Source organism: Streptomyces mirabilis (assembly GCF_018310535.1).
Taxonomy (GTDB): Bacteria; Actinomycetota; Actinomycetes; order Streptomycetales; family Streptomycetaceae; genus Streptomyces.
Genome location: NZ_CP074102.1, coordinates 2,695,869 through 2,753,539, shown reverse-complemented (window position 1 = coordinate 2,753,539; position 57,671 = coordinate 2,695,869). Strand labels below are relative to the sequence as shown.

45 protein-coding genes and 2 tRNA genes (2 of these 47 cut by a window edge) are annotated in these 57,671 nt (G+C 70.7%); 35 read left to right on the top strand and 12 right to left on the bottom strand.

Features of this window, described 5'->3' with window-relative positions:
* The 12 genes from SMIR_RS11925 to moeZ all read left to right on the top strand — a co-directional run.
* Nucleotides 1-430: the end of an alpha/beta fold hydrolase gene (locus tag SMIR_RS11925; protein ID WP_168495307.1), read on the top strand. 560 nt of this gene lie to the left of the window's left edge; 430 of the gene's 990 nt are visible here — the last part of the coding sequence; its start codon lies beyond the left edge, outside the window; it ends in the stop codon at nucleotides 428-430.
* Nucleotides 431-438: 8 nt separating this feature from the next.
* The gene (locus SMIR_RS11920) at nucleotides 439-2,133 is read left to right on the top strand and encodes a DUF3152 domain-containing protein (RefSeq protein ID WP_249938414.1); all 1,695 of its coding nucleotides are present in this window, start codon (nucleotides 439-441) and stop codon (nucleotides 2,131-2,133) included.
* Nucleotides 2,134-2,201: 68 nt separating this feature from the next.
* Complete coding sequence (locus SMIR_RS44580; RefSeq protein ID WP_312639156.1) at nucleotides 2,202-2,294, top strand: Ms4533A family Cys-rich leader peptide; 93 nt, start codon at nucleotides 2,202-2,204, stop codon at nucleotides 2,292-2,294.
* Nucleotides 2,295-2,473: 179 nt separating this feature from the next.
* On the top strand, nucleotides 2,474-4,192 hold the full coding sequence (locus SMIR_RS11915) for an ABC transporter substrate-binding protein (protein ID WP_212726976.1): 1,719 nt from the start codon (nucleotides 2,474-2,476) through the stop codon (nucleotides 4,190-4,192).
* 4 nt (nucleotides 4,193-4,196) lie between these two features.
* Nucleotides 4,197-5,276 carry an ABC transporter permease gene (locus tag SMIR_RS11910; protein WP_211118805.1) on the top strand — a complete coding sequence of 360 codons (1,080 nt, stop codon included), beginning with the start codon at nucleotides 4,197-4,199 and terminating at the stop codon, nucleotides 5,274-5,276.
* Nucleotides 5,273-6,271: an ABC transporter permease gene (locus SMIR_RS11905; RefSeq protein WP_168495313.1), complete on the top strand. Its 999-nt coding sequence runs from the start codon at nucleotides 5,273-5,275 to the stop codon at nucleotides 6,269-6,271. The genes SMIR_RS11910 and SMIR_RS11905 overlap by 4 nt, the downstream gene beginning before the upstream one ends.
* A complete protein-coding gene (locus tag SMIR_RS11900; protein WP_212726975.1) occupies nucleotides 6,268-7,848 on the top strand; it encodes a dipeptide ABC transporter ATP-binding protein in 1,581 nt (526 codons plus the stop codon). Before SMIR_RS11905 ends, SMIR_RS11900 begins: the two co-directional genes overlap by 4 nt.
* A 189-nt stretch (nucleotides 7,849-8,037) precedes the next feature.
* Nucleotides 8,038-9,789 carry a DUF3492 domain-containing protein gene (locus SMIR_RS11895; RefSeq protein WP_212726974.1) on the top strand — a complete coding sequence of 584 codons (1,752 nt, stop codon included), beginning with the start codon at nucleotides 8,038-8,040 and terminating at the stop codon, nucleotides 9,787-9,789.
* Nucleotides 9,790-9,935: 146 nt separating this feature from the next.
* Nucleotides 9,936-10,982: a hypothetical protein gene (locus SMIR_RS11890; RefSeq protein ID WP_168501286.1), complete on the top strand. Its 1,047-nt coding sequence runs from the start codon at nucleotides 9,936-9,938 to the stop codon at nucleotides 10,980-10,982.
* Nucleotides 10,983-11,138: 156 nt separating this feature from the next.
* Nucleotides 11,139-12,098 carry an NAD-dependent epimerase/dehydratase family protein gene (locus SMIR_RS11885; RefSeq protein ID WP_168495319.1) on the top strand — a complete coding sequence of 320 codons (960 nt, stop codon included), beginning with the start codon at nucleotides 11,139-11,141 and terminating at the stop codon, nucleotides 12,096-12,098.
* Nucleotides 12,086-12,835 carry a spherulation-specific family 4 protein gene (locus SMIR_RS11880; protein WP_168495321.1) on the top strand — a complete coding sequence of 250 codons (750 nt, stop codon included), beginning with the start codon at nucleotides 12,086-12,088 and terminating at the stop codon, nucleotides 12,833-12,835. The genes SMIR_RS11885 and SMIR_RS11880 overlap by 13 nt, the downstream gene beginning before the upstream one ends.
* 63 nt (nucleotides 12,836-12,898) lie before the next feature.
* Nucleotides 12,899-14,077, top strand: a complete 1,179-nt coding sequence (gene moeZ, locus SMIR_RS11875; RefSeq protein WP_168495323.1) for an adenylyltransferase/sulfurtransferase MoeZ — start codon at nucleotides 12,899-12,901, stop codon at nucleotides 14,075-14,077.
* A gap of 179 nt (nucleotides 14,078-14,256) precedes the next feature.
* Here the strand turns inward: moeZ and SMIR_RS11870 are convergent, their stop codons facing one another.
* The 3 genes from SMIR_RS11870 to SMIR_RS11860 form a co-directional block, all read right to left on the bottom strand.
* The gene (locus tag SMIR_RS11870) at nucleotides 14,257-15,804 is read right to left on the bottom strand and encodes an alpha/beta hydrolase (RefSeq protein ID WP_212726973.1); all 1,548 of its coding nucleotides are present in this window, start codon (nucleotides 15,802-15,804) and stop codon (nucleotides 14,257-14,259) included.
* A 137-nt stretch (nucleotides 15,805-15,941) separates the two neighbouring features.
* Nucleotides 15,942-17,486, bottom strand: coding sequence for an alpha/beta hydrolase (locus SMIR_RS11865; protein ID WP_168495327.1), 1,545 nt, complete (start codon nucleotides 17,484-17,486; stop codon nucleotides 15,942-15,944).
* A 98-nt stretch (nucleotides 17,487-17,584) separates the two neighbouring features.
* Complete coding sequence (locus tag SMIR_RS11860; protein WP_212726972.1) at nucleotides 17,585-20,383, bottom strand: lysylphosphatidylglycerol synthase domain-containing protein; 2,799 nt, start codon at nucleotides 20,381-20,383, stop codon at nucleotides 17,585-17,587.
* Nucleotides 20,384-20,569: 186 nt separating this feature from the next.
* On the opposite strand from SMIR_RS11860, the gene SMIR_RS11855 reads away from it, so the two are divergent.
* The 5 genes from SMIR_RS11855 to nudC all read left to right on the top strand — a co-directional run bounded on the left by SMIR_RS11855 (nucleotide 20,570) and on the right by nudC (nucleotide 30,825).
* Nucleotides 20,570-20,935, top strand: coding sequence for an MGMT family protein (locus tag SMIR_RS11855; RefSeq protein WP_168495331.1), 366 nt, complete (start codon nucleotides 20,570-20,572; stop codon nucleotides 20,933-20,935).
* 302 nt (nucleotides 20,936-21,237) lie between these two features.
* Nucleotides 21,238-24,633: an ATP-dependent helicase gene (locus SMIR_RS11850; protein ID WP_212726971.1), complete on the top strand. Its 3,396-nt coding sequence runs from the start codon at nucleotides 21,238-21,240 to the stop codon at nucleotides 24,631-24,633.
* 123 nt (nucleotides 24,634-24,756) lie between these two features.
* On the top strand, nucleotides 24,757-28,332 hold the full coding sequence (locus tag SMIR_RS11845) for an ATP-dependent helicase (protein WP_212726970.1): 3,576 nt from the start codon (nucleotides 24,757-24,759) through the stop codon (nucleotides 28,330-28,332).
* Nucleotides 28,333-28,342: 10 nt separating this feature from the next.
* Complete coding sequence (locus tag SMIR_RS11840) at nucleotides 28,343-29,755, top strand: dipeptidase (RefSeq protein ID WP_212726969.1); 1,413 nt, start codon at nucleotides 28,343-28,345, stop codon at nucleotides 29,753-29,755.
* A gap of 119 nt (nucleotides 29,756-29,874) precedes the next feature.
* Entirely contained in the window at nucleotides 29,875-30,825 is a 951-nt protein-coding gene (gene nudC, locus SMIR_RS11835) for an NAD(+) diphosphatase (RefSeq protein ID WP_180362056.1), read from the top strand.
* 127 nt (nucleotides 30,826-30,952) lie between these two features.
* Here the strand turns inward: nudC and SMIR_RS11830 are convergent, their stop codons facing one another.
* Nucleotides 30,953-31,195 carry a mycoredoxin gene (locus SMIR_RS11830; protein WP_054228181.1) on the bottom strand — a complete coding sequence of 81 codons (243 nt, stop codon included), beginning with the start codon at nucleotides 31,193-31,195 and terminating at the stop codon, nucleotides 30,953-30,955.
* 226 nt (nucleotides 31,196-31,421) lie between these two features.
* Here SMIR_RS11830 and SMIR_RS11825 point away from each other — a divergent pair, with 226 nt between their 5' ends.
* The 5 genes from SMIR_RS11825 to SMIR_RS11805 all read left to right on the top strand — a co-directional run bounded on the left by SMIR_RS11825 (nucleotide 31,422) and on the right by SMIR_RS11805 (nucleotide 35,312).
* The gene (locus SMIR_RS11825) at nucleotides 31,422-33,617 is read left to right on the top strand and encodes an ATP-dependent DNA helicase UvrD2 (RefSeq protein ID WP_212726968.1); all 2,196 of its coding nucleotides are present in this window, start codon (nucleotides 31,422-31,424) and stop codon (nucleotides 33,615-33,617) included.
* Nucleotides 33,618-33,781: 164 nt separating this feature from the next.
* On the top strand, nucleotides 33,782-34,105 hold the full coding sequence (locus tag SMIR_RS11820; protein ID WP_168495343.1) for a hypothetical protein: 324 nt from the start codon (nucleotides 33,782-33,784) through the stop codon (nucleotides 34,103-34,105).
* Nucleotides 34,106-34,280: 175 nt separating this feature from the next.
* A complete protein-coding gene (locus SMIR_RS11815; RefSeq protein WP_054228178.1) occupies nucleotides 34,281-34,649 on the top strand; it encodes a WhiB family transcriptional regulator in 369 nt (122 codons plus the stop codon).
* Entirely contained in the window at nucleotides 34,646-34,969 is a 324-nt protein-coding gene (locus SMIR_RS11810) for a putative WhiB-interacting protein (RefSeq protein WP_101400540.1), read from the top strand. The genes SMIR_RS11815 and SMIR_RS11810 overlap by 4 nt, the downstream gene beginning before the upstream one ends.
* A gap of 118 nt (nucleotides 34,970-35,087) precedes the next feature.
* Nucleotides 35,088-35,312: a hypothetical protein gene (locus SMIR_RS11805; protein WP_168495345.1), complete on the top strand. Its 225-nt coding sequence runs from the start codon at nucleotides 35,088-35,090 to the stop codon at nucleotides 35,310-35,312.
* A gap of 40 nt (nucleotides 35,313-35,352) precedes the next feature.
* Here the strand turns inward: SMIR_RS11805 and SMIR_RS11800 are convergent, their stop codons facing one another.
* Both SMIR_RS11800 and SMIR_RS11795 read right to left on the bottom strand, forming a co-directional pair.
* A complete protein-coding gene (locus SMIR_RS11800; RefSeq protein ID WP_212726967.1) occupies nucleotides 35,353-36,747 on the bottom strand; it encodes an ABC1 kinase family protein in 1,395 nt (464 codons plus the stop codon).
* Entirely contained in the window at nucleotides 36,740-37,921 is a 1,182-nt protein-coding gene (locus SMIR_RS11795) for a TOMM precursor leader peptide-binding protein (protein WP_212726966.1), read from the bottom strand. Before SMIR_RS11795 ends, SMIR_RS11800 begins: the two co-directional genes overlap by 8 nt.
* A 217-nt stretch (nucleotides 37,922-38,138) precedes the next feature.
* Here SMIR_RS11795 and SMIR_RS11790 point away from each other — a divergent pair, with 217 nt between their 5' ends.
* The 4 genes from SMIR_RS11790 to SMIR_RS11775 all read left to right on the top strand — a co-directional run bounded on the left by SMIR_RS11790 (nucleotide 38,139) and on the right by SMIR_RS11775 (nucleotide 42,007).
* Nucleotides 38,139-38,735 (top strand): M48 metallopeptidase family protein, encoded by a 597-nt coding sequence (locus SMIR_RS11790; RefSeq protein ID WP_101400543.1) that lies wholly within the window; start codon nucleotides 38,139-38,141, stop codon nucleotides 38,733-38,735.
* Between the two features lie 134 nt (nucleotides 38,736-38,869).
* A complete protein-coding gene (locus SMIR_RS11785; RefSeq protein WP_212726965.1) occupies nucleotides 38,870-40,543 on the top strand; it encodes a TerD family protein in 1,674 nt (557 codons plus the stop codon).
* Nucleotides 40,544-40,554: 11 nt separating this feature from the next.
* Nucleotides 40,555-41,235 (top strand): AIM24 family protein, encoded by a 681-nt coding sequence (locus SMIR_RS11780; RefSeq protein WP_168495351.1) that lies wholly within the window; start codon nucleotides 40,555-40,557, stop codon nucleotides 41,233-41,235.
* Nucleotides 41,236-41,251: 16 nt separating this feature from the next.
* Nucleotides 41,252-42,007: an AIM24 family protein gene (locus tag SMIR_RS11775; protein WP_060900241.1), complete on the top strand. Its 756-nt coding sequence runs from the start codon at nucleotides 41,252-41,254 to the stop codon at nucleotides 42,005-42,007.
* Nucleotides 42,008-42,073: 66 nt separating this feature from the next.
* Here SMIR_RS11775 and SMIR_RS11770 read toward each other — a convergent pair whose 3' ends face one another.
* Nucleotides 42,074-42,601 carry an NUDIX hydrolase gene (locus SMIR_RS11770; RefSeq protein ID WP_168495353.1) on the bottom strand — a complete coding sequence of 176 codons (528 nt, stop codon included), beginning with the start codon at nucleotides 42,599-42,601 and terminating at the stop codon, nucleotides 42,074-42,076.
* The gene (locus tag SMIR_RS11765; protein ID WP_168495355.1) at nucleotides 42,598-44,028 is read right to left on the bottom strand and encodes a zinc-dependent metalloprotease; all 1,431 of its coding nucleotides are present in this window, start codon (nucleotides 44,026-44,028) and stop codon (nucleotides 42,598-42,600) included. The genes SMIR_RS11770 and SMIR_RS11765 overlap by 4 nt, the downstream gene beginning before the upstream one ends.
* A gap of 191 nt (nucleotides 44,029-44,219) precedes the next feature.
* Between SMIR_RS11765 and SMIR_RS11760 the strand changes: the two genes are divergently transcribed.
* From SMIR_RS11760 to SMIR_RS11745, 4 genes are all read left to right on the top strand, one after another.
* On the top strand, nucleotides 44,220-45,335 hold the full coding sequence (locus SMIR_RS11760; protein WP_168495357.1) for an SDR family oxidoreductase: 1,116 nt from the start codon (nucleotides 44,220-44,222) through the stop codon (nucleotides 45,333-45,335).
* Between the two features lie 421 nt (nucleotides 45,336-45,756).
* On the top strand, nucleotides 45,757-46,218 hold the full coding sequence (locus tag SMIR_RS11755) for a molybdenum cofactor biosynthesis protein MoaE (RefSeq protein WP_168495359.1): 462 nt from the start codon (nucleotides 45,757-45,759) through the stop codon (nucleotides 46,216-46,218).
* Nucleotides 46,219-46,368: 150 nt separating this feature from the next.
* Complete coding sequence (locus SMIR_RS11750; protein ID WP_168495361.1) at nucleotides 46,369-46,575, top strand: hypothetical protein; 207 nt, start codon at nucleotides 46,369-46,371, stop codon at nucleotides 46,573-46,575.
* A gap of 84 nt (nucleotides 46,576-46,659) precedes the next feature.
* On the top strand, nucleotides 46,660-47,757 hold the full coding sequence (locus tag SMIR_RS11745) for a YlbL family protein (RefSeq protein WP_212726964.1): 1,098 nt from the start codon (nucleotides 46,660-46,662) through the stop codon (nucleotides 47,755-47,757).
* A 93-nt stretch (nucleotides 47,758-47,850) separates the two neighbouring features.
* Here the strand turns inward: SMIR_RS11745 and SMIR_RS11740 are convergent, their stop codons facing one another.
* Nucleotides 47,851-48,393, bottom strand: coding sequence for a PPA1309 family protein (locus tag SMIR_RS11740; protein ID WP_101400551.1), 543 nt, complete (start codon nucleotides 48,391-48,393; stop codon nucleotides 47,851-47,853).
* A gap of 163 nt (nucleotides 48,394-48,556) precedes the next feature.
* Between SMIR_RS11740 and SMIR_RS11735 the strand changes: the two genes are divergently transcribed.
* The 4 genes from SMIR_RS11735 (at nucleotide 48,557) to SMIR_RS11720 (ending at nucleotide 54,424) form a co-directional block, all read left to right on the top strand.
* Nucleotides 48,557-51,544: a UPF0182 family membrane protein gene (locus SMIR_RS11735; protein ID WP_168501287.1), complete on the top strand. Its 2,988-nt coding sequence runs from the start codon at nucleotides 48,557-48,559 to the stop codon at nucleotides 51,542-51,544.
* Between the two features lie 97 nt (nucleotides 51,545-51,641).
* Nucleotides 51,642-51,715, top strand: a tRNA-Met gene (locus SMIR_RS11730).
* A gap of 265 nt (nucleotides 51,716-51,980) precedes the next feature.
* Nucleotides 51,981-53,804: a tetratricopeptide repeat protein gene (locus tag SMIR_RS11725; protein ID WP_168495365.1), complete on the top strand. Its 1,824-nt coding sequence runs from the start codon at nucleotides 51,981-51,983 to the stop codon at nucleotides 53,802-53,804.
* 546 nt (nucleotides 53,805-54,350) lie between these two features.
* Nucleotides 54,351-54,424: transfer RNA gene (locus SMIR_RS11720), tRNA-Met, on the top strand.
* 111 nt (nucleotides 54,425-54,535) lie between these two features.
* Here SMIR_RS11720 and SMIR_RS11715 read toward each other — a convergent pair.
* Nucleotides 54,536-54,952 carry a Fur family transcriptional regulator gene (locus SMIR_RS11715; RefSeq protein ID WP_054228161.1) on the bottom strand — a complete coding sequence of 139 codons (417 nt, stop codon included), beginning with the start codon at nucleotides 54,950-54,952 and terminating at the stop codon, nucleotides 54,536-54,538.
* 135 nt (nucleotides 54,953-55,087) lie between these two features.
* Here SMIR_RS11715 and SMIR_RS11710 point away from each other — a divergent pair, with 135 nt between their 5' ends.
* The gene (locus SMIR_RS11710) at nucleotides 55,088-56,557 is read left to right on the top strand and encodes a catalase (RefSeq protein ID WP_168495367.1); all 1,470 of its coding nucleotides are present in this window, start codon (nucleotides 55,088-55,090) and stop codon (nucleotides 56,555-56,557) included.
* A gap of 104 nt (nucleotides 56,558-56,661) precedes the next feature.
* Here SMIR_RS11710 and SMIR_RS11705 read toward each other — a convergent pair whose 3' ends face one another.
* Both SMIR_RS11705 and hisN read right to left on the bottom strand, forming a co-directional pair.
* Nucleotides 56,662-57,054, bottom strand: a complete 393-nt coding sequence (locus SMIR_RS11705; RefSeq protein ID WP_067368643.1) for a CBS domain-containing protein — start codon at nucleotides 57,052-57,054, stop codon at nucleotides 56,662-56,664.
* Nucleotides 57,055-57,249: 195 nt separating this feature from the next.
* Nucleotides 57,250-57,671, bottom strand: the 3' portion of a protein-coding gene (gene hisN / locus SMIR_RS11700) for a histidinol-phosphatase (protein WP_054228280.1). The gene runs 379 nt beyond the window's last position; only the last 422 of its 801 coding nucleotides appear in the window; its start codon lies beyond the right edge, outside the window; it ends in the stop codon at nucleotides 57,250-57,252.

Genomic DNA, 57,671 nt, shown 5'->3' with positions numbered 1-57,671 from the left:
GCAGCGCGTCCGCGGGGTCATGGCGCTCTGTTACGGCGACCCCGGCATGGTGACGCCCGAGGGGTTCCGCGACGCGGTCGAGGAGATGGAGCGGCGGCTCGCGCTGCCCTACTTCTGGGACGCCATGGCGCGTTCGTCGCGCGGCCTCGTGAACGCGTACACGCTGGGCGGCCAGCACGGTCTGTGGCGCCAGGCCGAGCGGGTGCTCGCGCCGACGCTGCTCGTCTACGGCGGCCGTGACCAGCTCGTCGCCTACCGCATGGCCCGGCGCGCGGCGCGCGCCTTCCGCGACTCCCGGCTGCTGTCGCTGCCGGACGCGGGCCATGTCGCGATGATGGAGTACCCGGAGACGGTGGCCTCGGCGTTCCGCGAACTCCTCGCGGAATCAGGCGAGTTGACCTCCCCTGCCGGCGCGGACGCGGGGAGCTGAGGCGGGGCGTGGGACGTCACAGTCGCCGGGGGCGGGCCGCTAAGAGCGATACGGGGGAGATGCCGAGGGTTCCGGCACCCGGTGCCGCACCGGGCACGGCTCAAGGGGTGGCACCGGGTACGGGTCCGGCGGCGACCTCGCCGCAGGGGGCCACGCGCGGCCCCCTGGGCCCACAGCCACCGGGGCCTCGACGCCCCGCGCCGAGCGGCACTCCGCTGCCAGGAGCTCCCCGCCCTCAGGACGGGACTCCGGCGCGCGGTGTGCCGCGCTATCCGGACGGGACCCCCGCGCATGGTGTCCCGCGTTATCCCGATGGCACGCCGGCCCACGGCATCCCGCGGATGGCGAACGGGACGCCGTCGCAGGGCGTTCCGCGTCTCCCGGACGGGACTCCGGCGCATGGTGTGCCGCGCTACCCGGACGGGACCCCGGCCCACGGTGTCCCGCGCTTTCCGGATGGGACTCCGGCGCACGGTGTCCCGCGGTTCGCCGATGGGACGCCCGCGCACGGCATCCCCCGTATGACGGGCGGTACGCCCGCTCGTGATGTGCCCCGGTCGCCGGACGGTACCCCCGTGCGTGGTGTGCCCCAGGCGCGTGCGGGACACCCCGAACAGCGTGAACCCGGCGGTGGCTGGGGCGCGTTCAGGGGTGGCCCGCGGACGGCTGGGGCCGAGGGCGGCGGGCCTCAGGCCATGCCGCAGGGGGCGCCCCAAGGCATGCCTCAGGGGGCACCCGGACCGCGCATCCCCCGGCAGCGGCAGGAGGCCGACGCCGGGCTCGGGCCCGGCCCGGGGCTCCGGCAGGCCTACGTCGACGCCTTCGAAGAGAGCGAGAGCGAGAACGGGCGCAGGGCCGGGAGCGACGAGCCGGGGACCGAGGAGGCGGAAAAGGGCAAGGGCGTCAAGGGGCGGGCGTTCACCGGAATCGCCGCGGCCGCCGTCACCACCGTGCTCGCCGTAGTGGTGGCCGGACAGGTGGCCGCCGGGCGGCACGACGCCACCGCGCAGACGCAGTCCGCCGGCGGTGGACTGGACGCCCGCGCGTCCACCTCGCCCGGGGGTACCGGGGCGACCCCGTCCGTGACGCCGAGCGCGACACCGCTGACGTACGACCAGAAGATGGGTGTGAAGTACGCGCTCAGCGCCACCCTCAAGGGCTCGGGGAAGTTCGACGCCGTCCCCGGGTTCGACAAGGCCCCCGGAAAGGGGCAGAAGTACACGTACCGGGTGGACGTGGAGCGGGGTCTCGGCCTCGACGCCACCCTGTTCGCGCAGGCCGTCCAGAAGACGCTGAACGACAAACGGAGTTGGGCCCACAACGGCGCCCGTACCTTCGAACGGATCTACACCGGCAAGCCCGACTTCGTGATCACGCTGGCCAGCCCCGGCACCACCGCCGAGTGGTGCGCCAAGTCCGGGCTGGACACGACCGAGGACAACGTGTCGTGCGACTCGGCCTCCACCGAGCGCGTGATGATCAACGCGTACCGCTGGGCGCAGGGCTCCAAGACCTACGGTGACGCGATTCACCCGTACCGGCAGATGCTCATCAACCACGAGGTCGGCCACCGCCTCGGATACGGCCATGTCACCTGCGACAAGGACGGCGAGCTCGCGCCCGTCATGCAGCAGCAGACCAAGTTCCTCGACCATGACGGAATCCACTGTCGGGCCAACCCCTGGCCCTACCCGGGGAGTTGACGGAGGGGCCGCGGGGGGCCACTGGGGCCACGTTGACATGCTCTGAAAGTTCGTTCATATTTTTGCGCATGTGGTCTAGTCATGCCGTCCGTCGCGCCGCCATCGAGCTGGCGCTGATTGGTGTGACCGCGCTCTGCGTGGCAGACATCCACTGTCGCTGACGCCCGCCCTTGGCGTGTGCGTCGTGCTTCCGCTTCCGTCGTGACCGTAGGTGACCGTATTGGTCACTGGTTTTCCGACTTCGCGACCCTTTTTGACGACCTGACGCCGGGGCAGACGTCCGTTCACTTCCGTCTCACTCCTCGTCAATCCGTCTCATCATTCGAGAGGTCGTCTTCCGATGCGTCAACCGTCCGTCATAGCCCGCCGCGTGGCCGCGGCATCCGTCACCCTGGTCGTGGCAGCGGGCGCGGCCGCCTGCGGGCCGAAGGACAACGATGCCAAGGGCGCCGGTGGCGACTCCAAGCCCCAGAAGGGAGGCACGCTCACCGTCCTCAACGCCAACCCGCAGGAGGACTTCGACCCGGCGCGCCTCTACACCTCCGGCGGCGGCAACGTCCCCTCCCTCGTCTTCCGTACGCTGACCACGCGCAACCGTGAGAGCGGCGCCGCCGGCGCCGAGGTCGTCCCCGACCTCGCCACCGACACCGGCCGCCCGAGCGAGAACGCGACCGTGTGGACGTACACCCTGAAGAAGGGCCTCAAGTACGAGGACGGCACGCCGATCACCTCCGCCGACATCAAGTACGGCATCGAGCGCTCCTTCGCGGCCGAGCTCTCCGGCGGCGCCCCCTACCTGCGGGACTGGCTGATCGGTGGCGCCGACTACCAGGGGCCGTACAAGGACAAGAAGGGCCTCGCCTCGATCGAGACCCCGGACGACCTGACCATCGTCTTCCACCTCAACAAGCCCGAGGGCGAGTTCCCCTACCTCGCCACGCAGACCCAGTTCACGCCCGTCCCGAAGGCCAAGGACAACGGGACGAAGTACGAGCAGCACCCGATCTCCTCCGGCCCGTACAAGGTCGTCAAGAACGAGAACGACGGCGAGCGGATCACCCTGGAGCGCAACCCGTACTGGTCCGCGGCGACCGACGCCGAGCGCAAGGCCTACCCGGACAAGATCGACGTACGGTCGGGCCTGGACTCCTCCGTGATCAACCAGCGGCTGTCCGCGTCCCAGGGCGCGGATGCCGCCGCCGTCACCACGGACACCAACCTCGGTCCGGCCGAGCTGGCCAAGGTGACGGGTGACAAGGCGCTGGCGGCACGCGTCGGCACCGGGCACTTCGGCTACACCAACTACATCGCCTTCAACCCGAAGGTGAAGCCGTTCGACGACCCGAAGGTGCGGCAGGCGATCGCATACGCCGTCGACCGTTCGTCGGTGATCAACGCGGCGGGTGGTTCGTCGCTGGCCGAGGCCGCGACCACGTACCTGCCGAACCAGAAGTCCTTCGGCTACACGCCCTACGACCACTTCCCGGCGGGCGCGTCCGGCAACCCGGCCAAGGCCAAGGAGCTGCTGAAGGAGGCGGGTCACCCGAACGGGATCACCGTCACCCTCACGCACTCCAACGACAAGGACTTCGAGACCAGCCCGGAGATCGCGACCGCCCTCCAGGACGCCCTGAAGAAGGCCGGTATCACGGTCAAGCTCCAGGGACTGGAGATCAACGACTACAAGGACAAGATCCACAGCGTCAAGAGCGAGCCGGGCTTCTTCCTCGCCCACTGGGGTGCCGACTGGCCCTCCGGCGGTCCCTTCCTGGCCCCGATCTTCGACGGCCGTCAGATCGTCAAGGACGGCGCGAACTTCAACACCGGCTTCCTCAACGACAAGTCCGTCAACGACGAGATCGACGCGATCAACAAGTTGACGAATCTTGACGAGGCCGCGAAGCGCTGGGGCGCACTGGACAAGAAGATCGGCGAGCAGGCCCTGACCGTGCCGCTGTTCCACCCCGTCTACAAGCGCCTGTACGGCAACGCGGTCAAGAACATCGTGATCAGTGACTGGACCGGCGTGCTGGACATCTCCCAGGTCGCGGTGAAGTAGCGCCGTGAGCGAGGCAATCGTCGCCTCTCAGGCCCCCGGGACGGACCCCGCGTCCGTCCCGGGGGCCTCGGGGGCCCGTCAGTTCTGGCGGCGGCTGCGCACGCAGCGCGCCGCCCTCGTCGCGGCGGCCGTCGTCGCGCTGCTCGTCCTGCTCGCACTCGCCGCCCCGCTGCTCACGGCGATCGAGGGCCAGGATCCGACCACCTACCACCCGTCCCTGATCGACTCCGCGCGCGGCGGCGTTCCAGTGGGCTCGTTCGGCGGCGTCAGCGGCGACCACTGGCTCGGCGTCGAACCGCAGACCGGCCGCGACCTCTTCGCCCGGCTCGTGTACGGCGCCCGGGTCTCGCTGGGAGTCGCGCTGGGGGCGACCGTCGTACAGGTCCTCGTCGGTGTCGTGGTGGGCGTCGCGGCCGCACTCGGCAACCGATGGATCGATCAACTGTTGAGCCGGATCACCGACATCTTCGTCGCGATGCCGTTGATGATCATGTCGCTGGCCCTGCTGGCGATCGTGCCCAGCAGCTTCCCGCGGCCCTTGCTGGTCGCGCTCGTCATCGGCCTGATCGCCTGGGGCAACACCGCGAAGATCGTGCGCGCCCAGACCCTCACCCTCAAGGGGCTGGACTACGTCTCCGCCGCGCGGCTCAGCGGCTGGAACACCTGGCGCATCGCCCGCCGTGAACTCCTGCCCGGACTGGCCGCCCCCGTCATCACCTATGCCGCGCTCCTCGTACCCATGAACATCTCCGCCGAGGCCGCGCTGTCCTTCCTCGGCGTCGGAGTGAAGCCCCCGACGCCGTCCTGGGGGCAGATGCTCACGGCCGCCGACGTCTGGTACCAGGCGGCCCCGCAGTACCTGCTGCTGCCCGCCGGGGCGCTCTTGGTGACGGTGCTGGCCCTGACCGTCCTCGGCGACGGTGTCCGCACTGCCCTGGACCCGCGCGCGGCCTCGCGCCTGCGCGTCGGCACGGGCCGCAAGCGGGAGGCCAAGGCGGACGCGAACACCAGGAAGGCCAAGGCGGACGCGAGTGCCGAGAAGGCCGCGGCGGACGCGAGCGCCAAGAAGGAGGCCAAGGCATGAGCGGCTTCGGAGGATTCGTCCTGCGCCGCGTCGTCGGCACCGTGATCACCCTGCTCGCCATCTCGGTGATCGTCTACGTCGTCTTCTACGCCACCCCCGGCAACGTCGCCCAGATCACCTGCGGCCCGCGCTGCTCTCCGGAACAAGTGCACCAGGTCGCCCAGCAGTTGAGGCTCGACGACCCGCTGTACGTGCGCTACTGGCACTTCCTGCAGGGCATCCTCGTCGGACAGGACTTCTCCACTGGCACCTCGATGGAGCACTGCTCGGCACCCTGTCTCGGCCTGTCGTACCAGGGCGACACCCAGGTCACCCAGCTGATCCTGGCGAAGCTGCCGGTCAGTCTGTCCCTCGTGTTCGGCGCGATGGTGCTGTGGCTGATCCTCGGCGTCGGCACCGGCATCCTCTCCGCGTGGCGGCGCGGCCGGCTCACCGAGCGTGTACTGACCGGCATCACCCTCGCGGGCGTCGCCACGCCGGTCTTCGTGATCGGCCTGGTGCTCATGATCGTCGTCTGCGGCCAGCTGCAACTGCTGCCCTTCCCGCAGTACGTCAGCCTCACCGACGACCCCGAACAGTGGGCCTGGAACCTGCTGCTGCCCTGGCTCTCCCTCGCCCTCATCGAGGCCGCCGCGTTCGCCCGGCTGACCAGGGCCGCGATGCTGGAGACCCTCGCCGAGGATCACATCCGGACCTTCCGGGCGTACGGCGTCGGCGAGCGGTCGATCATCGGGCGGCACGCGCTGCGCGGGGCGTTCGCGCCGATCATCGCGCTGAACGCCAACAACGTCGGCTCGGCGGTCGGCGGCGCGGTGCTCACCGAGACGCTCTTCGGACTGCCCGGCATCGGACAGGAGTTGGTGCACGCGGTGAACGTCGTCGACCTGCCGGTGGTCGTCGGCATGGTCCTGGTCATCGGCTTCTTCGTGGTCATCGCCAACGCCGTCGCGGACGTGCTGTACGCGGTGGCCGACCGACGGGTGGTGCTCGTATGAGCTTGGTGGACGTCACGGATCTGACGGTCGAGTTCGGGTCCCTGCGCGCTGTGGACGGCCTCTCCTTCAGCCTGGAGCAGGGCGCCGCCCTGGCGCTGGTCGGCGAGTCCGGCTCGGGCAAGTCCACGGTCGCCTCGGCCCTCCTGGGGCTGCACCGCGGTACGGGAGCCGACGTCGGCGGCTCGGTGCGCGTGGCCGGCATCGACGTACAGGAGGCGTCCGACGCCGAACTGCGGCGGCTGCGCGGCGGGAAGGCCGCCATGGTCTTCCAGGACCCCCTGTCGTCCCTCGACCCGTACTACGCGGTCGGCGACCAGATCGCCGAGGTGTACCGGGCGCACGTGAAGGCCTCCCGGCGCGCCGCACGCGCGCGTGCCGTCGAGGTGCTCGACCGCGTCGGCATCCCGGACGCCGCGCGCCGGGCGCGCTCCCGCCCGCATGAGTTCAGCGGCGGAATGCGCCAGCGCGCGCTGATCGCGATGGCGCTGGCCTGCGAACCCGACCTGCTGATCGCCGACGAGCCGACCACGGCCCTCGACGTGACCGTCCAGGCCCAGATCCTCGACCTGCTGCACACCCTGCGCGAGGAGACCGGAATGGGCCTGCTCCTCGTCACGCACGACGTGGGCGTCGCCGCCGAGAGTGTCGACGAGATCCTGGTCATGCGGCACGGGCGGGCCGTCGAGCACGGCCTCGTCGGCGCCGTCCTGGGGGCGCCCGCGCAGGCGTACACCCAGGAGCTCCTCGGCGCGGTGCCCCGCGTGGACGCGCCGCGCACCGGCTCCGAGGCGACGGAGGAGGTCGTTCTCGAGGCGAGCGGCCTGCGGCGCGAATTCGGCCGCGGGAAGAAGGCGTTCGCGGCCGTCGACGATGTGTCGCTGACGATCCACCGGGGCGAGACCCTCGGGATCGTGGGTGAGAGCGGCAGCGGCAAGACCACCCTGGGACGGATGCTCGTAGGGCTGCTGGCGCCCACGGCGGGGGAGGTCAAGCCGGGCGGAGGCGTGCGCCCGGACGTTCAGATGGTCTTCCAGGACCCCGTCTCCTCCCTCAACCCGCGTCGCAGCGTGGGCGAGTCGATCGCCGATCCGCTGCGCGCCCGCGGGGAACACGAGGAGGGGCGCATCCGGGGGCGCGTACGGGGACTGCTGGAGCGCGTGGGGCTCGAAGCGGCGCACTACGACCGTTACCCGCACGAGTTCAGCGGCGGACAGCGCCAGCGCGTCGGCATCGCCCGGGCGCTCGCCGCCGACCCACGCGTCATCGTCTGCGACGAGCCGGTCTCCGCGCTCGACGTCACCACCCAGGCCCAGGTGGTCGCCCTGCTCGCCGAACTGCAGCGGGAACTCGGGCTCGCGCTCGTGTTCGTGGCGCACGACCTCGCGGTCGTCCGCCAGGTCAGCGACCGGGTCGCGGTGATGCGACGCGGTCGGATCGTCGAGTACGGACCCGCCGACGAGGTGTACGAGTCTCCGCGCGACCCGTACACCAAGCAGCTGCTGGCCGCCGTACCGGCACTGGATCCGGAGGTCGCGGCACAGCGACGGACGGTCCGGAGGCAGCTGACGACGGTGTGATGCAACGTGACTGCTTGATCTCGTAGCGCGACGGAACGCGACCCGCACGGGAAAGTTACGACCGTTCACCCCTTTTGGTGGCGCGATGGACAACCGTCCGTCGCGCCACCGCCATGTACGCATACGTTCTTCCCGCTGCGAGCCGCCGGGTCAACGGCGGCTCCCCATAGGGAGATCGGGGGTGCACTGGTGCGCATCGGACTGCTTACGGAGGGTGGCTATCCGTATGTGAGCGGTGACGCCAGACTCTGGTGCGACCGGCTCGTGCGCGGGCTAGAGCAGCACGAGTTCGACATCTACGCGCTCAGCCGCAGCGAGCGGCAGGAGGACGAGGGCTGGATCCAGCTGCCGCCGCAGGTCAGCCGGGTGCGGACGGCTCCGCTGTGGACGGCCGAGGACGACGGCGTGGTACACGGGCGACGGGCGCGTCGGCGGTTCGCCGAGTGCTTCGGGGAACTGGTGGCGACGGTGTGTGCCACGCCGGCGATCCTCGACGGCTCGGAGGCCCCTGGCGGTGCGGAGGCCTCCGGCGGTGTGGAGGCCCCTGGCGGTGTGGAGGCGGACCGTTTCGGCAGTGCGCTGTACGGGCTCGCGGAACTGGCCCGCGACGAGGGCGGGCTGGTCGGGGCGCTGCGCTCCGAAGGGGCCGTGCGCGCCCTGGAGCGCGCCTGTCGTGCGCCCGGCGCACTGCGTGCCGCGCGTACCGCGCGCGTGCTCGACCTGCTGTCCGTCGCCGCTCACATCGAGCGCGCCCTGCGCCCCCTCTCGCTGGACTGGTACGCGGACGACGGGCTCGGCTCGGTCGACCTCTGCCACGCGGCGGCCGGTGGCGAGGCCGCCCTGCCCGGCCTGCTCGCCCTGCACTTCGCCGGGGTGCCGCTGCTGGTCACGGAGTACGGCGTGCAGCTGCGGGCGCACTACCTCGCCTCCTCCGCCGCCGAGGAGTCCCCCGCGGTACGGGCGCTGCTCGCCGCCTTCCACGGCGCGCTGGCCGCCGAGGTCTACCGCCGGGCCGCGCTCATCACGCCCGGCAACACCCACGCGCGCCGCTGGCAGGAGCGCTGCGGCGCCGACCGCGCCAAACTGCGCACCGTCTACCCCGGCATGGAGGCCGCCCGCTTCGCGGAGGTGGGCGAACGGGCCGACGGCTCCGGATGCGAGGAGCCGGACACCCTGGTCTGGGTCGGCCGCATCGAGCCGGCCAAGGACCTGATCTCACTGCTGCACTCCTTCGCCGAGGTCCGCAAGGAGGCACCGAAGACCCGGCTGCGGATGGTCGGCGCACCCGCCGACGGGCCGGAGGGCGCGCTGTACCTGGCTCACTGCAAAGCGCTGGCCGCCCAGCTCTTCCCCGACGAGGCGGAGGGCGTGCACGCGGTCGGCGACAACCCGGTGTCCTTCGAGGAGATCGGCGATCCGGAGGTCCCGAGCCTCGCGGAGGCGTACGCGTCCGGCGCCGTGGTCGTCCTCTCGAGCGTCGTCGAAGGCTTCCCGATCAGCCTGGTCGAGGCCATGTTCTGCGGCCGCGCCACCGTGTCCACGGACGTCGGCGCGGTCGTCGAAGTCATCGGCGGTACGGGGCTGGTGGTGCCGCCGCGCAATCCGCGGGCGCTCGCCGAGGCCTGCGTGGCGCTGCTGCGCGACCCCGAACGGCGTGCACGCCTGGGCGCGGCGGCCCGCGCGCGAGCCCTCGAACTCTTCACGGTCGAGCAGAACATCGCGGCATTTCACGGCATTTACCTGGAGATCGTCTCGCGCTCCCCGGTCCGGCGGCTCGTCGTGGACGACGCGGGAGACCCCCTGCCGTTCGGCGTGACGGCCGAGGCCCACGTACCCGGCCGGTGGACCGAGGCCCGCCTCATGGCCACGGGACACCCGCGCTGGGCGGCAGGGGCACCGGTGCGCGCCACAGCTCCGCTGTCCGCGGGGGAGGGGGCGTGATGAGCGAACTCGTACGGGACGGCTCGGGCGGTGCACGCGGGGACGCCGGGGGTGACCCGGGGGGCGACTCCGTCGGCGACCCGGGAGGCGCGCGCACATCCCTCGGCGGTGGTCGCCGCGGCGCCGTGGACCCCGTGAAGGCGCTGATGCACCGGCATCGTGAACTCTGCGAGCGCGCCGTCGACCCCCTGGAGATCGCGGCGGGCCTGGAGGCGCACGGGGTGACCGACCGCACCGCCGTACGGTTCCGGCACCGGGACGTCTTCTCGCTCGCCGAGGAGATGTACGCGCGCGTCGCCCGCGACTCGGACCCGGTGCCGAGGCCCGTGGCCCCCGAACACCCCGGCGCGCGCGCCGACTGGGCCGTGCTCTCCCTGCTGCCGGGCGCCCTGTACGCGGCGACCGTGGCCGGGCTGCGGCTCACCGAGGGGCAGCCGCGCCTCGCGGTCGCCGCCGTCGGCACCCTCGCCGTGACGCTCGGCCTGCGCGCCGCGCTGCGCCGAGGTCCCCTCAGCACCACGCACCGCACGACGAGCGGCACCCGTGCCTGGACCTGCTGGCTGATCGCGTACGCCCTGCTCGGTGACGCACTGCTGAGCGTCGGCATCGAAGGCGGCCCCGACGGCCCCTGGCCCCCGGCCACCGCACCCGTGCTGGCCCTCGCCCTGGCGTGCGCCCCCGCGGCCTGGTGCGCCCACCTCTTCACCGCGGGCGCCCGCCGCAAACTGACCGCGAGCCGAGACCTGGAGGAGTTCGCCGTCTCCGTACGGCCCCTGCTCCTGGTGGTGTTCGCCCTGTTCCTCTGCGCCCTGGGCGGGCTGCTCGCACTGTGCCGGGAGGCACCGAGCGAGCCCGGTGCCTACAACGGGCCCAGCGCGTACGCCGGAGCAGGCGCCCTCGGCGCGCTGCTGCTGCTCGCGCGCCTGCTCACGACGCGCGGCTTCACCCACGCCCCGGCCGTCGTCCTCGGCGCCGCGGGCGCGGCCGAAGTGACCGCCCTCACCACGGTCTTCGCGGCCCGCCTGCCCGGCTGTTCGTTCGTCGCCACCCCCGTCGAGACCATCGCCGGCGCCTGGGGTCCGGGCGCCGTTCCGGCCCTGGCGTGCGGCGCGGCCGCGCTCGTCCTCCTGATCCACGCGACCCGCACCCTGACCCGGGCCTCGGCCCACGCCACACCGGGCGGGACGCCATGAGCCGCGACCGGCGCCCGAGGGTCCAGCCCTCGTGCCGGGCGCACCCTCCCGCGGGGCCGACACCGCGGGCGCTCCGTCCGACCCACGGCACCACCCCGAAGGAGAACGCCAGATGATCACCTCCCGAACCGGAGAATCCGCCCCGGGAGCCGCCCGATGAGAGTCCTGCTGATCGGAGCCAACGGATACCTCGGCCGTTTCGTCGCCGACAGACTGCTCGCCGATCCGGCCGTGCAGCTCACCGCGCTCGGTCGGGGCGACGACGCCGACGTACGGTTCGACCTCGCCTCGGGCAGCCCCGGCGCCCTCACCCGCTTCCTGGACGCGGTGCACCCCGGGGTCGTCATCAACTGCGCGGGCGCCACCCGCGGCGGAGCCCGCGAACTGACCCGGCACAACACCGTCGCCGTCGCCACCGTCTGCGAGGCCCTGCGCCGCAGCGGCTGCGGCGCCCGCCTGGTGCAGATCGGCTGCGGCGCCGAGTACGGGCCCAGCCAGCCCGGCTCCTCCACGGCCGAGGACGCCGTACCGCGCCCCGGCGGCCCGTACGGCGTCAGCAAGCTCGCCGCCACCGAACTGGTCCTCGGCTCCGGACTCGACGCCGTCGTCCTGCGCGTCTTCTCGCCCGCGGGCCCCGGCACCCCCGCCGGATCCCCGCTCGGCCGCCTCGCCGAGGCCCTGCGCCGCGCCATGCAGTCCGGCGACGGCGAACTCAAACTCGGCGGACTCGGCGTCCAGCGCGACTTCATCGATGTCCGTGATGTCGCCCGCGCCGTGCACGCCGCCTCGCTCTCCGCCGCGCAGGGCGTCATCAACATCGGCTCGGGCCGCGCTGTCCGTCTGCGCGACGCCGCCGCCGTCCTCGCCCGTGTGGCCGGCTACGGGGGCACGCTGCACGAACTCGACGGCCCGCCCGGACCCATGAGGTCGTCCATCGGCCACCCCCGCACCGAACCGGATCACGGGGCGCCGGTCGCGTACCCCTACCCGGACGGCTGCGGCAGCTGGCAGCAGGCCGATGTGCGCACCGCACGAGACCGGCTCGGCTGGCGGCCCCGGATCAACCTCGAGGAATCCCTCGCCGATATCTGGATGGAGGCTGCATGTCGTATCTGACCAGCGCCGCGACGGGCATAGCGAGCACGGACTTACGGGTCGGCCTCGGCGTCCCCGGCTATGCGCACCCCCTCGTCGCTCCGGCCGAGTGGGGCGAACTCACCCGCCCCGGCACCCCCGTGCACTGGGCCGTCCTGAACGTGGCCAACGGTCCCGGCACCCGCCCCGACCCGCACTGCCTGGAGGCCGCCGGCCGACTCCGCAACGCGGGCGTGCGCGTCCTGGGACACCTGGACGTGACGTACGGCGCACGCGCCTTCGCCGAGGTGATATCCGACGCACGCCGGTATCTCGACTGGTACCGGGTCGGCGGGTTCCTCCTGCACCGCTGCCCCACCGAGCGCGCCGCGCTCCCCGAGGTCCGCCGGGCGGCCACCACGCTGCGCACGCTCCTCGACGACGCGCACCTCGTCCTCGGCCACGGCACCCACCCTTACCCCGGCTATGCCGAAAGCGCCGACCAGCTGGTGACCTTCTCCGGCACCTGGAGCGACTACCGCTGGTCGCAGGTGGCCGAGTGGACCGCCGACTATCCGCCCGAGCGCTTCTGCCACTTCGTGCACGGGATACCGCGCGGGCATCTCGACGAGGCGCTGCGCATCGCGCGCTGGCAGGGCGCCGCCACGATCTACTTCACCGACCGCACGGATCACGGTGGACGGGCCGACCCGTGGGAGACGATGCCCGGCTACTGGGACGAAATCGTCTCGCGGATCGGAACGGGTGTCTCGGAATGAAGAAGGGCGTGGCAGTGTTACGGGGAGAACAACCGTAGTGATTGACCGACCAACGGAGTCCCCGTGTCGCTGCCACCCCTGGTTGAGCCAGCTGCTGAGCTCACCGTAGACGAGGTCCGCAGGTACTCCCGCCACCTGATCATCCCCGACGTGGGCATGGACGGGCAGAAGCGGCTGAAGAACGCCAAGGTGCTGTGTGTGGGCGCCGGCGGCCTCGGATCGCCGGCGCTGATGTACCTGGCCGCCGCGGGCGTGGGCACGCTCGGCATCGTGGAGTTCGACGAGGTCGACGAGTCGAACCTGCAGCGCCAGATCATCCACAGTCAGGCAGACATCGGCCGCTCCAAGGCCGAGTCGGCCCGTGACTCCGTGCTGGGCATCAACCCGTACGTGAATGTGGTCCTTCACGAAGAGCGGCTCGAGGCCGAGAACGTGATGGACATCTTCAGCCAGTACGACCTGATCGTCGACGGCACGGACAACTTCGCGACCCGCTACCTGGTCAACGACGCGTGCGTCCTGCTCAACAAGCCGTACGTGTGGGGCTCCATCTACCGCTTCGACGGCCAGGCCTCCGTCTTCTGGTCCGAGCACGGTCCCTGCTACCGCTGCCTCTACCCGGAGCCCCCGCCGCCGGGCATGGTCCCCTCCTGCGCCGAGGGCGGCGTGCTGGGCGTGCTGTGCGCGTCCATCGGCTCCATCCAGGTCAACGAGGCGATCAAGCTTCTCGCGGGCATCGGTGAGCCGCTCGTCGGCCGCCTGATGATCTACGACGCCCTCGAGATGCAGTACCGCCAGGTCAAGGTCCGCAAGGACCCGGACTGCGCGGTCTGCGGCGAGAACCCCACCGTGACCGAGCTCATCGACTACGAGGCCTTCTGCGGTGTCGTGTCCGAGGAGGCCCAGGAGGCGGCGGCCGGCTCGACGATCACTCCCAAGCAGCTCAAGGAGTGGATCGACGACGGCGAGAACATCGAGATCATCGACGTCCGCGAGATCAACGAGTACGAGATCGTCTCGATCCCCGGCGCCAAGCTGATCCCGAAGAACGAGTTCCTCATGGGCACCGCCCTGGAGACCCTTCCGCAGGACAAGAAGATCGTCCTGCACTGCAAGACGGGCGTCCGCAGCGCGGAGGTCCTCGCCGTGCTGAAGTCCGCGGGCTTCTCGGACGCGGTGCACGTCGGCGGCGGCGTGATCGGCTGGATCAACCAGATCGAGCCGGAGAAGCCGGTCTACTAGGCGCCGGCGTACCAGGCGTACGGCTTTTCGGGAGGGGCTCGGCACCGCGTGTGCCGGGCCCCTTTCCGTTGGCCGGTCCCTCGCGGGCCGGTGGTTCGACGGCCGTGCGTCCGTGCGTCGGGTCTTCGCCGGCCGGGTGGGCCCGGGTACAGGCCCGCGTCCGTCCGCCGCACCCGCCACTACGACGCGCAGACCTTCCCGTCCTTCGGCACCGTCCCGTCCAGCAGATAGCTGTTCACCGTGGAGTCGACACACTCGCTCCCACTCCCGTAGGCGCCATGGCCCTCGCCCTTCCAGGTGAGCTCCACTCCGACGCCCTTGCCCAGCTCGTCGGCCATTCTGCGGGCGCCCTCGTACGGAGTCGCGGGGTCCCCGGTGTTGCCGACGATCAGGATGGGCGCGGCGCCCGGCGCGCTGACCTCCGGGTTGTCGTACTGGCCGGCGACCGGCCAGTCGTGGCACCAACCCGCGGTGTCCCAGCCCATGAAGTCCCCGAAGACGGGCGAGATCTTCTCGAACTCGGGCAGCAGCTTCTTCGTCTCCGCGGGAGTCGGCCGCTGCTTGTCGTCCAAGCACGATATGACCCGTTGGGAGTGGGTCGTCGTGCCGTAGTGCCCGGAGGAATCACGGTCGTTGTAGCCGTCGGCGAGGGCCAGCAGCCCCGAACCGTCACCGTCCTCGGCGCCCTTGAGCGCATTGGTCAAGCGGGGCCAGCCCTCCTTGCTGTACAGGGGCAGGACGATGCCGGTGAGCGCCAGCGTCTGGGTGAGCTTGCGGCCGTCGGCCGTCGGCAGGGGGTTCGCGTCGATGCGGTTCAGCAGGTCCACGATCTTCTGGGAGCCCTGCTTGGGGTCCTGGCCGGTGGACTTGAGGTAGTCGTCCAGGGCGCGCTGGAAGCCCAGGGTCTGGTTCTTGGCGTGGCCGACCGTGTCGGCGCTCGGGTCGACGACGGCGTCGAGCACCAGACGGCCCACGTTCTTGGGGAACAAGTGGGCGTACACGCCGCCGAGTTCGGTCCCGTACGAAAAGCCGAGGTAGTGCATCGTCCCGTCGCCGAGGACCTGGCGCATCAGGTCCATGTCGCGGGCCGTGTCGGTCGTGGAGACGTGTGACAGCAGCTTTCCGACGGCCTTCGCGCAGCCCTTGCCGAAGTCGGCGGCGTCCTTGAAGTACGCGGTCTCCTCGGCCGCGTCGTCCGGGGTGGCGTCCACGGACTCGGCTGCCTGGATCGCCTTGTCGCTGCGACAGCGCACGCCCTCGCTGGCGGCGACGCCGCGCGGGTCCCAGCTCACCAGGTCGTAGCGCTCGTGGAGCGGGCCGACGGCACTCTCGTACGACGGCATCGTGTCGACGCCCGAGCCGCCGGGACCGCCGAAGTTGAACAGGAGTGAGCCGATGCGCTTGCTCTGGCCGCCGGTCGCCTTCGAGCGGATCAGTGCCAGGCCGATCGTCTCGCCGTCCGGCTTCGCGTAGTCCAGCGGCACCTTGAGCGTCGCGCACTGCCAGCCACTGCCCGGCGCGGAGGAGCCCTTGCAGTGGCCCCAGTCGAGCTTCTGTGAGGTGAGCGAGGCGGGCAGCCCCGAGGCGGTGCCGGAGGAAGGTGCCCCGGCCGACGGCCGGCCGCTGTTCTTCCCCTCGTCCTTGCCGTCCCCCGACGAGCCGCTGCCGCAGCCTGCCACCAGCAGCGTGGCGGCCGCCGCGGCCGTCCACCGTGCGAAACGCGTCATGAACTTCCCCCCTCGCCCGTGGTCCGCCGGATGTCGCGGATCACATGCAGGCCATGGTAGGCGCCCGCGGCCGGCGCCGCGGAGGCCTGTGGATAACCGTTTGACCTGCACTTTTCTTGGTGCGGATGGCGTTGGTTCTAGCTGCAGACGGTTCCCGCGGGCGGTACGGTCCCGTCCAGCAGATAGCCGTTCACCGCGTTGTGCACGCACTTGTTCCCGCTGTCGTACGCGCCGTGCCCCTGACCCTTGTAGGTCAACTCGACGCCGACTCCCTTGCCGAGCGCGTCCACCATCTTCTTCGCGCCCTGGTACGGCGTGGCCGGGTCGCCGGTGTTGCCGACCACGAGGATCGGCGCCGCACCGGTGGCGCTGACGTCCGGGTGGTCGGCGGCGCCCGGGACGGCCCAGTTGGTGCAGCTGAGCATGCCCCAGGCCAGATAGTCGCCGAACAGCGGTGAGGCGGCCCGGAACGCCGGCAGCCCGGCTTGCACGTCGGAGATCGTGTACCGCGGTTTCTCGTCGGCGCAGTTGATGGAGACGTTGGCCGCGTAGAGGTTGCTGTACTGGCCGTTCTGGTTGCGCCCGTTCATCGAGTCGGACAGCAGCATCAGTGTCTTGCCGTCACCGCTGTACGCCTGTTCCAAGCCCTCCGTCAGGTACTCCCAGAAGTCCTTGGAGTACAGCGCCTGCGCGATGCCGTTGGTGGCCTCGGTCTGGGTGAGCTGGCGTGGGAAGACGCCGGGGATGGGCTTGCTGTCCAGGTCCTTGAGGAGTTTGGCGATGCGGTCCTTGACGTCCTGCGGGGTGTCGCCGATCGGGCAGGGCTCGGTCTTCGAGGTGCAGTCGGTGGCGAAGTTGTCGAGCGCGAGCTGGAAGCCCCTGGCCTGTCCGAGCGCGCTCTGTTCCGGGTTCTGCGTCGGATCGACGACCGCGTCGAAGACGGCGCGCCCCACGTTCTTGGGGAACAAGTGGGCGTAGACGCCGCCGAGTTCGGTGCCGTACGAGATGCCGAAGTAGTGCAGCTTGGCGTCGCCGAGCACTTGGCGCATGAGGTCGATGTCGCGGGCCGCGTCGGTGGTGCGCACATGGGGGAGGGTCCGGCCGGAGTTCTTCTCGCAGGCCGCGTTGAACGTCTTCGTGTTGCTGAGGAGGTTCTTCTGCTCGGCGGTGTCGTCGGGGGTGGCGTCCTGCTGGAAGAACACGTCGAGCCGGCTGTCGTCCTCGCACTTCACGCCCGCGCTGCGGCCGACCCCACGCGGGTCGAAGCTCACCAGGTCGTAGCGGGTGCGCAGCTTCGCGTAGTCCTCGCCGAAGGCGGGCAGTGTGTTGACGCCGGAGCCGCCGGGGCCGCCGAAGTTGAAGATGAGGGAGCCGATGCGTTTGCTCTGGTCGCCGCTCGTCCGCGCCCGGATCAGCGCGATCCCGATGGTGTCGCCCTTGGGATCGGCCCAGTCGAGGGGTGCCTTCATGGTGGCGCACTGCCACTGTGTGCCGCCCGGCAGGGGAGAGGGGGCGTTGCCGCCGCCCTCGGACTCGGCGGGGGCCGGGCAGTCCTTCCAGCTCAGCGTCTGGGCCGGCAGGTCCTCGCTCTTCGAGTTGTCGCTGCAGCCCGCCAGCACGGCGGACAGCACAGCGACGGAGAGGGCCAGCGCAGCGGCGCGCGGCGGAGACGGGTTCGGCATGCTCCCCATCCTGCGGTCGTGCTGGGCGGGGCGCTCGGGGCGCGGGCCGTGCGGGTGAGGGCGCGCGGGGGCTCGTGAGGGAGGGCCGGCGCGGGGCTCTAGAGGGCGCCCTTGCGGGTCAGGTGGTTGAAGAACAGCCAGCCCGGAAGCACCGGAAGCCACAGTGTCAGCAGCCGGTACAGCAGCACCGCGGGGGCGGCGACCTCCTTGGGGAGCCCCACGGCGATCAGACCGACCGTGAGGGTCGCCTCGACCGCGCCGACGCCGCCGGGGGTCGGCGCCGCGGAGCCGAGCGCGTTACCGGCGAGGAAGACGACGGCGACGCTGGCGAGGCTGAGCGTGGTGGGCTGCTGGTGGCCGAAGGCGCGGATCGACGCGTCCAGGCACATCACGAAGCAGGCGGTCAGCAGCAGCATGCCGCCGATGCCGGTGATCAGTTTCTGGGGCCGCTGGAGCACGTCGAGCATGCGCGGTACGACGCCCGCGAACAGCGACCTCACGCGCGTGCTGACGAATTTGCGCAGGAACGGCACCGACGTCACGACGAGTACCAGTACGGCGACCGTCAGCAGACCGGCGATGACCGTGCGGGAGGGCGACAGGGACGGCGTCTTCTCGGTGCCGGTCAGATAGCCGAAGGACAGCAGCATCAGGATGTGGCAGCCGAGCCCGAACAGCTGGGACGCGCCGACACTCGCCACCGCGAGCCCCGGTCGCACCCCCGCACGCTGCAGGAAGCGCGTGTTGAGGGCGACACCGCCGACCGCGGCGGGCGCCACGATCTTCACGAACGAGCCGGCGACCTGCGCCGCGACGGCCCGCATGAAGGGCACCCGCTCCGGTACGAAGCCGAGCAGCGCCATCGCCGCGGCGAAGTAGCTCAGCGCGGAGAACAGCACGGCCGCGGCGACCCAGCCCCACTGGGCGTTGTCGAAGAGGGTCCCGAACTCGATGTGGGTGAGCTGCGTCAGCAGGAAGTACCCGCCGATGGCACCGGCGATGAAACTCATCAGCGTGCGCGGCCGCACCCGCTCCAGGCGGGCCGGTTCGACCGGCGCCTGCGGGCGGATCCGCAGCACCTGGTGGCGGATCTGGGTGAGGAGATCCTCCTCGCGTGCTTCGTCCAGTGCCTCGTCGATCGCCCGCTTCTCGGCCCGCTGTTCCGCGCGTACGGCCTTCTTGCCGGGCTTTTCCACCGCGGCCTCGGCGTGCTGGGTCTGTTCCGCGCGGGCGAGTTTGTTCTGCCGGGAGGCTTCCAGGACCGCGTCGCGTTCGCGATGTGCGCGCTCCCGGGCCAGCTTGCGCAGCGTCGCGCGGGTGGAGCGGGTCAGTGCGATGGGCTGCAGCAGCGGCAGGCAGTCGGCGATCGGGTCCGGGCCGAGCACACCGACGGCTGATGCCACCGTGCGCTCGGCGCCGACGCGCAGCCCCAGCGTGGTCAGCAACTGGGCGATGTCCATGCGCAGCAGCAGATCGCCGGCCGCGATCTCACCGCCGCGCAGATCGGTGAGGATCACCGTGCCGGAACGATCCACCAAAATCGCGTCACCCGCGAGCCTGCGGTGCGCGATACGTCGCGACTGAAGTGCCTGCACCTGGTGCCAGGTGTCGCGCAGGAGATCGTCCGTGATGAGTTCGTCGGGCAGCGAGTCCAGGGTGCGCCCGCCGGTGTGCTCGTAGACGAGCATCACGGCGTCCGGACCGAGCTCGGAGGTCGCGATCAGCTTCGGGGCGTTGGCCCCAGCCGCGATGGCCGCGTACGCGAGGAGCGCCTCCTGCTCCAGGGCCTGGCGCAGCGACTGGAGACTGCGACGGGTGGCGAGGCCGCGCAACGTCAGGTTGCGCCACACGCGGTAGAAGAAGCCCTGGGCCTGCTGCTCACGGTCGACCACCGTGACGTCCAGCGGCGGGCCGTCCTCCAGGGTGACGAAGTAGCGCCGACCGCGGTCGCCGTTCTCCGTGGTGTCGGGCGTGTCCTCGCGGGCCGCGCTGACGGGGTGGAAGCCGACGTGCCGCAGGCCCGCCATGAGCGTCCGCCCGGTCGGACGCACATTCGGCGAGCCGACCGCGTACAGCGTCCCGTACGCGACGCTCCAGCCGATCAGCACCGTGAGGATGATCGAGAACGGCGTGGTGTAGCCGGTGACCAGCATGGAGAAGGCGTCGAGGAGCAGCACCACCCACAGCACCGCGCGCCAGCGCGGTCTGCGGGACATCCCGACGGCAGTCATGTACGCGATGACCGGCGCCAGATAGCCGTGCACCGGGTCGGTCAGGGCATGGATGTCACCCGGCGAGGGCTGGGTGAGCGCCTCCTGGATGGAGCTCGGGGCGCCCTTGGCGACCCACAGGTCCGTGGCGAGTGTCACTCCGTGCGCGAGGACCGCGGCCAGCACGCCGTCGGCGATGCGCAGCCCGTCCCGCTTGATCAGCCGCTCGATCGCGAAGGCGACCGGCACCAGGAGGATCGCGATGCTCGACGCCAGACCCGCGATCTTGATCAGCAGATCGGGTGCCTGGCCCGTGCCCTTGTTGATGTCCTGTTCGAGTCCCGAGGTGGTGCCGTGCGCGAACGCGGCGATGGCCAGCAGCACGGCGATGGCGAGGACGCCGACCATGAGCCGCATCAGATCGGACGGACGGTGCACGCGCGCGGGCAGCAGCGGTTCGTCGCCCTCGACCTCGTCGTTGTGGACCTCGTCGCCGCAGTCGTCCTTCGGATCGAGCCGCTTCTGGGCTCGTCCGTGGGTGTCAGGAACGGGTTCTTCGTCCACCGTCGTCGTGGGCTCGTCCGCCGCCTCGCCCAAGTCCTTCGGGTCGGTGTCGCCGGTGTCCGGACGCGACGAGGCCGCGGAGGTGCTCTCCGCGTCTTCGGGGTGCACGCCCTGCTGCCTCATCGTCTCTTCTTGATCTCGTATCACCAGTCACCGCCCGCACGATGGTGGCATGCCCCACCGACACACGGGGGCATCAGGGTGCAAATACGGGGGCGCACAGTCTGCCCGAAGTGCGCCTTCGTGGCGAGGGATACGCACAGTCACCGACTCGTGGCACTGTCGGTGGGATGGGGCAGGATGGGGCGGATGAGCGAGGAGAGCCTTCCGACGGATGTCCTGCCGGAGTACGCGGAGCGGGTCCTTGAGGTCGCCGACTCGATCCCGCCCGGGCACGTGATGACGTACGGGGACGTCGCCGAGTGGCTGGAGGAGGGCGGACCGCGCCAGGTGGGCCGGGTGATGGCCCTCTACGGAGGAGCGGTCCCGTGGTGGCGGGTCGTCCGCGCGGACGGCGCGCTGCTCCCGGGCCACGAACTCGAGGCGCTGGGCCACTACCGCGACGAGGGCACGCCCCTGAAGGAGGCGAGCAGGGCCTCCGAGGGGCATCTGCCGCGCATCGACATGAGACGGGCACGATGGGACGGCGGCGAACGCGCGCAGGGTCACACCTGACAGCTTCCGGCATCGGACGGGGCGATGGGGAACCTGTGGCCCGTACGGGGGAAACGGGGCACATCCGTGACATGCCGTACGTTCGAGAGCCGGGGGACGCACGTGGTGTGAGGGAAGAAGGGGAAGCCCTCCTTCCACGGTGCTCACCGGCGTAGCGTCGACGGCACGCGTCCCGCTCACCCCGCGGCCACCACTCTGAACGCGCGGTGCTCCTCCCACCCGTCGCCCGACCACCACCCCTCAACGACGGCGCCCCGCGCCGGCAGTGATATCCCGCACAACCTCCAGGACCGGCGAACCACGTGAGCTCCTCTTCTTCCACCAGGCGCCTGTCGCACCCCCAGGTGCGGCAGGGGACCCACGGCGCGTACCGACTGGTGCGTACCGCGCCGGTCCGAGTGGGGCCCCCTCGTCTGGACGCAGAGCAGCGCGCGGTGGTTGACCATGACACGGGCCCGCTGCTCGTGCTGGCCGGCCCCGGCACCGGCAAGACGACCACGCTCGTCGAGTCCGTCGCGGCCCGGATCGCGCGGGGCGGCGACCCGGAACGCATCCTGGTGCTGACGTTCAGCCGCAAGGCGGCCGTCGAGCTGCGCGACCGCATGGCGCTGCGCATAGGGGCCGCCCGCGCCCCCCGGGCGACCACCTTCCACTCGTTCTGCTACGCCCTGGTCCGCGCCCACCAGGACAGTGACCTGTTCGTGGAGCCCCTGCGGCTGCTGTCCGGACCCGAACAGGACGTGGCGGTGCGCGAACTGCTCGCGGGCCAGCCCGACCTGGAGCGGCTCGGCCTCGCCCATGTCCGCTGGCCGGACGAGCTGCGCGCCTGCCTGACCACGCGCGGCTTCGCCGACGAGGTCCGCGCGGTACTGGCACGTAGCCGTGAACTGGGCCTGAGCCCCGACGCCCTGACCGCCTTCGCCCGGCGCATCGGCCGCCCCGACTGGGGAGCGGCCGCCGCCTTCCTCGCCGAGTACCTGGACGTTCTCGACCTCCAAGGAGTGCTCGACTACGCGGAACTCGTCCACCGCGCGGTGCTGCTCGCCGGGCGTCCGGGCGTCGCCGAACGTCTCGCCGGACAGTACGACGCCGTCTACGTGGACGAGTACCAGGACACCGATCCCGCGCAGGTCCGGCTGCTGCACGCCCTCGCCGGCGGCGGCCGCAACCTGGTCGCCTTCGGTGACCCCGACCAGTCGATCTACGCCTTCCGGGGTGCGGACGTGAACGGCATCCTGGACTTCCCCGACGCCTTCCCGCGCGCGGACGGCCGTCCCGCGCCGGTCGAGGTGCTGCGCACCTCCCGCCGCTCCGGCGCCGCCCTGCTCACCGCCACCCGCCTGATCACCCAGCGCATGCCGCTGACCCGACTTCCGGCGGAGAAGGTACGCGCCCACCGCGGGCTGTCTCCGGTACGGGACGGCGGCGCCGTCGAGGTCTACACGTACCCGACGGCGGGCACGGAGCTGGACAACATCGCGGACATCCTGCGCCGCGCCCACCTGGAGGACGGCGTCCCCTGGGGCGACATGGCCGTCCTGGTGCGCGCCGGCTCCCGCACGATCCCGACGATCAGGCGGGCGCTCACCGCGGCGGGTGTGCCGCTCGACATCGACGGCGACGACCTGCCGCTGCGGCACGAACCGGCGGTGACGCCTTTGCTGACGGCACTGCGAGCGGTGGCACGCGCGGAGTCGGGTACGGCCGCGCCCTCCGGCGGTGACAGTGGCGTACGCGAAGACATCGACGTAGCTGAGGATGCCGACACATCTGAAGACGCCGACGTACCTGAGGATGCCGACGCGCAAGCCGCGCCCTGGCTCGACACCGAAACCGCGCTCACCCTGCTCGCCTCGCCCCTCGCGAGCATGGACGCGGCCGATCTGCGGCGCCTGGGGCGCGCGCTGCGCGAGGAGGAGCGCGCCGCGGGCAACCACGTACCGCCGCCCTCCGACGAACTGCTCACCCGCGCGCTGGCCGAGCCGGAGCGGCTCGTCGCGCACGACCCGGCGTACGCCCGGGGAGCCCAGCGCCTCGGCGCGCTGCTGCGCAAGGCGCGGGAGCGCCTGGCGGGCGGCGGGACGGCCGAGGAGGCGCTCTGGGACCTCTGGGAGGGAACACCGTGGCCGCAGCGCCTGGAGCGGGCCGCCCGGCGCGGTGGCGCGGCCGGACGCAACGCCGACCGCGACCTCGACGCCGTCTGCGCGCTGTTCGCGACCGCGGCCCGCGCCGAGGAACGCACCGGCGGGCGCGGTGCCCTCAACTTCCTGGAGGAGATCGAGGCCCAGGACATCGCCGCCGACACTCTCACCCGCAGGGCGGTGCGCCCCGCCGCCGTACGCCTGATGACCGCGCACCGCTCCAAGGGCCTTCAGTGGCGCGTCGTCGTCGTCGCGGGCGTCCAGGAGGGCCTGTGGCCGGACCTGCGCCGTCGCGGCTCCCTGCTGGAGGCCGACCGCATCGGACGCGACGGCCTCGCCGAACCCCTCACCCCCGGAGCGCTCCTCTCCGAAGAGCGCCGTCTGTTCTACGTGGCCGCCACACGCGCGCGTGAACGCCTGGTCGTCACCGCCGTGAAGGCCCCCGCCGACGACGGTGACCAGCCCTCCCGCTTCCTCACCGAACTCGGCGTCGAACCCAGGGACGTCACCGGCCGCCCCCGCCGCCCGCTGTCCGTCGCCGCCCTGGTCGCCGAACTGCGCGCCACCACGGTCGACCCGCGGGTCTCGGACGCCCTCCGGCAGGCCGCGGCCCACCGCCTGGCCAAGCTCGCCGCCCTCGGCGACGAGGACGGCCGCCCCCTCGTGCCGTCGGCGCACCCCTACCGCTGGTGGGGCATGTACGAGCCGACCGAGAGCAAGGTGCCGCTGCGCGACCGCGACCAGCCCGTCGTGCTCTCCGGAAGCGCCCTCGACCAGCTCGCCAACACCTGCGCCCTGCAGTGGTTCCTGGGCCGCGAGGTCAAGGCCGACGCGCCCGCGACCGCCGCCCAGGGCTTCGGCAACGTCGTGCACGTCCTCGCCGACGAGGTCGCCTCCGGACGCACCCCCGCCGACCTCGCCGTCCTCATGGAACGTCTGGACTCCGTGTGGAACGCGCTCGCCTTCGACGCGCCCTGGAAGTCCGCGCAGGAGAAGGAGCACGCGCGCGTGGCGCTCGAACGCTTCCTGAAGTGGCACGTCGACTCCAACGGCGTCCGTGCGGGACGTGTGCCGGTGGCCAGTGAGCACGACTTCGACGTGACCCTGGAGGCGGGCGACTACGAAGTGCGCATCCGGGGCTCCATGGACCGTGTCGAGACGGACACCGAGGGCCGCGCCTACGTGGTCGACTTCAAGACCGGCAAACATGCGCCCAGCGCCGCGGAGGTGGCGCACCACCCGCAGCTCGCCGTCTACCAGCTCGCCGTCCGTGAGGGGGCCGTAGACGACACCTTCGACGGCGTACGCCCCGAGCCGGGCGGCGCGGAACTCGTCCAGCTGCGCCAGGGTGCCGCCAAGAAGAACGGCGGCGAGACCCTCCCCAAGGTGCAGGCCCAGGAGCCCCTGGAGGGCGAGTGGGTCGGCGACCTGCTGGCCACCGCGGCCGGGAAGGTCCTCGACGAACGGTTCTCCCCGACCACGGGACAACACTGCACGCACTGCGCTTTCCGGGCATCGTGCAGCGCTCGGCCCGAGGGACGCCACGTGGTCGAGTGAGGGGCCCAAGAGGACGTCACGTCAGCGAGTGACGTACGGCACCACACGTGTTGACCAGCACTTCTTCCGTCCCGGCGGCCGATGTGGCCTCCGCTGTCAGTGGGCGCCGCTAGCCTCTCCGACATGCCCGCCCCTATCACCGACCCCGAGCAGCTCAAGGAGCTCCTCGGCATCCCGTTCACCCCGGAGCAGACGGTCTGCATCACCGCACCGCCCGCCCCGCAGGTGATCGTGGCCGGAGCCGGATCGGGCAAGACCACGGTGATGGCGGCACGCGTGGTGTGGCTCGTCGGCACCGGACAGGTCGCCCCCGAGCAGGTCCTCGGTCTCACGTTCACCAACAAGGCGGCGGGCGAACTCGCCGAGCGGGTCCGCAAGGCACTGATCAAGGCCGGAGTCACCGACCCGGACGTGATCGACCCCGACAACCCGCCGGGCGAGCCGGTGATCTCCACCTACCACGCCTTCGCGGGCCGCCTGCTGACCGACCACGGCCTGCGCATCGGACTCGAACCGACCTCCCGCCTGCTCGCCGACGCCACCCGCTACCAGCTCGCCGCCCGCGTACTGCGCGAGGCCCCGGGACCGTACCCGGCGCTGACCCGCTCCTTCCCGGACCTCGTCGGCGACCTCCTCACACTCGACTCCGAACTCGCCGAGCACCTCGTACGGCCCGAGGACCTGCGCGCCTACGACGCCGAGCTGCTGCGCTCCCTGGAGGGCGCCAAACTCACCAACGCCGATCTGCGGAAGGTCCCCGAGGCGGCCGCGGCCCGGCGTGAACTGACCGAGCTGGTGGGCCGCTACCGGTCGGCCAAGCGCGAGCGCGACCTCCTCGACTTCGGCGACCAGATCGCCCTCTCGGCCACCCTGGCCCGCACCCGCCCCGAGGTCGGGGAAATTCTCCGCGACGAGTTCCGGGTGGTGCTGCTGGACGAGTACCAGGACACCTCGGTGGCCCAGCGCATCCTGCTCGCCGGACTCTTCGGCGGCGGCACCGGCCACCCGGTGACCGCGGTCGGCGACCCCTGCCAGGCCATCTACGGCTGGCGCGGCGCCTCCGTCGCCAACCTCGACGACTTCCCCGAACACTTCGCACACGCCGACGGCCGCCCCGCGGCCCGCCAGGCGCTCAGCGAGAACCGCCGGAGCGGCGGCCGCCTCCTCGACCTCGCCAACGGCCTCGCGGAGCCCCTGCGCGCCATGCACGAGGGCGTGGAGGCCCTCCGCCCGGCCCCAGGAGCCGAGCACGACGGCCAGGTCCGCTGCGCGCTGCTGCGTACCCACGCCGAGGAGATCGACTGGCTCGCCGATTCGATCGCCCACCTCGTACGCACCGGAAAGGCGCCCGGCGAGATCGCCGTGCTGTGCCGTACGGCGGGCGACTTCGCCGAGATCCAGGGCGCGCTCGTCGCCCGGGACATCCCGGTCGAGGTGGTGGGCCTCTCCGGGCTGCTGCACCTGCCTGAGGTCGCCGACCTCGTCGCCGTCTGCGAAGTCCTTCAGGATCCCGGGGCGAACGCCTCCCTGGTCCGCCTGCTCACCGGCCCCCGCTGGCGGATCGGCCCGCGCGACCTCGCCCTCCTGGGGAGGCGCGCCCGCCTGCTCGTGTCCCACGCGCGCGTGGGCGCCGACGAGGACATGGACCGTCGGCTCGCCGCGGCCGTGGAGGGGGTCGACCCGGCCGAGGTGATATCGCTCGCCGACGCCCTCGACACGTTCCTGGAGATGCCCATCGAGGCCGAAGGGGACGACGACGGGCTGCCCTTCTCGCCGGACGCGCGGGTGCGGTTCGCGCGGCTCGCCGCCGAGCTGCGCGACCTGCGCCGCTCGCTCGCCGACCCCCTGATGGACGTCCTGCACCGGGTGCTCGCCGTCACCGGCCTCGAGGTCGAGCTCTCCGCGTCCCCGCACGCGCTGGCCGCCCGCCGCCGAGAGACCCTGTCGAACTTCCTCGACGTCGCCGCGTCCTTCGCCGCGGGCGACGGCGAGGCCACCCTGCTGGCCTTCCTCGGCTTCCTGCGCACCGCCGCCCAGTACGAGAAGGGCCTAGACAATGCCCTGCCCGGCGGCGAGAACACCGTCAAGGTGCTCACCGCGCACAAGTCCAAGGGCCTGGAGTGGGACGTCGTCGCGGTCCCCGGACTCGTCACCGGCACCTTTCCCAGCGGCCAGGGCCGCGAGAAGTGGACCGCCCAGGGCAAGGTCCTGCCGCATGAGCTGCGCGGCGACGCCGACACGCTCCCCGAGATCGCCACCTGGGACGCCAAGGGCATCAAGGCCTTCCACGAGGCCATGAAGGACCACCAGCACACCGAAGAGCTCCGCCTCGGCTACGTCACCTTCACCCGCCCCCGCTCGCTCCTGCTCGGTTCCGGCCACTGGTGGGGCCCCTCCCAGAAGAAGCCGCGCGGCCCTTCGGACTTCCTGCACGCCCTCTACGATCACTGCGCCGCCGGACATGGCGAGATCGAGGTCTGGGCCGAGGAGCCCGCCGAGGACGAGGAGAACCCCGCCCTGCGCGAGGCGGCAGCCGACCACGCGTGGCCGCTCCCGCTCGACGACTCGGCACTGGCCCGCCGCCGCGCCGCCGCCGAGACCGTACTCGCCCATCTGGAGCGCGTGGCGTCCCACGAAGAGCCCCACCCCGGGGCGGAGGGAGCCGGGCACGCGGCCGACCACGACCCCACCTCGTACGACGATCCGGACTGGCCACCCCCGCCCGAGGACGACGACCCCGCGTACGACGACGTGGCCTACGGGGACGACGACTTCCCCGACGGGGACGACTCCGACTGGGACTCCTGGTCGACCGACCGCCCCGAGGACCGGCCGACGCGACCCCCGCAGGACCGCCCGACGGTCCCGCACCAGGCATCGGCTCCGGGGGCTGGCCCGCACCCTGCGAAACCGCACCCTGAGGAACCGCACCCTGAGGAACCCGCGCCTCTCACCCCGGAGGAGGCCCGCACCCTCGTCTCCTGGGACCGCGACCTCGACGCCCTCACCGGAGAGCTCCTGCGCGCCCGCGCGAGCTTCACCGACGTCCCCCTGCCGGCCTCGCTCACCGTGACGCAGCTCATGCGCCTGGCCGCCGACCCGGACGGCTTCGCACAGGAGCTCGCGCGCCCCATGCCACGCCCCCCACAGCCCGCCGCGCGCCGCGGAACGCGCTTCCACGCCTGGCTGGAGTCCCGCTTCGAAGAGCTGCGGCTGCCGATGCTGGAACCGGAGGAGCTGCCAGGCAGCGACGCCGAGATCGCCGACGAACGCGACCTGGAGGAGCTCAAGGACGCCTTCGAGCGCACTCCCTACGCGCACCGCACCCCCCACCGCGTCGAGGCACCGTTCCAGCTCGCCATCGCGGGACGCGTCGTACGGGGCCGGATCGACGCCGTCTACCGGGCGGAGGACGGCGCCGGCACGACGTACGAGATCGTCGACTGGAAGACCAGTCGCACCGGCACCGCCGACCCCCTCCAGCTCGCCCTGTACCGCCTCGCCTGGGCCGAACAACAGGGCGTGCCCCTGGAGTCCGTCAAGGCCGCGTTCCTGTACGTCCGCAGCGGTGAGGTGGTCCACCCGGACGAGCTCCCGGACCGCGCGGCACTGGAACGACTGCTCACACAGGACCCGGCGGACCCACAGGAAGCGTCTGCCGGGGATCCGCCGGACGAACACGCCTCCGTGGGCGGATAGGCTCGTGAGCATGAGCAAGCCCGTTGACAACGCCGTCAGCACCGTCCGCACGTACATCCAGAACCACCGCACGGCCTTCCTCGACGACCTCGCGGAGTGGCTGCGCATCCCCTCGGTGTCGGCCCAACCCGACCACGCCGCGGACGTGGCGCGCAGCGCCGACTGGCTTGCCGCCAAGCTGCAGGAGACCGGCTTCCCGACCACCGAGGTCTGGGCGACCGAGGGCGCCCCCGCCGTCTTCGCCGAATGGCCCTCCGAGGACCCCGGGGCCCCCACGGTTCTCGTCTACGGACACCACGACGTGCAGCCCGCAGCCCGCGAGGACGGCTGGGACACCGACCCCTTCGAACCGGTGATCCGCGGTAACCGCCTCCACGCGCGTGGTGCCGCCGACGACAAGGGCCAAGTGTTCTTCCACACACTCGGCGTCCGCGCCCACCTCGCCGCCACCGGACGCGGCGCACCGGCCGTGAACCTCAAGCTCCTGATCGAGGGCGAGGAGGAGTCCGGCTCCCCGCACTTCCGCGACCTCGTCGAGAGTCATGCCGACCGGCTCGCCGCCGACGCCGTGATCGTCTCCGACACCGGCATGTGGTCCGAGGACACCCCCACCGTGTGCACCGGCATGCGAGGCCTGGCCGAGTGCGAGATCGAGCTGTACGGGCCGCAGCAGGACATCCACTCCGGCTCCTTCGGCGGCGCCGTGCCCAACCCGGCCACCGCCGCCGCCCGCCTCGTCGCGGCCCTCCACGACGAGCACGCGCGCGTGGCCGTCCCCGGCTTCTACGAAGGCATCACCGAACTCTCCGAACGCGAGCGTGAGCTCTTCGCCGAACTGCCCTTCGACGAGGAGCGCTGGCTGAGCACGGCCAAGTCGACGGCCACCTACGGAGAGGCAGGACACACCACCCTGGAGCGCATCTGGGCCCGCCCCACCGCCGAGGTCAACGGCATCGGCGGCGGCTACCAAGGCCCCGGCAGCAAGACGATCATCCCGTCCTCGGCCACCGTGAAACTCTCGTTCCGGCTGGTGGCGGGCCAGGACCCGGACCACATCGAGAAGGCGGTCCGCGCCTGGGCCGCCGACCGGCTGCCCGCCGGCATCCGGCACGAGATCACGTTCGGTGCCGCCACCCGCCCCTGTCTCACACCGCTGGACCACCCCGCCCTGCAGTCCGTCGTACGCGCCATGGGCCGCGCCTTCGAACAGCCGATCCGTTTCACCCGCGAGGGTGGCTCGGGACCCGCGGCCGACCTCCAGGAAGTCCTCGGCGCCCCCGTGCTCTTCCTGGGCATCTCCGTCCCCTCCGACGGCTGGCACGCCCCCAACGAGAAGGTCGAACTCGACCTCCTCATGAAGGGCGTCGAAACCAGCGCCTACCTGTGGGGCGACCTGGCCGAGAACTGGCGCGAGGCACACTGAAGAAGCCCGTCTCCACCCTTCCCGCAAAGTCCGTCCCCACCCCGAACAGCGCCCTTCGCACCCGACCTGCTGAACCGCCCGCCGAAATAACCGTTCCACCGGGGGAGTTGGAAGCACCCGTGACCACCTGGACCGACCGAACCGCCGACCGTCCCATCTCGCTCACCGCCCCGAGCGGCATCGACCGGGCCGCCCACCACCGGCTCGACGAGGCCTGGCTCGCGGCGGCCTGGAGCCACCCCACCACCCGCGTCTTCGTGGTCTCCGGCGGTCAGGTGCTCATCGACGAGACGGCGGACGGCACCACCGAACTCCTCATGACCCCCTCCTTCGAGGCCCCCCTCACGGAGGCGCACCGCTACTTCCTCGGCACGGACGACGACGGTGTGAGCTATTTCGCACTCCAGAAGGACGCACTGCCCGGCCGCATCGACCAGTCCGCCCGCCCGGCGGGCCTGCGCGAGGCGGGACTCCTGCTCTCACCCCGCGACGCGGGCCTGATGGTGCACGCCGTCGCCCTGGAGAACTGGCAGCGGCTGCACCGCTTCTGCTCACGCTGCGGCGAGCGCACCGTGATCGCGGCGGCAGGACACATCCGCCGCTGCCCCGCCTGCGGCGCCGAGCACTACCCACGCACCGACCCGGCCGTGATCATGGCGGTGACGGACGACGAGGACCGCATCCTGCTCGGCCGCCAGGTGCACTGGCCCGAGGGCCGCTTCTCCACGCTCGCCGGGTTCGTCGAACCCGGTGAGTCCATCGAGCAGTCCGTGCGCCGCGAGGTCTTCGAGGAGGCGGGCGTCACGGTCGGCGAGGTCGAGTACGTCGCCAGCCAGCCCTGGCCGTTCCCCTCCAGCCTCATGCTCGGTTTCATGGCCCGCGCCACCTCGTCCGAGATCAACGTCGACGGCGAGGAGATCCACGAGGCCCGCTGGTTCTCCCGTGAGGACCTGCGCACCGCCTTCGAGTCCGGCGAGGTACTGCCTCCGTTCGGCATCTCCATCGCCGCCCGCCTGATCGAACTCTGGTACGGCAAGCCCCTGCCGCGCCCGGGAGCGGCAGCCGCCTGACCGACACACACCACACCACTCGCACGAGTGGCGCAAGTCACACAGTAGGGGCGGTCCTTGAGTCAGATTCAAGGACCGCCCCTGTTACTGCCCGGGCAACCGCCGGGGCGCACCGATGGTGAACCGCTTACGCGCCGATCTTCTGCTTGACCTGCGCCAGCGAAGGGTTGGTGAGCGTCGAGCCGTCCGCGAACAGAACGGTCGGAACCGTCTGGTTCCCGCCATTCGCCTTCTCCACGAAGGCCGCGGACTCCGGGTCCTGCTCGATGTTGATCTCGTTGTACGCGATGCCCGCGCGGTCCATCTGGCCCTTCAGTCGCGTGCAGTATCCGCACCACGTGGTGCTGTACATCGTCACAGTGCCCGGCATGTCTCTCGTGCTCCTTTGCTGCTGGGGGTGCGTCGTCGCAGAGGTGGAACGTACGCGAGCGGGCCACCATTCCCGTGTCCGGGTACCCCGGCCCGGTACACGAGGGCGCCTGGCGGCAGACGCGTGAGCAAGAGCACGCCCAGCGCCTGCCGCATTAGTACGACTGCAAGGGCCTCCCTGTGGACAACCGGCTCGTGCGTCCCCGCCGACCTGGCAGCATGGCGGGGTGACAGCAGCAACGCACTCCACCCTCTTCCCGCAGGCACCGGACACGGCCGACGCGGTGCTCGACGGGCTCGACCCCGAGCAGCGCGAGGTCGCCACCGCCCTGCACGGTCCGGTGTGCGTGCTGGCAGGCGCCGGCACGGGCAAGACACGAGCGATCACCCACCGCATCGCCTACGGGGTGCGTGCCGGGATCCTCCAGCCCTCCAGTGTGCTCGCCGTCACCTTCACCAACAGGGCCGCAGGCGAGATGCGCGGCCGGCTCCGCCAGCTCGGCGCCGGTGGTGTCCAGGCCCGCACCTTCCACTCCGCCGCGCTGCGCCAACTCCAGTACTTCTGGCCGAAAGCGGTCGGTGGCGGCCTGCCCCGGCTGATCGACCGCAAGATCCAGCTCGTCGCCGACGCGGCAGCCGCCTGCCGCATCCGCCTCGACCGGGGCGAGCTGCGCGACGTCACGGCCGAGATCGAATGGTCCAAGGTCACCCAGGCCGTCCCCGCCGACTACGCGGCCGCCGCGGCCAAGACCGGCCGTCAGTCGCCCCGCGACCCGGCCGAGATCGCCCAGCTCTACGCCACGTACGAGGACCTCAAGCGCGACCGCGCCGTCATCGACTTCGAGGACGTCCTGCTGCTGACCGTCGGGATCCTCCAGGACCGGCACGACATCGCCGAACAAGTCCGCTCCCAGTACCAGCACTTCGTGGTGGACGAGTACCAGGACGTCAGCCCCCTCCAGCAGCGCCTCCTGGAACTGTGGCTCGGCGAGCGCGACAGCCTCTGCGTCGTCGGCGACGCCAGCCAGACGATCTATTCGTTCACCGGTGCAACTCCCGACCACCTGCTCGACTTCCGCACCCGCCACCCCGGGGCCACCGTCGTCAAGCTCGTCCGCGACTACCGCTCCTCACCCCAAGTGGTGCACCTCGCCAACGGCCTCCTCTCCCAAGCTCGCGGCCGGGCCGCCGACCACCGTCTGGAACTGATCTCCCAGCGTGCCCCGGGCCCCGAGCCCGTCTACGCCGAATACACGGACGAACCCGCCGAGGCCGAGGGCGCCGCCCGCCGCATCCGCGACCTCATCGCCTCCGGCATCCCCGCGGGCGAGATCGCCATCCTCTTCCGCACGAACTCCCAGTCCGAGATCTACGAACAGGCCCTCGCCGACGCCGGAGTGCCCTACCAGCTGCGTGGCGCCGAGAGGTTCTTCGACCGCCCTGAGGTGCGCAAAGCAGGTGCCGCCCTGCGCGCGGCCGCCCGCTTCGGCGCCAACGACTCCCTCCTCGACGACGCCGTCGACCTGCCCTCCCAGGTCCGCGCGGTGCTCTCCGGCGAGGGCTGGACCAGCCAACCCCCGGCCGGATCCGGCGCCGTCAGAGAGCGCTGGGAATCACTGGCCGCCCTCGTCCATCTCGCCCGGGACTTCGCCGCCGCCAAACAGGGCGCCACCCTCGGCGACCTGGTGGCCGAGCTCGACGAGCGCGCGAGCGCCCAGCACGCCCCGACCGTCCAGGGCGTCACCCTCGCCTCCCTGCACTCCGCCAAGGGACTCGAGTGGGACGTCGTCTTCCTGGTCGGCGTCGCGGAGGGCATGATGCCGATCACCTACGCAAAGACCGACGAGCAGATCGAGGAAGAACGCCGCCTCCTCTACGTCGGAGTCACCCGCGCCAGAGAACACCTCCTCGTCTCCTGGGCCCTGTCCCGCTCACCCGGCGGCAGGCCCAACCGCCGGCCCAGCCGCTTCCTCGACGGGCTGCGCCCCGGCTCCGTCGCCACCGCGGCCCGCAGCGCCGGTGGCGGTCCAGGAGGCATCGAGCGCGGCATCGGAAGCAGCGGAGGCACGGTCGTACGGCGGACGAGCCGGACCCCGGCCCGCTGCCGGGTCTGCGGGCGCACGCTGACCGACGCCGGTGAGATGAAACTGATGCGTTGTGAGGACTGCCCCTCCGACATGGACGAAGGCCTCTACGAGCGGCTGCGGGAGTGGCGGGCGGTACAGGCGCAGCGCAGTGGGCAGCCCGCGTTCTGCGTCTTCACCGACAAGACACTCATGGCGATCGCCGAGGCCGCACCGGACGACGAGGGCGAGTTGGCGCGGATCCCCGGGGTCGGCGTGCGCAAGTTCAACCGGTTCGGGGCCGATGTTCTGGCCATCTGTGCTGGTCAGGAGCGCGCGGGGGGCGGCGAGGATGACTGATGCAAACTCGTCGAAAAAATAGTTTGCGCATGCCCCAGCAATCCCCATAGGTTCTTAACCACGGCAGCAGCGGCCTTCTCCGAGGCCCTGGTTCCGTGCTGTACTTAATAGCCGTCGGACTGGCTCACCCCAGTCCCCCAAGACGCCGAGAGGAGGCGATTCCAGTGATCAGCATCAACAGCAGCTCCATCAGCACCGCCAAAATGACCGATCGCTCGGTCGTCTCCACGTGCCTGCTCGGCGTCTCGAACCTGAGCACCGGTCTGTCCGGCATCGCTGCCGTCCGGCCGGTCTCCCCTCTGTCTCTCGCGGTTCTTCCCATCCGTGAGCGCAATGAGCGACCGATGAAGGCACTGGAAGCGGCAGTAGTGGCAGAGGCCCAGGCCTATGCCTTTGCGGCAGCCGGTGCCGGATCCCTGAAGCAGACGAAGCAGCACCACACGATGTGGGCCTTCCGTGGGCCTGAACCCTGGAGTGATCCAGCCTGATCTTCGATCAGGTCGGCGCCTTCAGGGCCGCGGAACCCCACCCGGGATCCGCGGCCCTTCTGTTTGTCCCCGACCGGGGACGGCAGAGCGAAGGGGCCTCGGGACAAGAAAAGAACCCGGTACCAGCCGCCAACCGGCCAACCCGGCCGGCACGACCAGACGAGGAAGACCAACCGTGCAACTCGAAGCGCACGCCCCGTCCGTACCGCCTTCCGAAACGATCCCCCCGCCCGGCCTCACGGAGGACTCCACCTTGATCCCGCTCACTGCGCTCACCGCGCTCGACGACGCCATCGAGAACCTCGGCGTACCCGTCCCCTGCCGCTCCTACGACCCGGAGGTCTTCTTCGCCGAGTCGCCGGCCGATGTCGAGTACGCCAAGTCCCTCTGCCGCACCTGCCCGCTGATCGAGGCCTGCCTCGCCGGCGCCAAGGAGCGGCGCGAGCCCTGGGGTGTCTGGGGCGGCGAGCTCTTCGTCCAGGGTGTTGTCGTGGCCCGCAAGCGGCCGCGTGGCCGCCCGCGCAAGAACCCGGTTGCGGCATGAACACCGTAGGAACGATCGATCGCCCCCTGACGCACGACCCCAAGAAACAGGCCCCGATGAAGCCGTCCGCCAGCGAGCCCGCAGGCTCCGCCATCCCAGACTTCACCACCACCGGCGCGAATGACTCGCGTCAGAACAGGACCCGCGAGATGCAACTCATCCCAGAAGCCCTGGCTCGTGCGCATATGCACGAGCGACTGCACGAAGCCGAGCGGGAACGCCTGGCCGTGCGCCTGGCCTCCGCCCGTCGGATGCAGCGTCGGGCCGAGCGCGCCTCCATGCGCGCCCGGCGCGCGCTGGCCATGGCGGTCATGCACTAGCCGAAAGCAGTCGCGGCAGTATCAGTAAGCAACTCCTCGCGGGGGTCGGTCCGAACGGACCGGCCCCCGCGGTGCGTTGTGCCGGGCGATCCGCCGACCACGGCGCTATCGTCGCCGAGTGACGAGTCTTCCCGGGGACAGTGACACCACCGGCTCCATGCCGCGGCCCGACACGGCCGAGGCCCGGCACATCGTGTGCGCCCGCTGCGGCACCCTGGCCGACGGTCCTCCACTGACGTGGACCTGCTCCATGGAGAACGGCGCCCGCCACTACTTCTGCGACAACTGTGCCCGCAGCAACCTCAGGGCGATCGAGGGACGGCTGGACTCGGCCTGGTGGTAGGCCCGCCCGGGCCGGTCCGGGCGGGCGAAGGCTGCCCGAGTCATGCTTCGGCCGCTGATCCCTCCTCGTCCAGCAGCTCCTCCGTGCCCAGCAGCTCCTCCGTCGGGTCCTCTCCCGGTACGAAACCCGGCAGCCACTCCTCCAGTTCGTCGCGCAGCCGGACCGTCGCGCCCAGCTGGCACAGGACTCCGATGGTGCTCAGGGTCACACGGTGTATCAGGAGATACGACGGTGGCAGGTTGAGGAGCCTGCCCAACTGGTGTGCGGGGGAGCGGGGGTCGGCGATGCGCGCCGCCTGACTGCGCATCCAGCCGCGGGTGAACGTGAATTCGTCGGCCTGGGCCGGTTCGATGATCGGCAGGAGATAGTCCAGGACCGCGTCGGGTTCGAGCTCTATGGACTCCTTGACGAAGCCCTCCTCACACAGCAGCTCGTAGACCGCTTCGGCCTCGCCCTCAAGAGTCATCCGGAGGGAGTAGCCGATCGTCGAGGGCAGACCGCCGGGAAGACGGTCGACCGTGCCGAAGTCCAGGACGCCCAGCCGCCAGCCGCTCTTCTCGTCCGGCAGGAGGCGGAAGTTGCCCGGGTGCGGGTCGGCGTGCAGCAGTCCGGTGCGGGCGGGGCCCGAGAAGAGGAACCGGGCCAGCAGCTGGCCCGCACGGTCCCGCTGCTCCTGGGTGCCCTCGGCGATCACCTCCGACAGCGGTATCCCGTCGATCCACTCGGTCACCAGGACCTGGTCGCACTGGTGGACCACCGCCGGGACGAGCACGTCCGGATCGCCCGCGAACTCCGTGGCATGCGTCTCCTGGGCCTCTGCCTCCAGCGCGTAGTCGAGCTCCTCGGACACCCGGTCGCGCAGCTCCGAGATGAGCGGCTTGATGTCCATGCCGGGGATCAGGGGACCCAGGAGCCTGGCGAATCGGCTGAGCTGGGTCAGATCGGACAGCAAGGCCTCGCCCGCCCCCGGGTACTGCACCTTGACGGCGACCTCGCGTCCGTCGTGCCACACCGCCCGGTGCACCTGGCCGATCGAGGCCGCCGCGGACGGCTTGTCCTCGAACTTCTGGAACAGCTCGGACCAGTCCTCGCCGAGGCGCTCCCGCAGAACGGAGTGCACCGTGCGCGTCGGCATCGGTGGCGCCGCTTCCTGGAGCTTCGTCAGCGCCGCGCGATAGGGTCCCGCGACCTCCTCGGGCAGCGCCGACTCGAAGACGGACAGCGCCTGCCCGAACTTCATGGCACCCCCCTTCAACTCGCCGAGAACCTTGAAGAGCTGCTCCGCCGTGCGCTGCTGCAGCTCGCGGCCGACGATCTCCGCGGACTTCCCGCCGATCCTCTTGCCCAGCCCCCAGGTCGCTCGCCCGGCGAAGCCGAGCGGTAGTGCGGCGAGTTTGGCAGTACGGGTGACCGCCTTCCGGGGAAGATCAGACATGCGCCCTCCAAGTCCCAGACAGCCGTGCCGCGTGCGGCTGTTGCCCCGCCATTGTCTCGTGCGGTTGCCCGTCCTCGGCGGCGCGCTCCCCCTTCTTACTTTTCTCCGCTGCGCCGCACGGGCATTCGGGATGCGACCACACCGGCTTCGCGTGCCAGTCGAAGCCCGGAAAGGAGGACTCCCAGCGTGCCCCGGCGCTGGAGGGCAGCCGTCCGTCGAGGTAGGCGAGGGCGTGTCCTGCCGCGAGTCCGGCGACGGCGGTCGCCAGAGCGAGGTCGCACGGCGGGACCTGGTGCGAGGCGCCGGAGCGCCACTGGGCGATCAGGCGTGGCCAGGTCGGGTCCCGGTCGATGCGCTGCTGGTCCAGGCAGCCCGCGCAGCCGGTGTCGCCGGGCAGCACCAGGGGGCCGACAACACCCGTTCCCTCCACGACTCCCGCGTACAGATGGGGTGTGCCGGAGGTGATCAGGGGCTCGGCGACGGCGGGATCGGGGGCGTGCACCGCCAGGCCGTCCCGGGGCGCGAGGATCACCAGGGAGAAACCGAGCTCCTCTCCTTCGGCGGCGGGCCGGGGTGGTCGATCCGGTGCCGCTCGGCGCACCGCGCGCCGGGCGGCTTCCTCCCGGCGCTCGCCGATGGACGCCGGTGGCAGCCCGCCCGGTGCCACGTCCCAGGGTTCGACGCTGCCGACGTCGCGCACCTCGACCTGGCCGACACCCGCGCCGGCCAGGAGGGAGGCCAGGACGACTCCCACTCGGCCGGCGCCCCGCACCTGCACGCGCAGGGAGCGGCGAGCGGCCAGCTGCTTCATGGCGTCGCCCGGCGCGCGGGCGACGAGGGACAGGGACGCGAGGTCGGGGCGGAGCCGGTCCAGGACCGCCTTCTTCTCGCGCAGGGCGTCCGCGGCCCGGCCGCCGCCCGTCGCGTCGTCCAGCAGACCGGAGCGGGCCAGCCGCTCCACAAGTGCGTCGACATGACCGTCGGGCAGGCCCATCGCGCGTCCCAGGTCGCGAAGGAGCGGCAGCCCGCGTGTTCCGTTGAGAAGGTCGAGAAAGCTGCCTGTCGCCGTGTCCACCGGCCCCAGCACCATCGCGTGCGCGGGCGCCATTCCGAACTGCACGGTGTTGAGATCCCGCCAGCCGCGCCGCAGCGCGGGCTTCACCATCGGATGCATGACCGACCCCCGTACCCGTAGAGCATCCCCGTGTGTCGGCGCGGTCCGTCCCGGGCCCGCCGATCGAATGCCAGCATGCCCGGCTCGGCCGAACCGTGCCGAAAGTTGTCCACAGGCGGTGGTGTTCGTCGTATAAATCAAGCGCACGGGGTGCGGATCGGCATCGAACCGTCCAGGGGACGGGACTTCCCCCATGTGCAGCGGGTAACGTCGGGGCGTGCCCGCCGACCCACTGCACCGCGCCGGAAAGCCACAGCGCAGCACGACGAGCCTGCCGCCAAGCGGCTCGGGGGCGAGCGCGATCGAGGTTCGCAGGAGCGCGCGCCGGCGCAGAACGGTCTCCGCGTACCGCGAGGGCGATCGCACCGTCGTGCTCATCCCCGCCCGTATGTCCGAGGCGGAGGAACAGCGCTGGGTCACCGTCATGCTCGACAAGCTGGCCGCCCAGGAAAGCAAACGGGTGCTCGGCGACACCGAGCTGACCGAACGCGCCGCGCGGCTGTCGGAGCAGTACTTCGACGGCCGGGCCCGCCCCGCCTCGGTCCGCTGGGTCACCAATCAGAACACGCGTTGGGGTTCCTGTACCCCGGCCGAGGGCAGTATCCGTCTTTCGCACCGCCTCCAGGGCATGCCCGAGTACGTGGTCGACTACGTCCTCGTCCACGAACTCGCGCACCTTCTGGTGCCCGGTCACGGACCCCGCTTCTGGCGGCTGCTGGAGGCGTATCCGCGTACGGAACGCGCCCGCGGCTATCTCGAAGGGGTGGTCGCGGCCGAACGGCTGCCCCATCTGCCCGTGGCGAGCGACGAGTAGCGGGCGGGCGGCGGCGGACCGTCCCCGCCGGGGGCGATTGTGTACCGGGTCTGTACCGGCGGCGTTCACTCCCAGAGTTTCCCGTTAGCCTGACGCGACGCAATCGCACTCGGGATGGGGGACGGTCGTTACGCATGGCCAGGGAATTCCAACGCGGCCACAAGGCCAGGATCAGTGACCTCACCGCGGGCACGGATCTGTACGTAGGTGTGCAGATCACCGGTCCCGGACTGACCTTCGACATCAGCTGCTTCGGTCTGGACGCCGACGAAAGGCTTTCGGACGACCGGTACTTCGTCTTCTTCAACCAGCCGAAGACCCCCGAAGAATCCATCCAGCTGCTCGGCACCCAGTCGGGTGACACGGAGTCCTTCCGCGTCACGCTCGACCGGATCCCGGCGCAGATCCAGAAGCTGTCGTTCACGGCGACGATCGACGGCGCCGGGCAGATGTCGCAGATCGCCCCCGGATACCTCCGTGTTGTCGCGGGCGGCGAGGAGGTGGCCCGTTACTCGTTCAGTGGCGCGGAGTTCTCCACCGAGCGTGCCGTGATGCTGGGCGACTTCTATCTGAAGGACGTCTGGCGGTTCGCCGCCGTGGGGCAGGGCTTCGACGGCGGCCTCGAGGCGCTGCTCAAGAACTTCGGTGGTGAGGTCGCCGACGAGCAGCCCGCCGCGCAGGAGCCGCAGGCGACTGCCGCACCGTCCTTCGCGCCGCCCGCCCAGGCCACCGCACCCCCCGCGTTCGGCGCCCCGGCCCCGGCTCCCGCGCCGCAGCCCGCCGCGCAGGGGTTCACGCCGCAGCCCGCCGCGCCCTCGGTGCACGCCGCGCCGACGATCATCGCCCCGCTGCACACCCCGCCGGGCGGCACCGTGCCGCCGCCGGGCCCCGCTCCGTACATCCAGCCGCCCGGTCCGCCCGGTCCGCCGCCGGGCTACGGACAGCAGCCTCCCGGTCAGACCGCTCCCAGGCCGCCCGGTTACGGCCAGCAGGCACCGCCCGCGCCCCCCGGCTACGGGCAGCAGGCTCCGACGGCGCCTCCGGGCTACGGGCAGCAGCCGCCGTACGGCCAGGTTCCGGGCCAGGCGCCGGGTCAGCCCGGCGCGCCGTCCCCCTACGGTGTTCCCCAGGGCGCCCCGCAGGGCGGTGCCGGTGTGGCCGCCGCGCTGGGGGCCTACAAGGAGACGCCCACCGGTCAGCGGTGGACCCAGCAGAACAAGAAGCTCATCCGCGTCGACCTCGGCATCGGCGGCCAGCCCGTGCTGGCCCGCCAGGGCAGCATGGTGCTCTACCAGGGCAAGGTCGACTTCAGCTACAAGGGGGCCGGCTTCGCCGGGCGGATCGTGGGCAACGCGACCGGCCAGGAGATGCAGCTCATGCGCTGTACCGGCCAGGGGCAGGTGTTCCTCGCCGAGAACGCCACCCACGTGCATCCCATCGAACTCCAGGGCGACGCGATCTGTGTCTCCGCGGAGAGCGTGCTCGCCTTCGACGAGTCCCTCCAGTACGAGGTCCGGCGTATCGAGGGGCACGGCATCCCCGGAGGCGCGCTGTTCACCATGCAGTTCCAGGGGACCGGAACGATCGTCGTGAAGACGCACGGCGCTCCCGTCGTGCTGCCAGTGACGCCGACGACCTTCGCCGACTGCAACGCCGTAGTCGCCTGGTCCGCGGCCTCCCAGGTGATCGTCTCCAGCCAGGTGCGGATGCGCCGCAACGCCTACCCCGGCGACACCGGGGAGAGCGTGAACCTCCAGTTCCGCGGCGCGCCCGGCAATTTCATCGTCGTCCAGCCGTACGAGGTCTGAGGGAGCCCGTCATGAACCAGCCACTCGCGGGCTTCGCCCCGGCACCTGTCACCGCCCGCATGGAGAACCACGGCAACCACATGCTGAAGGTCGCCATGCAGACCGGAAACGACCTCTTCGCGCGCGTGGGCTCGATGGTCGCCTACGAAGGGTTCGTCCAGTACGAGCCCAACCCGCCCGCCGTACGCCAGATCGCGCGGGACTGGATGACCGGTGAGGGCGCGCCCCTCATGAAGTGCACCGGCGACGGCCTGCTCTACCTGGCCGACTACGGGGCGAACGTCGTCGTCATCAACCTCAACGGGGACGCGATCTCCGTCAACGCCACCAACCTGCTCGCCTTCGACGCCCATCTCCAGTGGGGCGTCGAGCGGGTGAAGGGGCTCGCCAAGTTCGCCGGACAGGGCCTGTGGAACACCAAGATCTCCGGTCAGGGCTGGGTCGCGCTGACCTCGCGCGGCACGCCGATCGTGGTCGACTGCGGCGGCGGTGAGGACGAGACCTACGTCGACCCGGACGCGCTCGTCGCCTGGTCCCCGAACCTCAAGGTGAAGGGCAAGCGCAGCTTCAAGGCGCAGTCACTGATCGGACGCGGCAGCGGCGAGGCGTACCAGATGGCGTTCTCCGGACAGGGCATCGTCGTCGTCCAGCCCAGCGAGGACAGCACCGACCGCCTCCGGATCCGGGGCTGAGGGGGAGCACCACATCATGCAGAGCCCGCTTTTCGGCTACAACGAGCAGCAGACCCAGGAGCGCTACAGCCTCCAGAACTCGCAGATGCTGCGAGTCGTCATGGAGGGGCACGACGACATCCTGGCCCGCAAGGGCACCATGGTCGCGTACCAGGGCCTCGTGGAGTTCGACGCCGAGTACCAGAACAACAGCCAGCACCGCGCACGTGCGTACACCGGTGAAGGCCTCGACCTGATGCGGTGCCACGGGCAGGGGACGGTCTATCTGGCCAATCTCGCCCAGCACGTGCACGTGGTCGACGTGGAGCAGGACGGGCTGACCGTCGACAGCAGCTACGTCCTGGCGATGGACTCCTCGCTGCACCACGAGGTCATCGCCGTGGACAGCCAGTACGGCATCTCCGGGTCCGGCAAGTACCAGCTCAACATCACCGGCCGTGGCAAGGTCGCCCTGATGACCTCGGGCATGCCGCTGATGATGCAGGTCACGCCCGACAAGTACGTCAACTGTGACGCCGACGCGATCGTCGCCTGGTCCACCGGCCTGCGTGTCCAGATGCAGGCCCAGACGCACTCCTCCGGGGTGTGGCGGCGGCGTGGCAACACCGGTGAGGGCTGGGAGCTCAGCTTCCTGGGCCAGGGCTTCGCGCTCGTCCAGCCCAGCGAGCTGCTGCCGCCGCAGAACGCGGTGATCGGCCAGGGGCTGCGTGCCCAGTACGGCATGGGGCAGCAGGGGGCCCGGGCCCAGAACCAGGGCAACGTCTGGAGCTGACCGGGTGACGGTCCGGGCAGCAAACGTAAGGGGCGACCGCCGTGGCGGTCGCCCCTTACGTTTGCCTCAGGCCGAGAGCCGTGCGCGGGTTGCTTCCAGAAGCCGTACGACCGAGGCGTCCGCCACGTCCGCGACCTCCTCGTAGCGGAACCAGCGCAGGTCCAGGGACTCGTCGCTGATCGCCTCCACGGCCTCGGCCGGAGCGAGCGCGGCGTACTGGACGTCCAGGTGCCAGTTGCACGGCGCAGGGATGGCATGCCGGTCCAGGGTCACCGGGCCGCCCGGCAGCAGGATCAGACCCTCGATGCCCGACTCCTCGGTCGCCTCGCGCAGCGCGGCCGCCGCCAGCGTCGGATCCCCCGGCTCGCAGTGGCCGCCCATCTGCAGCCACATCTGCAGCTTGCGGTGCAGCGTCAGCAGGACGCGGCCGCCGACCGGGTCGATGACCAGGGCGCTGGCCGTGACGTGTCCTGCCGTGCAGGCCTTCCACATGCCGTCGGGGTGCTCGGACAGATGGTCCAGATAGACCTGGCGCAGTTCTTCCTGGTCTTCGTACTGCTTCAGTACGAGGACGGCGTCGTCGTGAAGGGTCACTCGGTGCCGTCGCCCTTGTCGTCGTCCTTGGGAGCGTCGTCCTTCTTCAGGTTCGGCTTCTCGGCGGAGCCGCTCGCCGCCTCGCCGAGCATCTTGTCGAGCTCGGAGAAGTCCAGCTGCTCACGGTGCACGAAGCCGTCCGGGTCGTCGAGGTCGGACGCGGTCGGCAGCATGTCCGGGTGGGCCCACAGGCCGTCACGGCCGTCGACACCGCGCGCGTCGGTGAGCGAGGCCCACAGGCGAGAGGCGTCCCGCAGCCGGCGCGGGCGCAGCTCCAGGCCGATCAGCGTGGCGAACGTCTGCTCGGCGGGGCCGCCCGTGGCACGGCGTCGGCGCAGCGTCTCGCGCAGCGCGTCCGCGGAGGAAAGACGCGGTTTCGCGGCCGCGTGCACGACCGCGTCCACCCAGCCCTCGACGAGCGCGAGCGCCGTTTCCAGACGGGCCAGCGCGGCTTTCTGCTCCGGCGTGTCCTCCGGCTGGAACATGCCCTGCTGGAGAGCGTCCTGCAGCTGCTCGGGGTTCTGCGGGTCGAGCTGGCCGACCACGTCCTCCAGCTTGGCCGTGTCGACCTTGATCCCGCGAGCGTAGCCCTCGACCGCGCCGAACAGGTGCGAGCGCAGCCACGGCACGTGCGAGAAGAGACGCTGGTGGGCGGCCTCGCGCAGGGCGAGGTAGAGCCGCACCTCCTCCAGGGGGATGCCCAGGTCCTTGCCGAAGGACGCGATGTTCAGCGGCAGCAGCGCGGCCTTGCCGGCCGGGCCGAGCGGCAGGCCGATGTCGGTGGAACCGACGACCTCGCCCGCGAGCACGCCGACGGCCTGCCCGATCTGCGTACCGAACATGGCGCCGCCCATGGAGCGCATCATGCCGATGAGCGGGCCCGCCATGGCCTGCATCTCCTCGGGCAGGACATCACCCATGGCCGCGCCGACCCGCTCGGCGACCGGGTCGACGAGCTCCTTCCACACCGGCAGGGTCGCCTCGACCCACTCCGCGCGGCTCCAGGCCACGGCGGAAGCGGCGCCGGACGGCAGGGACGTCGCGTCGTCCAGCCACAGGTCGGCCAGGCGTACGGCATCCTGAACCGCGGTGCGCTCGGCGGGACCGACGCTCGCGTCCTTGGTGCCGTCAGAAGTGCCCTGGGAGACCGTCTGGCGGGCGATCTGCTTGGCCATGTCCCAATTCACCGGACCGCCCTCGTACGAGAGCATCTGGCCCAGCTGCTGGAACGCGGCCCCCAGGTCGTTGGGGTTCATGGAACCGAACATCGCTGCGAGCGGATTGTCGGCGCCGGGGCCGCCGGCTCCGGGCGGCCCGAAACCGAACGGTCCCTGTCCACCGCCGCTCTGCTGGTCCTTCTTCTTGCCCTCGTCGCCGTTCTCCGGCTCCTCCGGCGGAAGGCCGAATCCGAATGGGGTGTCACTCACGGGATTCCTCGGCTGGTAAGGCCGCCGGTTCATTCCGACGGCGACTGCCCGACAACACCACCCAGCGTAGACACCCGAGCCCGATCGGGCCTCGGTGCTTCGCCGACTCTTGGCCTGCGGCAGGATGGATGCCACCTGGTACGGACGCGTCACGCGCGTCCGTTACTGAAGACAACCGCTGGAGACGCCCGGTGAGTTCCCCAGATCCACAGGTTCGCGCAGCGCGAAACCACTCAACCAGCTCGCCCTTGCGCGGGCCCGTCGTCGCGGTCACCGGCGCCGCGTCCGGCGTGGGCGCGATGCTGACCGAGCGGCTTGCCGCCAGCGAGGAGATCAAGCAGGTCATCGCCATCGACGAGCGTCGCGGCGAGTGCGAGGGCGCCCAGTGGCAGATCCTCGACGTCCGGGACCCCGCGATCGCCGAGAAGCTGCGCGGCGCGGACGTCGTGGTGCATCTCGCGCTCGACCTCGACCTGGAGACGGACGCGGCGGCGCGCACGGCGTACAACGTCCGGGGGACGCAGACCGTGCTGACGGCCGCCGCTGCGGCCGGGGTGCACCGGGTCGTGCTGTGCACGTCCGCGATGGTCTACGGGGCGCTGCCCGACAACGAACTGCCCCTCTCCGAAGACGCCGAACTGCGGGCGACCGCCGAGGCCACGGGGGTCGGGGACCTGCTGGAGATCGAGCGGCTCGCCCGGCGGGCGCCGCGCGCGCATCCGGGGCTCAATGTCACCGTCGTACGGCCCGGGGTCCTGGTCGGTGGTGGTACCGACACCGCGCTGACCAGGTACTTCGAGTCACCTCGACTCCTTGTGGTGGCGGGGTCACGGCCTGCCTGGCAGTTCTGCCACGTCGAGGATCTGTGCAGTGCTCTGGAGTACGCCGTCCTGGAGAAGGTGGAGGGGGAGCTGGCCGTCGGGTGCGACGGGTGGCTGGAGCAGGAGGAGGTCGAGGAGCTCAGTGGGATTCGGCGGATGGAGTTGCCGTCCGCCGTCGCGCTGGGGGCTGCCGCGCGACTTCACCGGATCGGGCTCACTCCTTCGCCCGCCGGGGATCTGGCGTACACGATGTATCCCTGGGTGGTGAGTGGGAGCCGGATGCATGACGCCGGGTGGCGGCCGCAGTGGACCAACGAGGAGGTTCTCGCGGAGCTGCTGGAGGAGGTTGCCGGGCGGCACACCGTGGCTGGGCGGCGGCTGGGGCGGAAGGATGCGACGGCGGCGGGGGCCGCGGGGGCGACGGTTGCTCTTCTGGGTACGGCCGCGTTGGTTCGGCGGGCTCGGAAGGCTCGGCGACGGATCTGAGTCCGGGGGCGTGCGGGTGCGGGTGCGTCGTGGCTGGGGGCCGGTGTTTCGCCCCCGCCGCCCCTACCCGTCCCATCCCCGGAGGCTCCGCCCCCGGCCCCCCAGCGGGGCTGCGCCCCTGCACCCCGGCGGGGCTGCGCCCCTGGACCCTGGCGGGGCCGTGGTCCTGAACCCCCGGCGGGGCTGCGCCCCTGCGTCTCGGCGGGGCCGTGCCCCTGGACCCCGGCGGGGCCGTGCCCCTGGACCCCGGCGGGGCCGTGCCCCCCAGTAGCGGGCTGAATAGCCTCGTCCCCACATGCCGGACGGGCTGGGGTGGGTGGGGTGTGGGCTTGGTCTCTGTAGGAGGCTCCAAAAGGTCACGCGCGTGTGCGGGGTGAAAGGCGTATTTCGTGGGTGCCGTGGGGTGCGGCACGATGGGGCTATGGCAGCTACCTTTGAGCATCCGGGTGAGTTGGGCGCGCAGGATCCGATTCGGCTGTTGGCGATTCGGGACGAGCCGCTCTCCTTGGACGAGGTCTTCCGGGCCGTCGGAGACGACGCCGCCGGGGGGACCGCGCTCTTCGTGGGGACCGTGCGCAATCACGACGGGGGTGCCGACGTCGAGGGGCTCGGGTATTCGTGTCATCCCAGCGCGGAGGCCGAGATGCGGCGGATCGCCGAGAAGGTGGTCGCCGAGTATCCGGTGCGGGCGCTGGCCGCCGTGCACCGGGTCGGTGACCTGGCCGTCGGTGATCTCGCGGTGATCGTCGCCGTGTCGTGTCCGCACCGCGGTGAGGCCTTCGAGGCGTGTCGCAAGCTGATCGACGACCTCAAGCACGAGGTGCCCATCTGGAAGCACCAGAAGTTCTCCGACGGCACGGAGGAGTGGGTCGGAGCCTGTTGAGAGAGTCGGCCGGACGTGTGAGTCCGGCCTCACCGAGTTCTCACCCTTGCTCCGGTTGCGTAACCGACCCCCTGGTATGAGCGTTAACAAGGCAGATGGTTAATCTGCTGATCAGTCAGTTGCGGTCGCTTGTGGGGTTGGGAGGTCGGCATGGCGTCGCTCGCCTGGTTGCTGATTCCGCTTTTGGCTGCGATCGGTGCCGGGCTGTGGGGCAGTTGGGCCAGCCGGAACCGCAAGACGGTGGGAGACGGCGTCGAGCTCGAGGGGTACGCGCGCTTCCGCGCGGCCATGGAGCGCTCCGAGGCCGTCATGGTGCGGCCCGGTGGCGGGGAGAAGCCGCAATCCGACGCGGTCTGAGGCCGGGGCTCCGCTAGCGCCACCCGGGCCCCGTACGGACGGCCCCGACGGTGCGCTGACAGCACCGTCCCGTACTGTCGTGGCATGCCACGCCGCACCGCGACGATGCTCGCCTCCACCCTGATCCTGATCGCGCTCCTGTGCGCGGGAGTGTTCATCAAAGTGCCGTACTCGGAGATGTCACCGGGGCCGACGGTGAACACGCTGGGCGAGCACGACGGCGAGCCGGTGCTGCAGATCTCCGGACGCAAGACGTACCCGGCCACCGGGCACCTGAACATGACCACGGTCCGGGTCACCAGCGCCGACTACAACATGAACCTTGTAGAGGCCGTTTACGGGTGGCTCGCGCATGACAACAAGGTCGTGCCGCACGACACGCTCTACCCGGACGGCAAGACCGAGCAGCAGTCGACGCAGGAGAACGCCGAGGAGTTCAGCCAGTCCCAGGAGAGCGCCAAGGTGGCCGCTCTGAAGGAGCTGGGCGTCCCGGTGAAGTCCTGGGTGATCGTGTCGACCGTCGTCAAGGGCTCCCCGGCCGAGGGGCGGCTGCACGCCGGTGACGTGATCAAGAGCGTCGACGGTACGGCCGTCAAGGCGCCCGACGACGTCGCCAAGCTGGTCACCAAGCACAAGCCCGGCGAGAAGGTCGTCTTCACGGTGGTGCCCGCCAAGGAGCAGGCCGCCGCCGAGAAGGCGGGCAAGACGGCCACCGCGACCACGGACGTGACCATCACCACGGCGAAGTCCAGCGACAGCGGCGCGTCCCGCGCCATCGTCGGCATCTCGGCCGGGACCGATCACACGTTCCCGTTCAGCATCGACATCAAGCTCGCCGATGTCGGCGGTCCGAGCGCCGGGCTGATGTTCGCGCTGGGCATCGTGGACAAGCTGACCCCGGGCGACCTCACCGGCGGCAAGTTCGTGGCCGGCACCGGCACCATCGACGACAGCGGAACCGTCGGTCCGATCGGCGGCATCGAGCTGAAGACGATCGGAGCGCGCGAGAAGGGCGCCCAGTACTTCCTGACGCCCAAGGACAACTGCGCGGCGGCCGCCAAGGACACCCCCGACGGGCTCACCCTCGTCAAGGTCAACACCATCGACGACGCGATGAACGCCCTGAAGGACATCAGCTCCGGCAAGACCGCCGACCTGCCGAAGTGCACCACCAAGGGTTGAGGGCCCGACCGGCGGCGGCACACAGGGGCCGTACGGCGTGATGGGGGCGCCCCCGGAAGTCCGGGGGCGCCCCCATCCACGTACACCAGGACGTCAGTCCGCGAAGGTCGCAGACAGCGCCTCCGCCAGACCCGGCACCAGGCCCGCGCCCGTGAGGACCTCGGTCGGCGCGTCCTTCTCGCGCAGACGCAGTGCCGAGTCGCGGGTGCCGTCGCGCAGGACGCCGACCGTCATACGGACCTCCTGGCGGTCCGGATGCTCGGCCACCCACTTCGCGAGCTTCTTGTCGCTCAGGCCCTCCGGGACGGAGGCCTCCGCGGACGGCGGCAGCATCAGCCGCTCCACGGTGAGCGCGCAGCCGACCACGGCGTCGGGCCAGGCGATGGTGCCGAGGAACTCGTCCAGCGGCTTGTCGGCAGGGATCTCGTCCTGCTCGATGGGGGTGAGACCGGTGGTCTCGGGCTCGTCCTGCAGGCCGAGCTGGGCCGCGAGGCCGGGTTCCTGGGTCCGCAGTCGCGCGGTGTCTACGAGGGCGAAGAGGCGAGCGGGCTGGTCCCAGCCGAGGCCGGAGGCGTACTCGTCGATCTCGAGTACGGCCCGGGTGAGCGGGCTCGCTGCCATGGGAGTGTTGGACATGGTCACAATCCTGCCTCGTTCGTACCCGGATCCGGGAACCGAGTAAAGCGTGAGTAAGTTGCATAGATGAGGCTCCACGATCACGGAGCCTGACGGATGGTCCGCTTCACGGGGACCTGACGGATCAACAGCGAACTTCGAGGTGCGCACCTTGGCTTTCCAGATGCCGGACCGCGGCGGAGGCCCGACGGGGCCACGGATCAGAGTGGGCCGACCGTCCCGGCGTGTCCGGACCCTGCTCATGACACTGGGCGTGCTGGCCGTGCTGGCCATGGCGTTCGTCATGTTCGCGGGGTTCTGGACGGACTGGCTCTGGTACCGGTCGGTTCACTACTCGTCCGTCTTCACGACCACCCTGTGGACCAAGATCGGGCTCTTCTTCGTGTTCGGCCTGATCATGGCGGCCTCGGTCGGCGTGAACATCTGGCTGGCACACCGGTTGCGACCGCCGCTGAGCGCGATGTCGATGGAGCAGCAGAGCCTCGACCGGTACCGGATGGGGATCGCGCCCTACAAGAGGTGGCTGCTGCTCGGCATCACCTCCCTGGTGGGGCTGATCGCCGGCGCGTCGGCGTCGGGCCAGTGGCGCACATGGCTGATGTGGGTGAACGGGGTCCCCTTCCACCAGAAGGACCCCCAGTTCCACCTCGACGTCTCCTTCTATGCCTTCGATCTGCCCTGGTACCGCTTTCTGCTCGGCTTCGGCTTCGCCGCCGCCGTGCTCTCGCTGATCGCCGCCGCACTCACGCACTACCTCTACGGAGGGCTCAGGATCACCTCCCCGGGCGCGCGCGCCACGGCCGCGGCGACCGGGCACCTGTCGGTGCTGCTGGGCATCTTCGTCGCCCTGAAGGCGGTCGCCTACTGGCTCGACCGCTACGGACTCGCCGTGAAGTCCAGCGACTTCAAGGCGACCGGCAACTGGACAGGTCTCAGGTACGTCGACGCCAACGCGTATCTGCCCGCCAAGACGATCCTGTTCTGCATCGCCGTCATCTGCGCGCTGCTGTTCTTCGCCACCCTGTGGCGGCGCACCTGGCAGCTGCCCGTCATCGGCTTCGGCCTGATGGTCCTGTCGGCGATCCTCATCGGCGGTCTCTACCCGGCGATCGTGCAGAAGTTCCAGGTCCAGCCGAACGAGCAGGCCAAGGAGGCGCCGTACGTCGAGAAGAACCTGAAGGCGACCCGCGAGGCCTACGGCATCGACGGCACCCAAGTCTCGGAGTACGCGGGCAAGAGCGACACCAAGGACAAGACCAAGCAGCGCGCCGACGCCGACACCACGGCGAGCATCCGTCTGCTGGACCCGAACATCGTCTCGCCGACGTTCCAGCAGTTGCAGCAGATGAAGAACTACTACGCGTTCCCGACCAACCTGGACGTCGACCGGTACAGCAAGGACGGCAAGGACCAGGACACGGTCATCGGACTGCGCGAGCTGAACCTGAACGGCATTCCGAAGAACAACTGGATCAACGACCACTTCCGCTACACGCACGGATACGGCGTGGTGGCCGCCAAGGGCACCACGGCGACCTCCGGTGGCCGGCCCGTCTTCACCGAGTCCGACCTGCCGTCCAAGGGCGACCTGGGGACCTACGAGCAGCGGGTCTACTACGGCGAGAAGACCACGCAGTACTCGATCGTCGGCGGTCCCCAGAAGGAGATCGACTACTCCGACGACAGCGGTGAGAAGACCACCAGCTACAAGGGCGAGAGCGGTGTCAGCCTCTCCAGCCCGGTCAACCGTGCCGCGTACGCAGTGGCGTTCGGCGAGCCGCAGATCCTCTACTCGGGCGCGATCGGTGAGGGTTCCCGGATCCTCTACAACCGCACCCCCAAGGACCGTGTCGAGGCGGTGGCCCCCTGGCTGACGATCGACGGCGACGCCTACCCGGCCGTGGTCGACGGCAAGATCCAGTGGATCGTCGACGCCTACACCACGACCAACGGTTACCCGTACGCCTCCCGCACCACCCTCGGTGACACGACGGCGGACTCACTCACCGCGACCAACAACCAGCGCGCGGTGGTGGCTCAGCAGAACCAGGTCAACTACATCCGCAACTCGGTGAAGGCGACCGTCGACGCGTACACCGGCGAGGTCAAGCTCTACCAGTGGGACACCAAGGACCCGGTCCTCAAGACCTGGATGAAGGCGTTCCCGAACACGGTGAAGCCGAAGACGTCCATCTCGCAGTCGCTCATGGACCATCTGCGGTACCCGCAGGACCTGTTCAAGGTCCAGCGCGAGCTGCTCACCCGCTACCACGTGAAGGACGCGCAGACGTTCCTCAGCGGCAGCGAGGTGTGGCAGGTCCCGGACGACCCGACCAACAAGTCGGGCAACGCGGTGCCGCCGTACTACCTGAGCATGCAGATGCCCGACCAGAAGGCGCAGACGTTCTCGCTGACGACGACGTTCACTCCGAACGGCCGGGACAACCTGAGCGCCTTCATGTCGGTCGACTCCGAGGCGGGCACCAGCGACTACGGCAAGATCAGAATCCTGAAACTGCCGACCAGCGAACCCGTCGACGGGCCCAAGCAGGTCCAGAGCCAGTTCAACTCCCAACAGGACATCGCCGAGTCGATCAGACTTCTGAAGGGTGGGGACTCGGAAGTCGAGTACGGCAATCTGCTGACGGTTCCGCTCGACGGAGGACTGCTCTACGTGGAGCCCGTCTACGTACGCGGTGGCGACCTCAAGTACCCCTTGTTGCGCAAGGTGTTGGTGACCTATGGAGGCAACACCGCCTTCGAGGACACGCTCGACCAGGCGCTCAACAAGATCTTCGGGACGGAGAGTACGACCAGTCCACCGACGGACACGGGGACCACACCACCGCCGACGTCGAGCAACCCGACGGTCCAGCAGGCGCTCACCGACGCCCAGAAGGCCTTCGACCAGGGCCAGGACGCCCTCAAGAAGGGCGACTGGACGGCGTACGGGCAGGCGCAGAAGGATCTTCAGGACGCGCTGAAGCGGGCCGAGGACGCTCAGACCAAGGCCGACAAGAGCGCCACTGGTGGCAGCGGCGGCAGCAAGAGCAACGACAAGGGCAGTAGTCCGAGCGGTAGTCCGAGCCCGAGCGGCAGCAGCAGTCCGAGCCCCAGCGGCAGCAGTAGTCCCAGCGGCGGTACGGGCTAGGGCCGGCCCGTCGGGCCGGCCGACGGCTGGTCCGGTTCCTGGATCAGCCGCTGGTCAGAGGCCACCTCCGCGCCGTGGTACGGTTGCAACACAACGGCGCGGGGTGGAGCAGCTCGGTAGCTCGCTGGGCTCATAACCCAGAGGTCGCAGGTTCAAATCCTGTCCCCGCTACTGAAAAGCGAAGGCCCGGATCCTCTCAGGATCCGGGCCTTCGTTGTGTGCGCACACGTGTACTGCACTCGTATGGCGACCTGAGTAGGACGCGTGCGCGGGGTGCGGGCGGCGACCATGGGCGACGCGCCGAAGGCTGCGCCATCCGTGGGGAGTTGGGAAAACTGTGTTTGACTTGTCTCTCTGTGGGCATGTCGACAAAACGCTGAAGTGACCTCACTGACTGCGGTATACCAGGTGTACCCAGGTTGCAGGTGGTGCGACGATGGACGTTATGGGGGACAAGGCAACTCTGTTGGAGACAGGGCGTTTTGTGCAGCCTTCAAACCGGGACGAAACCGGCGAGGCTGCCGAGGAAGCACGTCAGCGGCTCGCCGCCGAGGCCGGCGACGTCGAGGCGATGAGTGTCCTCGGAGCGATGCTGCTGCGCCGCGGTGATCTCGACGGAGCCGAGCCTCAGTTGCGCGCTGCCACCGCCGCCGGTGACCGCGCCGCCGCCAACAACCTTGGTGTCCTTCTGCACCAGCGCGGTTATGCCGACGACGCCGCCGGGTGGTGGCGGATCGCCGCCGTCGCCGGGTCCGCGGCCGCCGCGCACGCGCTCGGGCGCTATCACCGGGAGCGGGGAGACGAGCCTGCAGCCGAGTACTGGCTGCGCCAGTCCGCCGAGCAGGGGCATGCCCTCGGGGCGTACGCGCTCGCCGATCTGCTGGAGCACCGCGGTGACGTCGGCGCGGAGCAGTGGATGCGGGCGGCCGCCGAGCGGGGGCACCGCGAGGCCGCGTACCGGCTCGCGCGCACGCTCGACCGCAAGGCCGCGGACGCGGGCGAGGGCCGGGGCGACAACGGTGTCATCGGGGTCATAGGAGCCGCCGGTGAAGAGGCCGAGCAGTGGTACCGGCAGGCCGCCGCGCGGGGGCACCGGCGGGCCGCGCTGCACCTCGGGGCGATCCTGGAGAAGCGGGGGCACCTCAAGGAGGCCGGGCGCTGGTATCTGACGTCGGCCAAGGACGGAGAGGCGCGGGCCGCCTGCGCGCTCGGGTTCCTGCTGCGGGACGCGGGGGACACGGAGAGCGCGGCCGTGTGGTGGCTGCGGGCCGCGCAGGACGGGGACGGGAACGCCGCGAACGCGCTGGGGGCGCTGCACGCCGAGCGCGGCGAGACGCAGACCGCGGAGCGGTGGTACCGGGCCGCCATGGACGCCGGTGATGTGAACGGCGCGTACAACCTCGGGCTGCTCTGCGCCGAGCAGGGGCGGACCGCGCAGGCCGAGCAGTGGTATCGGCGGGCCGCGTACGCGGGGCACCGTGAGGCCGCGAACGCGCTGGCGATCCTGTTGCTTCAGGTCGGTGACTCGGCAGGGGCCGAGCCGTGGTTCTCCAAGGCCGCGGAGGCCGGGAGTGTGGACGCCGCGTTCAACCTCGGGATCCTGCATGCCGGGCGGGGGAGCGAGGACGACGAGGAGGCGGCGCTGCGGTGGTACGAGCGGGCGGCTTCCGCCGGGCACACCGAGGCGGCGCTGCAGGTCGGTATCGCGCGGCTGCGGGACGGGGACGAGCTGGAGGCGGAGCGGCATCTGAGGTGTGCGGCGGGGGGCGGTAGCGCGGAGGCCGCGTATCGGCTGGCCGCCGTGCTCGACGCTCGGCGGCCGCCGGCGCCCGCGCATGAGCTCGGGGAGCCGGCGCAGGAGAAGAGTGAGTGCGAGGAGTGGTACGAGCGGGCTGCCTCCCTCGGGCATCGGCGGGCCCAGGTGCGGGTCGGGATGCTCGCCGCGGCTCGGGGTGATGTGGTGGAGGCGGCTCGGTGGTACCGGTCGGCCGCGGAGGCCGGGTCTCGGAACGGGGCCTTCAATCTGGGGCTGCTGTTGGCTCGGGAGGGGAGTGAGCCGGAGGCCGCGTTGTGGTGGACCCGGGCGGCGGACGCGGGGCATGGGCGGGCGGCGCTTCGGCTTGCGCTCGTGTATGCGCGACGGGGGGAGCTGGCGGAGGGACAGCGGTGGGCTGATCGGGCGGTTGCGCTGGGGCCTGCGGAGGTGGCTGAGCGGGCGGCTCGGTTGCGGGATGCGTTGCGGCAGGAGTTGTCTGCGTGAGCGTGTGGCGGTGGGTGGGGGCTGGCCTTGGCTTGTTCTCGCCCCCCGCCGCCCCTACCCGACCCATCCCAGGGGCTGCGCCCCTGACCCCCTGCGGGGCTGCGCCCCTGCGCCCCATCGGGTTGGCTCTGACCCCTCTGCGGGCTGCGGGGCTGCGCCCCACCGGGCTGCCCCTGGCCTCCTGCGGGGCTGTGCCCCTGGACCCCGCTGGAGCCCCGCCCCCCGGCATCCGTCAGGGCCTCCGCTCCCGAAACCCGGAGGGCCCCCAACCTGAAACCCGGAGGGCTCCTGCCCTGAACCCCGGACACCCCCTCCTCGAACCCCGAAGACCTCCCCGAACCCCGTGGGGCTCCCCCCTCGAACCCCGTGGGGCTCCCCCCGAACCCCGTGGGGCTTCGTCCCGACCCCCGTGGGGGCTTCTCGTCGTAGCCCACGGGGGGCGACCCTGGACCCCTTCGCTTGAAGGGGGCGCGTTCGAGCGTCGTAGGGAGCCGTCTACGGGATTTGCGCTGGTCCACCTGGTTGACGTAATGTTCAGTTCATCGACGCGGGGTGGAGCAGCTCGGTAGCTCGCTGGGCTCATAACCCAGAGGTCGCAGGTTCAAATCCTGTCCCCGCTACTTGAAGGCGAAGGACCCAGATCATTCAGATCTGGGTCCTTCGGCGTTTTCGGGGATGTTGGAGGGAAGGGAAAGCCCCGGCGTCCGTGGAGGCCGGGGGCTTCGGGGGAGTCAGGCCGATGCGCAGGTGGGGCACAGGCCCCGGTATGTCACCTCTACGTCCGAGACCGTGAAGCCGAAGCGCTCCGAGTCGGGGAGGTCGGCGAGCGGGTTGCCGCTCGGGTGGACGTCGCGGATCGAGCCGCACTGGGCGCAGACCAGGTGGTGGTGCGGACGGTGCGCGTTCGGGTCGTAGCGCTTGGCGCGCTTGTCCGTCGCGACTTCCAGCACCTCGCCGAGCGAGACCAGCTCACCCAACGTGTTGTAGACGGTCGCCCGGGAGATCTCGGGCAGCTTGGCGACAGCTCGGGCATGCACCTCGTCGGCCGTCAGATGGACGTGATCGCCGTCGAGGACCTCGGCCACGACACGCCGCTGCGCGGTCATTCGCCATCCGCGTCCGCGCAGTCGTTCCAACAGGTCACTCATACAGGCCAGCTTAACAGCAAGATGACCAGATCCTGAATGGGTGTGAATTTGGACGAGTGATTGACTTAGATATTGTCTAATGTAGGATCGATTCGGCATTAGCCATCGGGTGGGACTGGGCAGGACTGGTCCGGAATGACGCAGGAGGCGCACGTGACGCAGGGACCGCTTACGACGGAGGCCGGCGCGCCGGTGGCCGACAACCAGAACAGCGAGACCGCGGGCGTCGGAGGCCCGGTGCTCGTTCAGGACCAGCTGCTTCTCGAGAAGCTCGCCCACTTCAACCGTGAGCGCATCCCGGAGCGTGTCGTGCACGCCCGTGGCGCCGCCGCCTACGGCACCTTCACGGTCACCGCGGATATCACCCCCTACACCCGCGCCGCGTTCCTCTCCGAGGTCGGCAAGCAGACCGAGACCTTTCTACGGTTCTCGACGGTGGCCGGCAACCTCGGCTCCGCGGACGCGGTCCGTGACCCCCGCGGCTTCGCGCTGAAGTTCTACACCGAGGAGGGCAACTACGACCTCGTCGGCAACAACACCCCGGTGTTCTTCATCAAGGACGCCATCAAGTTCCCCGACTTCATCCACACGCAGAAGCGCGACCCGTACACCGGTTCGCAGGAGGCCGACAATGTGTGGGATTTCTGGGGTCTCAGCCCCGAGAGCACGCATCAGGTGACCTGGCTCTTCGGTGACCGGGGGATCCCGGCCTCCTACCGGCATCTCAACGGGTACGGCTCGCACACGTTCCAGTGGAACAACGAGGCCGGCGAGGTCTTCTGGGTCAAGTACCACTTCAAGACCGACCAGGGCATCAAGAACCTCACCCAGGCAGAGGCCGACAAGCTTGCCGGTGAGGACCCCGACTCCCACCAGCGCGACCTGCGCGAGGCCATCGAGCGCGGTGAGTTCCCGTCCTGGACCGTGCAGGTGCAGATCATGCCGGCGGCCGACGCGGCGACCTACCGGTTCAACCCGTTCGACCTCACCAAGGTGTGGCCGCACGAGGACTACCCGCCGATCGAGATCGGCAGGCTGGAGCTCAACCGCAACCCGGAGAACATCTTCGCCGAGGTCGAGCAGTCCATCTTCTCGCCGGCGCACTTCGTGCCGGGCATCGGGCCTTCGCCCGACAAGATGCTTCAGGGGCGGCTCTTCGCCTATGGCGACGCGCACCGATACCGCGTCGGCATCAACGCCGACCACCTGCCGGTGAACCGCCCGCACGCCGCCGAGGCGCGCACGAACTCCCGTGACGGTTCCCTGTACGACGGCCGTCACAGGGGCGCGAAGAACTACGAGCCGAACAGCTTCGGCGGTCCGTTCCAGACGGACCGGCCGCTGTGGCAGCCGATCGCGGTGACCGGCCACACCGGTGAGACCGGGGCGCCGCCCCACTCCGAGGACGACGACTTCGTGCAGGCGGGCAATCTGTACCGCCTGATGTCGGAGGACGAGCAGGGGCGTCTGATCGCGAACCTGGCGGGTTTCATCGCCAAGGTCTCCCGTGACGACATCGCCGAGCGCGCGATCGACAACTTCCGTCAGGCTGACGAAGACTTCGGCAAGCGGCTGGAGGCCGCGGTCCAGGCCCTGCGCGGCTGACAACCAGCACTGGATCGCTTGTCGTGGGCGGTGGGCCGGATCCCCCTGAGTGATGTAGGGGGTCCGGCCCGTCGGCATGTGCGGGCCCGGCGGCTCCCGGGCGTCTACGCGGGTACCCGCTGCCGCTTCGGTGCCCAGCAGCGGATGATGTCGCGGACCGAGACGATGCCGACCGGGCCGTTGTCGTCGAGCACGATCAGGTGTCGGAAGCCGCCGTGTGCCATCGCCGCCGCGGCCTCCTCCAGGGTCCAGACGGGGGCGGCGAAGACGACGTCGGTCGTGGTGTGGGTGCCCGCGGTCTCGGTGTCCGGGTTCTGTCCGAGGGCGATCGAGTTGAGGATGTCGCGTTCGGTGAGGATGCCGAGGCCGGAGGAGTCCTCGTCGTGGACGACGGCCGCGCCTACGCGGCGGGAGGACATCAGGCAGGCCGCCTGACGGAGAGTGTGTGCCGGGCCGATGGTCAGGACCACCGTGCTCATGGCGTCGCGGACGAGCATGGGCTGGAGCCACCTCCTTGGTGAAGCGCCAAGAGAAGCGATTCACAAGTTCACAAGTGGGGGGACTCTCAGAGTCGCAGTTAAAGGGAGGGTCAACAAGAGGGCGTGCGGTGAGTTTCGGGGGCGCCCATGGGTCACAAGGGCGCGCCACCGGCTCTTCAGCACCGCTGGTTCGGATCCCGGCAGCTCGTCGGCTCAGTACCGCTGGTTCAGATAACCGAGCAGCTCGTCGTGGAGGATGCCGTTCGACGCGGCCGCGTTGCCGCTGTGCGGGCCCGGGCGGCCGTCGAGGCCCGTGAAGGATCCGCCCGCCTCGGTCACCACGATCGCGTTCGCCGCCATGTCCCACAGCGACAGCTCGGGCTCCGCACAGATGTCTACCGAACCCTCCGCGACCATCATGTACGGCCAGAAGTCGCCGTAACCGCGTGTGCGCCAGACCGCCTTCGTCAGGTCAAGGAAGCCGTCGAGGCGGCCCTGGTCCTCCCAGCCGGACAGCGAGGAGTACGCGAAGGACGCGTCGGCCATCCGCGAGACCTGGGAGACCTTCAGACGCGTGGCCGAGGACAGGCTGCGGCCGGTGAACGCGCCGTGCCCCTTCGCCGCCCACCAGCGGC

Excerpts from the sequence above, each read along its gene's own strand:
- SMIR_RS44580 (WP_312639156.1), top strand. The coding sequence starts at position 2,202 with ATGTGGTCTAGTCATGCCGTCCGTCGCGCCGCCATCGAGCTGGCGCTG.
- SMIR_RS11915 (WP_212726976.1), top strand. The coding sequence starts at position 2,474 with ATGCGTCAACCGTCCGTCATAGCCCGCCGCGTGGCCGCGGCATCCGTC.
- SMIR_RS11905 (WP_168495313.1), top strand. The coding sequence starts at position 5,273 with ATGAGCGGCTTCGGAGGATTCGTCCTGCGCCGCGTCGTCGGCACCGTG.
- SMIR_RS11900 (WP_212726975.1), top strand. The coding sequence starts at position 6,268 with ATGAGCTTGGTGGACGTCACGGATCTGACGGTCGAGTTCGGGTCCCTG.
- SMIR_RS11890 (WP_168501286.1), top strand. The coding sequence starts at position 9,936 with ATGCACCGGCATCGTGAACTCTGCGAGCGCGCCGTCGACCCCCTGGAG.
- SMIR_RS11885 (WP_168495319.1), top strand. The coding sequence starts at position 11,139 with ATGAGAGTCCTGCTGATCGGAGCCAACGGATACCTCGGCCGTTTCGTC.
- SMIR_RS11880 (WP_168495321.1), top strand. The coding sequence starts at position 12,086 with ATGTCGTATCTGACCAGCGCCGCGACGGGCATAGCGAGCACGGACTTA.
- SMIR_RS11870 (WP_212726973.1), bottom strand. The coding sequence starts at position 15,804 with ATGACGCGTTTCGCACGGTGGACGGCCGCGGCGGCCGCCACGCTGCTG.
- SMIR_RS11865 (WP_168495327.1), bottom strand. The coding sequence starts at position 17,486 with ATGCCGAACCCGTCTCCGCCGCGCGCCGCTGCGCTGGCCCTCTCCGTC.
- SMIR_RS11860 (WP_212726972.1), bottom strand. The coding sequence starts at position 20,383 with ATGAGGCAGCAGGGCGTGCACCCCGAAGACGCGGAGAGCACCTCCGCG.
- SMIR_RS11855 (WP_168495331.1), top strand. The coding sequence starts at position 20,570 with ATGAGCGAGGAGAGCCTTCCGACGGATGTCCTGCCGGAGTACGCGGAG.
- SMIR_RS11845 (WP_212726970.1), top strand. The coding sequence starts at position 24,757 with ATGCCCGCCCCTATCACCGACCCCGAGCAGCTCAAGGAGCTCCTCGGC.
- SMIR_RS11840 (WP_212726969.1), top strand. The coding sequence starts at position 28,343 with ATGAGCAAGCCCGTTGACAACGCCGTCAGCACCGTCCGCACGTACATC.
- SMIR_RS11830 (WP_054228181.1), bottom strand. The coding sequence starts at position 31,195 with ATGCCGGGCACTGTGACGATGTACAGCACCACGTGGTGCGGATACTGC.
- SMIR_RS11810 (WP_101400540.1), top strand. The coding sequence starts at position 34,646 with ATGAACACCGTAGGAACGATCGATCGCCCCCTGACGCACGACCCCAAG.
- SMIR_RS11800 (WP_212726967.1), bottom strand. The coding sequence starts at position 36,747 with ATGTCTGATCTTCCCCGGAAGGCGGTCACCCGTACTGCCAAACTCGCC.
- SMIR_RS11795 (WP_212726966.1), bottom strand. The coding sequence starts at position 37,921 with ATGCATCCGATGGTGAAGCCCGCGCTGCGGCGCGGCTGGCGGGATCTC.
- SMIR_RS11785 (WP_212726965.1), top strand. The coding sequence starts at position 38,870 with ATGGCCAGGGAATTCCAACGCGGCCACAAGGCCAGGATCAGTGACCTC.
- SMIR_RS11780 (WP_168495351.1), top strand. The coding sequence starts at position 40,555 with ATGAACCAGCCACTCGCGGGCTTCGCCCCGGCACCTGTCACCGCCCGC.
- SMIR_RS11775 (WP_060900241.1), top strand. The coding sequence starts at position 41,252 with ATGCAGAGCCCGCTTTTCGGCTACAACGAGCAGCAGACCCAGGAGCGC.
- SMIR_RS11755 (WP_168495359.1), top strand. The coding sequence starts at position 45,757 with ATGGCAGCTACCTTTGAGCATCCGGGTGAGTTGGGCGCGCAGGATCCG.
- SMIR_RS11750 (WP_168495361.1), top strand. The coding sequence starts at position 46,369 with ATGGCGTCGCTCGCCTGGTTGCTGATTCCGCTTTTGGCTGCGATCGGT.
- SMIR_RS11745 (WP_212726964.1), top strand. The coding sequence starts at position 46,660 with ATGCCACGCCGCACCGCGACGATGCTCGCCTCCACCCTGATCCTGATC.
- SMIR_RS11740 (WP_101400551.1), bottom strand. The coding sequence starts at position 48,393 with ATGTCCAACACTCCCATGGCAGCGAGCCCGCTCACCCGGGCCGTACTC.
- SMIR_RS11735 (WP_168501287.1), top strand. The coding sequence starts at position 48,557 with ATGCCGGACCGCGGCGGAGGCCCGACGGGGCCACGGATCAGAGTGGGC.
- SMIR_RS11725 (WP_168495365.1), top strand. The coding sequence starts at position 51,981 with ATGGACGTTATGGGGGACAAGGCAACTCTGTTGGAGACAGGGCGTTTT.
- SMIR_RS11715 (WP_054228161.1), bottom strand. The coding sequence starts at position 54,952 with ATGAGTGACCTGTTGGAACGACTGCGCGGACGCGGATGGCGAATGACC.
- SMIR_RS11710 (WP_168495367.1), top strand. The coding sequence starts at position 55,088 with ATGACGCAGGAGGCGCACGTGACGCAGGGACCGCTTACGACGGAGGCC.
- SMIR_RS11705 (WP_067368643.1), bottom strand. The coding sequence starts at position 57,054 with ATGCTCGTCCGCGACGCCATGAGCACGGTGGTCCTGACCATCGGCCCG.